The sequence below is a fragment of the Pseudomonas sp. MDT1-85 genome, assembly GCF_054898065.1.
The window spans coordinates 2,689,787-2,746,055 of record NZ_CM142715.1; the positions used below are offsets into that span (position 1 = coordinate 2,689,787).

At 59.5% G+C, this 56,269-nt stretch carries 53 protein-coding genes and 2 pseudogenes (2 of these 55 cut by a window edge); 20 read left to right on the plus strand and 35 right to left on the minus strand.

All coding sequences use genetic code 11. From position 1 onward, the window contains the following. The 6 genes from ACYZT2_RS12130 to ACYZT2_RS12155 form a co-directional block, all read left to right on the plus strand. Positions 1-597 carry the 3' portion of an ABC transporter ATP-binding protein gene (locus ACYZT2_RS12130; protein ID WP_461972372.1) on the plus strand. Its footprint begins 72 nt before the window's first position, so only the last 597 of its 669 coding nucleotides appear in the window; its start codon lies beyond the left edge, outside the window; its stop codon occupies positions 595-597. 1 nt (position 598) lies between these two features. Continuing rightward, positions 599-3,070 carry an ABC transporter permease gene (locus ACYZT2_RS12135; RefSeq protein WP_461972374.1) on the plus strand — a complete coding sequence of 824 codons (2,472 nt, stop codon included), beginning with the start codon at positions 599-601 and terminating at the stop codon, positions 3,068-3,070. Beyond that, positions 3,060-4,130, plus strand: coding sequence for a lipocalin-like domain-containing protein (locus ACYZT2_RS12140; protein ID WP_461972376.1), 1,071 nt, complete (start codon positions 3,060-3,062; stop codon positions 4,128-4,130). Before ACYZT2_RS12135 ends, ACYZT2_RS12140 begins: the two co-directional genes overlap by 11 nt. A gap of 202 nt (positions 4,131-4,332) precedes the next feature. Then, on the plus strand, positions 4,333-4,575 hold the full coding sequence (locus tag ACYZT2_RS12145; RefSeq protein ID WP_461972378.1) for a hypothetical protein: 243 nt from the start codon (positions 4,333-4,335) through the stop codon (positions 4,573-4,575). Between the two features lie 10 nt (positions 4,576-4,585). After that, a complete protein-coding gene (locus ACYZT2_RS12150; protein WP_461972380.1) occupies positions 4,586-4,759 on the plus strand; it encodes a hypothetical protein in 174 nt (57 codons plus the stop codon). 87 nt (positions 4,760-4,846) lie between these two features. After that, a complete protein-coding gene (locus ACYZT2_RS12155) occupies positions 4,847-5,431 on the plus strand; it encodes a hypothetical protein (protein ID WP_461972382.1) in 585 nt (194 codons plus the stop codon). Between the two features lie 669 nt (positions 5,432-6,100). Here ACYZT2_RS12155 and ACYZT2_RS12160 read toward each other — a convergent pair. From ACYZT2_RS12160 to ACYZT2_RS12200, 9 genes and pseudogenes are all read right to left on the minus strand, one after another. Beyond that, a complete protein-coding gene (locus ACYZT2_RS12160; protein WP_448091603.1) occupies positions 6,101-6,415 on the minus strand; it encodes a peptidylprolyl isomerase in 315 nt (104 codons plus the stop codon). Then, positions 6,412-7,914 (minus strand): IS66 family transposase, encoded by a 1,503-nt coding sequence (tnpC, locus tag ACYZT2_RS12165; protein ID WP_461964919.1) that lies wholly within the window; start codon positions 7,912-7,914, stop codon positions 6,412-6,414. The genes ACYZT2_RS12160 and tnpC overlap by 4 nt, the downstream gene beginning before the upstream one ends. Before the next feature lie 18 nt (positions 7,915-7,932). Further along, the gene (tnpB, locus tag ACYZT2_RS12170) at positions 7,933-8,292 is read right to left on the minus strand and encodes an IS66 family insertion sequence element accessory protein TnpB (RefSeq protein ID WP_461964917.1); all 360 of its coding nucleotides are present in this window, start codon (positions 8,290-8,292) and stop codon (positions 7,933-7,935) included. A gap of 78 nt (positions 8,293-8,370) precedes the next feature. Next, positions 8,371-8,592, minus strand: a pseudogene (locus ACYZT2_RS12175) (hypothetical protein); the annotation flags it as partial. A 55-nt stretch (positions 8,593-8,647) separates the two neighbouring features. After that, positions 8,648-9,742: a DUF6708 domain-containing protein gene (locus tag ACYZT2_RS12180; RefSeq protein ID WP_461972384.1), complete on the minus strand. Its 1,095-nt coding sequence runs from the start codon at positions 9,740-9,742 to the stop codon at positions 8,648-8,650. A 32-nt stretch (positions 9,743-9,774) separates the two neighbouring features. Continuing rightward, positions 9,775-13,095 carry a toxin VasX gene (locus ACYZT2_RS12185; RefSeq protein ID WP_461972386.1) on the minus strand — a complete coding sequence of 1,107 codons (3,321 nt, stop codon included), beginning with the start codon at positions 13,093-13,095 and terminating at the stop codon, positions 9,775-9,777. Then, on the minus strand, positions 13,092-13,991 hold the full coding sequence (locus ACYZT2_RS12190) for a DUF4123 domain-containing protein (protein WP_461972388.1): 900 nt from the start codon (positions 13,989-13,991) through the stop codon (positions 13,092-13,094). The genes ACYZT2_RS12185 and ACYZT2_RS12190 overlap by 4 nt, the downstream gene beginning before the upstream one ends. Beyond that, a complete protein-coding gene (locus ACYZT2_RS12195) occupies positions 13,984-16,026 on the minus strand; it encodes a type VI secretion system Vgr family protein (protein WP_461972390.1) in 2,043 nt (680 codons plus the stop codon). Before ACYZT2_RS12195 ends, ACYZT2_RS12190 begins: the two co-directional genes overlap by 8 nt. A 131-nt stretch (positions 16,027-16,157) precedes the next feature. Then, positions 16,158-16,673: an Hcp family type VI secretion system effector gene (locus ACYZT2_RS12200; protein ID WP_007900657.1), complete on the minus strand. Its 516-nt coding sequence runs from the start codon at positions 16,671-16,673 to the stop codon at positions 16,158-16,160. Between the two features lie 401 nt (positions 16,674-17,074). Here ACYZT2_RS12200 and ACYZT2_RS12205 point away from each other — a divergent pair, with 401 nt between their 5' ends. After that, positions 17,075-17,752, plus strand: a complete 678-nt coding sequence (locus ACYZT2_RS12205; protein ID WP_461972392.1) for a type 1 glutamine amidotransferase domain-containing protein — start codon at positions 17,075-17,077, stop codon at positions 17,750-17,752. 161 nt (positions 17,753-17,913) lie between these two features. Here the strand turns inward: ACYZT2_RS12205 and hglS are convergent, their stop codons facing one another. The 5 genes from hglS to ACYZT2_RS12230 form a co-directional block, all read right to left on the minus strand. After that, positions 17,914-19,305: a 2-oxoadipate dioxygenase/decarboxylase HglS gene (gene hglS / locus ACYZT2_RS12210; RefSeq protein WP_461972394.1), complete on the minus strand. Its 1,392-nt coding sequence runs from the start codon at positions 19,303-19,305 to the stop codon at positions 17,914-17,916. Positions 19,306-19,434: 129 nt separating this feature from the next. Next, entirely contained in the window at positions 19,435-20,652 is a 1,218-nt protein-coding gene (gene glcF / locus ACYZT2_RS12215; RefSeq protein ID WP_461972396.1) for a glycolate oxidase subunit GlcF, read from the minus strand. A 1-nt stretch (position 20,653) separates the two neighbouring features. Further along, entirely contained in the window at positions 20,654-21,703 is a 1,050-nt protein-coding gene (gene glcE / locus ACYZT2_RS12220) for a glycolate oxidase subunit GlcE (protein WP_461972398.1), read from the minus strand. Continuing rightward, positions 21,703-23,202 carry a glycolate oxidase subunit GlcD gene (glcD, locus tag ACYZT2_RS12225; RefSeq protein WP_461973082.1) on the minus strand — a complete coding sequence of 500 codons (1,500 nt, stop codon included), beginning with the start codon at positions 23,200-23,202 and terminating at the stop codon, positions 21,703-21,705. The genes glcE and glcD overlap by 1 nt, the downstream gene beginning before the upstream one ends. Before the next feature lie 89 nt (positions 23,203-23,291). Beyond that, positions 23,292-24,221 (minus strand): alpha/beta fold hydrolase, encoded by a 930-nt coding sequence (locus ACYZT2_RS12230; protein WP_461972400.1) that lies wholly within the window; start codon positions 24,219-24,221, stop codon positions 23,292-23,294. 476 nt (positions 24,222-24,697) lie between these two features. Here ACYZT2_RS12230 and ACYZT2_RS12235 point away from each other — a divergent pair, with 476 nt between their 5' ends. After that, a complete protein-coding gene (locus ACYZT2_RS12235; RefSeq protein ID WP_461972402.1) occupies positions 24,698-25,771 on the plus strand; it encodes a diguanylate cyclase in 1,074 nt (357 codons plus the stop codon). 83 nt (positions 25,772-25,854) lie between these two features. Here ACYZT2_RS12235 and ACYZT2_RS12240 read toward each other — a convergent pair whose 3' ends face one another. The 8 genes from ACYZT2_RS12240 to ACYZT2_RS12275 form a co-directional block, all read right to left on the minus strand. Next, positions 25,855-26,724 carry an isocitrate lyase/PEP mutase family protein gene (locus ACYZT2_RS12240; protein WP_461972404.1) on the minus strand — a complete coding sequence of 290 codons (870 nt, stop codon included), beginning with the start codon at positions 26,722-26,724 and terminating at the stop codon, positions 25,855-25,857. A gap of 178 nt (positions 26,725-26,902) precedes the next feature. Beyond that, positions 26,903-27,937, minus strand: coding sequence for an arginine N-succinyltransferase (astA, locus tag ACYZT2_RS12245; RefSeq protein ID WP_461972406.1), 1,035 nt, complete (start codon positions 27,935-27,937; stop codon positions 26,903-26,905). A gap of 61 nt (positions 27,938-27,998) precedes the next feature. Next, on the minus strand, positions 27,999-29,015 hold the full coding sequence (locus ACYZT2_RS12250; protein WP_461972408.1) for an arginine N-succinyltransferase: 1,017 nt from the start codon (positions 29,013-29,015) through the stop codon (positions 27,999-28,001). Between the two features lie 119 nt (positions 29,016-29,134). Then, complete coding sequence (locus tag ACYZT2_RS12255; protein ID WP_461972410.1) at positions 29,135-30,484, minus strand: APC family permease; 1,350 nt, start codon at positions 30,482-30,484, stop codon at positions 29,135-29,137. Positions 30,485-30,541: 57 nt separating this feature from the next. Continuing rightward, positions 30,542-31,294 carry an N-formylglutamate amidohydrolase gene (locus ACYZT2_RS12260; RefSeq protein WP_461972412.1) on the minus strand — a complete coding sequence of 251 codons (753 nt, stop codon included), beginning with the start codon at positions 31,292-31,294 and terminating at the stop codon, positions 30,542-30,544. Beyond that, the gene (locus ACYZT2_RS12265) at positions 31,278-32,609 is read right to left on the minus strand and encodes a type I glutamate--ammonia ligase (protein WP_461972414.1); all 1,332 of its coding nucleotides are present in this window, start codon (positions 32,607-32,609) and stop codon (positions 31,278-31,280) included. Before ACYZT2_RS12265 ends, ACYZT2_RS12260 begins: the two co-directional genes overlap by 17 nt. Beyond that, the gene (locus ACYZT2_RS12270; RefSeq protein ID WP_461972416.1) at positions 32,606-33,250 is read right to left on the minus strand and encodes a cysteine hydrolase family protein; all 645 of its coding nucleotides are present in this window, start codon (positions 33,248-33,250) and stop codon (positions 32,606-32,608) included. The genes ACYZT2_RS12265 and ACYZT2_RS12270 overlap by 4 nt, the downstream gene beginning before the upstream one ends. Before the next feature lie 2 nt (positions 33,251-33,252). After that, positions 33,253-34,107 (minus strand): MurR/RpiR family transcriptional regulator, encoded by an 855-nt coding sequence (locus tag ACYZT2_RS12275; RefSeq protein ID WP_461972418.1) that lies wholly within the window; start codon positions 34,105-34,107, stop codon positions 33,253-33,255. Positions 34,108-34,590: 483 nt separating this feature from the next. Between ACYZT2_RS12275 and ACYZT2_RS12280 the strand changes: the two genes are divergently transcribed. Beyond that, complete coding sequence (locus ACYZT2_RS12280) at positions 34,591-35,163, plus strand: histidine phosphatase family protein (protein ID WP_461972420.1); 573 nt, start codon at positions 34,591-34,593, stop codon at positions 35,161-35,163. Then, a complete protein-coding gene (cobF, locus tag ACYZT2_RS12285; protein ID WP_461972422.1) occupies positions 35,163-35,918 on the plus strand; it encodes a precorrin-6A synthase (deacetylating) in 756 nt (251 codons plus the stop codon). Before ACYZT2_RS12280 ends, cobF begins: the two co-directional genes overlap by 1 nt. 196 nt (positions 35,919-36,114) lie before the next feature. Here cobF and ftrA read toward each other — a convergent pair whose 3' ends face one another. Beyond that, entirely contained in the window at positions 36,115-37,089 is a 975-nt protein-coding gene (ftrA, locus tag ACYZT2_RS12290) for a transcriptional regulator FtrA (protein ID WP_461972424.1), read from the minus strand. 101 nt (positions 37,090-37,190) lie between these two features. On the opposite strand from ftrA, the gene ACYZT2_RS12295 reads away from it, so the two are divergent. Continuing rightward, the gene (locus ACYZT2_RS12295; protein ID WP_461972426.1) at positions 37,191-37,625 is read left to right on the plus strand and encodes a rhodanese-like domain-containing protein; all 435 of its coding nucleotides are present in this window, start codon (positions 37,191-37,193) and stop codon (positions 37,623-37,625) included. A 96-nt stretch (positions 37,626-37,721) separates the two neighbouring features. On the opposite strand, the gene ACYZT2_RS12300 is transcribed toward ACYZT2_RS12295, so the two are convergent. After that, on the minus strand, positions 37,722-38,354 hold the full coding sequence (locus ACYZT2_RS12300) for a type 1 glutamine amidotransferase (protein WP_461972428.1): 633 nt from the start codon (positions 38,352-38,354) through the stop codon (positions 37,722-37,724). Positions 38,355-38,677: 323 nt separating this feature from the next. Here ACYZT2_RS12300 and ACYZT2_RS12305 point away from each other — a divergent pair, with 323 nt between their 5' ends. Continuing rightward, the gene (locus ACYZT2_RS12305) at positions 38,678-39,457 is read left to right on the plus strand and encodes an ABC transporter substrate-binding protein (protein WP_008013776.1); all 780 of its coding nucleotides are present in this window, start codon (positions 38,678-38,680) and stop codon (positions 39,455-39,457) included. A 280-nt stretch (positions 39,458-39,737) separates the two neighbouring features. Next, positions 39,738-40,454 (plus strand): alpha/beta hydrolase, encoded by a 717-nt coding sequence (locus ACYZT2_RS12310; protein ID WP_461972430.1) that lies wholly within the window; start codon positions 39,738-39,740, stop codon positions 40,452-40,454. 11 nt (positions 40,455-40,465) lie between these two features. Here the strand turns inward: ACYZT2_RS12310 and ACYZT2_RS12315 are convergent, their stop codons facing one another. The 5 genes from ACYZT2_RS12315 to ACYZT2_RS12335 form a co-directional block, all read right to left on the minus strand. Further along, entirely contained in the window at positions 40,466-41,053 is a 588-nt protein-coding gene (locus tag ACYZT2_RS12315; protein ID WP_201060113.1) for a DcrB/PsbP domain-containing protein, read from the minus strand. An 87-nt stretch (positions 41,054-41,140) separates the two neighbouring features. Next, a complete protein-coding gene (locus tag ACYZT2_RS12320) occupies positions 41,141-41,896 on the minus strand; it encodes a hypothetical protein (RefSeq protein ID WP_461972433.1) in 756 nt (251 codons plus the stop codon). Positions 41,897-42,015: 119 nt separating this feature from the next. Continuing rightward, positions 42,016-43,194 (minus strand): acetyl-CoA C-acetyltransferase, encoded by a 1,179-nt coding sequence (locus ACYZT2_RS12325; RefSeq protein WP_461972435.1) that lies wholly within the window; start codon positions 43,192-43,194, stop codon positions 42,016-42,018. 11 nt (positions 43,195-43,205) lie between these two features. Further along, positions 43,206-43,871, minus strand: a complete 666-nt coding sequence (locus tag ACYZT2_RS12330) for a CoA transferase subunit B (RefSeq protein WP_461972437.1) — start codon at positions 43,869-43,871, stop codon at positions 43,206-43,208. Positions 43,872-43,907: 36 nt separating this feature from the next. Then, positions 43,908-44,606 (minus strand): CoA transferase subunit A, encoded by a 699-nt coding sequence (locus ACYZT2_RS12335; protein WP_007896014.1) that lies wholly within the window; start codon positions 44,604-44,606, stop codon positions 43,908-43,910. A gap of 149 nt (positions 44,607-44,755) precedes the next feature. Here ACYZT2_RS12335 and ACYZT2_RS12340 point away from each other — a divergent pair, with 149 nt between their 5' ends. Continuing rightward, positions 44,756-45,652, plus strand: a complete 897-nt coding sequence (locus ACYZT2_RS12340; RefSeq protein ID WP_461972440.1) for a LysR substrate-binding domain-containing protein — start codon at positions 44,756-44,758, stop codon at positions 45,650-45,652. 173 nt (positions 45,653-45,825) lie between these two features. On the opposite strand, the gene ACYZT2_RS12345 is transcribed toward ACYZT2_RS12340, so the two are convergent. Then, complete coding sequence (locus tag ACYZT2_RS12345; RefSeq protein ID WP_461973084.1) at positions 45,826-46,872, minus strand: class I SAM-dependent methyltransferase; 1,047 nt, start codon at positions 46,870-46,872, stop codon at positions 45,826-45,828. Positions 46,873-47,169: 297 nt separating this feature from the next. On the opposite strand from ACYZT2_RS12345, the pseudogene ACYZT2_RS12350 reads away from it, so the two are divergent. After that, positions 47,170-47,670, plus strand: a pseudogene (locus ACYZT2_RS12350) (multinuclear nonheme iron-dependent oxidase); the annotation flags it as partial. A gap of 96 nt (positions 47,671-47,766) precedes the next feature. Here the strand turns inward: ACYZT2_RS12350 and ACYZT2_RS12355 are convergent. Beyond that, a complete protein-coding gene (locus ACYZT2_RS12355; RefSeq protein ID WP_461972442.1) occupies positions 47,767-49,077 on the minus strand; it encodes an ATP-binding protein in 1,311 nt (436 codons plus the stop codon). Further along, the gene (locus tag ACYZT2_RS12360) at positions 49,074-49,814 is read right to left on the minus strand and encodes a response regulator (protein WP_461972444.1); all 741 of its coding nucleotides are present in this window, start codon (positions 49,812-49,814) and stop codon (positions 49,074-49,076) included. Before ACYZT2_RS12360 ends, ACYZT2_RS12355 begins: the two co-directional genes overlap by 4 nt. Before the next feature lie 306 nt (positions 49,815-50,120). On the opposite strand from ACYZT2_RS12360, the gene ACYZT2_RS12365 reads away from it, so the two are divergent. The 4 genes from ACYZT2_RS12365 (at position 50,121) to ACYZT2_RS12380 (ending at position 53,056) form a co-directional block, all read left to right on the plus strand. Next, positions 50,121-50,384, plus strand: a complete 264-nt coding sequence (locus ACYZT2_RS12365; RefSeq protein ID WP_461972446.1) for a DUF2790 domain-containing protein — start codon at positions 50,121-50,123, stop codon at positions 50,382-50,384. A 160-nt stretch (positions 50,385-50,544) separates the two neighbouring features. After that, positions 50,545-51,756: a cytochrome c biogenesis protein DipZ gene (locus ACYZT2_RS12370; RefSeq protein ID WP_461972448.1), complete on the plus strand. Its 1,212-nt coding sequence runs from the start codon at positions 50,545-50,547 to the stop codon at positions 51,754-51,756. 175 nt (positions 51,757-51,931) lie between these two features. Further along, positions 51,932-52,204, plus strand: a complete 273-nt coding sequence (locus tag ACYZT2_RS12375; RefSeq protein ID WP_030128999.1) for a DUF4242 domain-containing protein — start codon at positions 51,932-51,934, stop codon at positions 52,202-52,204. Positions 52,205-52,240: 36 nt separating this feature from the next. Next, positions 52,241-53,056, plus strand: a complete 816-nt coding sequence (locus ACYZT2_RS12380) for a class I SAM-dependent methyltransferase (RefSeq protein ID WP_461972450.1) — start codon at positions 52,241-52,243, stop codon at positions 53,054-53,056. Between the two features lie 109 nt (positions 53,057-53,165). Here the strand turns inward: ACYZT2_RS12380 and ACYZT2_RS12385 are convergent, their stop codons facing one another. The 3 genes from ACYZT2_RS12385 to pcsA form a co-directional block, all read right to left on the minus strand. Then, positions 53,166-54,092, minus strand: a complete 927-nt coding sequence (locus ACYZT2_RS12385; RefSeq protein WP_461972452.1) for a universal stress protein — start codon at positions 54,090-54,092, stop codon at positions 53,166-53,168. 231 nt (positions 54,093-54,323) lie between these two features. Further along, a complete protein-coding gene (locus ACYZT2_RS12390) occupies positions 54,324-54,710 on the minus strand; it encodes a DUF488 domain-containing protein (protein ID WP_461972454.1) in 387 nt (128 codons plus the stop codon). Positions 54,711-54,721: 11 nt separating this feature from the next. Continuing rightward, positions 54,722-55,444 carry a phosphatidylcholine synthase gene (gene pcsA / locus ACYZT2_RS12395; protein WP_032830527.1) on the minus strand — a complete coding sequence of 241 codons (723 nt, stop codon included), beginning with the start codon at positions 55,442-55,444 and terminating at the stop codon, positions 54,722-54,724. A gap of 233 nt (positions 55,445-55,677) precedes the next feature. Here pcsA and ACYZT2_RS12400 point away from each other — a divergent pair, with 233 nt between their 5' ends. Continuing rightward, on the plus strand, positions 55,678-56,269 hold the 5' portion of the coding sequence (locus tag ACYZT2_RS12400; RefSeq protein WP_461972456.1) for a tellurite resistance TerB family protein. 191 nt of this gene lie beyond the right edge of the window; only the first 592 of its 783 coding nucleotides appear in the window; the start codon lies at positions 55,678-55,680; its stop codon lies beyond the right edge, outside the window.

Genomic DNA, 56,269 nt, shown 5'->3' on the forward strand with positions numbered 1-56,269 from the left:
GACCTCACGTTGAAACCCGGCAGCAGTCTGGCGCTGATGGGTGAGTCGGGCAGTGGCAAGAGCACCTTGCTGCACCTGATCGCCGGGCTGGACAAGGTCGATCGCGGCAGCATCCGCTGCGGCGAGCATCGGCTGGAGCAGATGAACGAAAGCCAATTGGCGAACTGGCGGCGGACCGAAATCGGTCTGGTGTTCCAGCAGTTCAACCTGATCGGCAGTTTGCGCGTTGAAGACAATCTGGCGTTTCAGGCGCGTCTGGCCGGGCGCCACGATCCGCGTTGGCAGGCGCATCTGGTGCAGCGTCTTGGGTTGGGCGATTTGCTGCGGCGCTATCCGGAGCAACTGTCCGGCGGGCAACAGCAGCGGGTCGCATTAGGTCGCGCCCTGGCATCGCAACCCAAATTGCTGTTGGCCGACGAGCCCACCGGCAGCCTCGATGAAGCGACCAGCGATGAGGTGTTGAAGTTGTTGCTGGAACTGCTCGACGACAGCCCGACGACTTTGTTGATGGTCACTCACAGCCCAAGAGTCGCCGCGCGGTTGGCAGACAAAGTGGTGCTGCACAGTGGCCGTCTGGCTGGCGCGGACGAGCGCTGAGGTGCGGGTTTTTCGCGAAACGCTGCGGGCGCTGCTCAGCCATTGGCGACAGCACCCGGTGCAATTTTTCAGCGTGCTGACCGGGCTCTGGCTCGCCACCAGCCTGCTGACCGGCGTGCAAGCGCTGAACAGCCAGGCGCGAGAAAGCTACGCCCGGGCCAGTCAGCTGATCGGCGGCGAACCGCAAGCCAGTCTCACTGCACCCGGCGGTGGAGTTTTTTCCCAGCAAGTGTTTGTCGATCTGCGTCGTGCGGGGTGGCCGGTATCGCCTGTGTTGCAAGGCCGGGTGACGCTCAAGGGCCATGAAGACCAGCGCTTGCAGTTGATGGGCATTGAGCCGGTGTCGCTGCCGGCCGGTTCCGCAGTGGCCGGGCGGTCGTTGCCGATCGAGCAGATCGTCGAGTTTTTTACCCCGCCGGGCAGCACCTGGATTTCGCCGCAAACTTTGCAGGCGTCGGGCTTGCACGAAGGTGAGACCCCGGTGGCCCAGAGCGGCATCACCTTGCCGCCGCTACGGGCCCAGACCGACATGGCGCCCGGTGTGTTGTTGGTGGACATCGGCTTCGCCCAACAGATTCTGCAATTGCCGGATCAATTGTCACGCCTGCTGCTGCCCAAGGATTTCACCGCGACCCTGCCTGATGATTTAAAGGGCCAACTCCAGTTCAAAAGCAGCGGCGAAGAAAACAATCTCGCGCGCCTGACCGAGAGCTTCCACCTGAACCTCGATGCCTTGGGCTTTCTGTCGTTTGTGGTCGGCCTGTTTATCGTCCACGCGGCGATCGGGCTGGCGCTGGAGCAACGCCGAAGCTTGCTCAGAACCCTGCGCGCCTGTGGAGTCAGCGCCCGCATGTTGATTACCTGCCTTGCCGTCGAACTGGGTGCTCTGGCGCTGATCGGTGGTATCGCCGGCGTCGTCAGCGGCTATTTGCTGGCCGGCGTGCTGTTGCCGGACGTAGCCGCCAGCCTGCGCGGCTTGTACGGCGCCGAAGTGCCGGGGCAGTTGAATCTAAGTCTGCTGTGGTGGTTCAGCGGTATCGGCCTGAGCCTGTTCGGCGCCTTGCTGGCCGGTGCCAACAGTTTGCTGCGAGCGGCGCGTTTGCCGTTGCTGGCACTGGCCAATCCGCAAGCCTGGCATCAGGCCCACGCGCGCTGGTTGCGGCGCCAGGGGTGGGTCGCGGCGATGGCGGCGATGATCGCGTTGCTGGCGTTGATCTTCGGCGACAGCCTGAGCAGCGGTTTCGTGCTGATGGCCGCGTTGTTGATCGGCGCCGCTCTTGCCTTGCCGGTGGTGTTGAATAGCGTGCTCGACTGGGTGCTTGGGCGCAGTCGTTCGGTGCTTGGCCAATGGTTTCTCGCCGACTGCCGCCAGCAGCTGCCGGCCCTGAGCCTGGCCTTGATGGCGCTGTTGTTGGCGCTGGCGGCAAACATCGGCGCCGGCAGCATGACCGCCGGTTTCCGCCAGACGTTCAGCAACTGGCTCGAACAACGCCTGACCGCCGAGCTGTACCTCAATCCGCAAAATCCGGCCCAGGCTCGAGAACTGCACACCTGGCTCAAACAACAACCTCAAGTCACCGCGGTGCTCCCGAACTGGCAGGTGTCGATCCAGTTGCGGGGTTGGCCGGCCGACGTCTTTGGCGTAATCGATCACCCGACATATCGTCAACACTGGCCCCTGCTGGAAGCCTTGGGCGACAATCCTTGGGAGCGACTGGCCAAGGACGACGCGCTGATGCTCAGCGAACAACTGGCCCGGCGGTTGAAGGTACGGCTCGGTGATCACCTGACGATCCCCACGCCGAATGGCCCATGGTCGCCGCGAATCGTCGGGATCTACGCCGACTACGGCAATCCCAAGGGGCATCTGCTGGTCAACATCGATCATCTGCTGCGCGGCTGGCCGCAGCTGACGCCCAACCGTTTCAACCTGCGCATCGACCCGGCATCAATTCCTGGATTCCTGACCACGCTGCAAACCCGCTTCACCCTGGACGACAGCCGCATCGTCGATCAGGCCCGGCTCAAGGGCTGGTCCACGCAAGTGTTCGAACGCACCTTCGCCGCCACCGCCGCGCTCAACAGCCTGACCCTTTGCGTCGCGGGCGTGGCGCTGTTCATCAGCCTGCTGACCCAAAGCCAGAGCCGCCTTGGGCAACTCGCCCCCCTGTGGGCGCTGGGCGTGACGCGGCGACAATTGATGCTGCTGAACCTCGGGCAAACCTGGTTGCTGGCGGTACTGACGCTGGTACTGGCGTTGCCCTTGGGCATTGCGTTGGCGTGGTGCCTGGACACGGTGATCAACGTTCAGGCCTTCGGTTGGCGCTTGCCGTTGCGGGTGTTTCCGTTGCAACTGTTGCAGTTGATGGGTTTGGCATTACTCGCGACATTGCTCGCGTCGGCGTGGCCGTTGTACTCGCTGTATCGCACGCAACCGGCGGATCTGCTGAGGACGTTTGCTCATGAAGATTAAGATCGGCGTGTTGCTGCTGGCGCTGCTGAGCGGATGCGACAACACGCCTGCGCCGGAAAAAGGTTTCGCCGGCCTCGGCCATCAGGCCGAGGCATTTACCCCGGTGGTGCCCGGGCGAGTCTTCAATTTTCCGCTAGACCACGGCCCACACGATGGCTTTCGCATCGAATGGTGGTACGTCACCGCCAACCTCAAGGACGATCAGGGCCAGGAATTCGGCGCGCAATGGACGCTGTTTCGCAGCGCCTTGAAAGCGACGCCCGAACAATCTGGTTGGAGCAATCAGACTATCTGGCTGGGCCACGCGGCCGTGACTTCCGCCACGGCGCATCATGCCGCCGAACGCTACGCCCGAGGCGGCGTCGGCCAGGCCGGCGTGAGCCTGGCGCCGTTCAAAGCATGGATCGATGATTGGCATTTCAGCAGCCAGGCCAGCAATGAAGATCCGCTAGCGGACCTGCTACTCAGCGCCCGCGACAAGGCTTTCAGCTACCAGCTTCGACTGACCTCCACACGCCCACTGGTGCTTCAGGGCGACAAAGGCTTCAGCCAGAAATCCGAACAAGGCCAGGCGTCGTACTACTACAGCCAGCCGTTTTTCCAGGCCAGCGGCACGCTGGAAATCGACGGTAAAACCTACACGGTCAGCGGCCCGGCCTGGCTCGACCGGGAGTGGAGCAGCCAACCCCTGACCGCCAACCAGACCGGCTGGGACTGGTTCTCCCTGCATCTGGACAGTGGCGAACAAGTGATGCTCTACCGCATGCGGCAAAAGGACGGCGCGCCATACCTCACCGGCACCTGGATCGATGCGCAAGGGCAAACGCAGTTATTGCATGCCGACGACATCAGCCTCGCACCGCAAGACACCGCCAACGTGGCCGGGCGTTCAATGCCCGTGAGTTGGTCGATCAAAATCCCCACCAAACACCTCGAAATCACCATCAGCGCCCTCAACCCCAAGGCCTGGATGGACTTGCGCATTCCCTATTGGGAAGGGCCGGTGCGGCTGAGCGGCAGCCATGGCGGGCAGGGGTATCTGGAGATGACCGGGCATTGAGATCAAAAGATCGCAGCCTTCGGCAGCTCCTACGGTTATGCGTACGCCACAATGTCGCGGGTGTACTCGGTCGGTGTAGGAGCTGCCGAAGGCTGCGATCTTTTGACCCTGCCCTTAATGCGTCCAATCCACAGGAACTAATCCACAGGAACTCCGAGAGACCTCCATCTCTCTACCGTAATAATCCCGGCAGGAGCCCGCCATGAGCGACGACCTCAAACCGCCCGACCTAGCCACTTGGCAACGGCTGTTCGACGACAAGGCCTACTGGCAGCAATCCCCTGATGCGCATTACAGCGAATTGCTGCGCATCGCCGACGATCTGCTGGGGCAGGGCGCCATCGACCTCGATCAATGGCAGATCCTCAAAACCAAGGCCGATCAATCCCACAAAGACTCACCCGCCGTGAACGTCGCCCATGAAGTCGACGATCCCGAAGCCTGAGGAAAACCCCATGAATCCGAAACCGACCACCCCCTCGGAAAACCCCGACGAACCCCGGCCACCAGGCGAAGTCGAACGCGACAACGATGCCCTGCGCCCCACCGACCCGACCCGGCGCAAGGAAAGCGGCAAGGGCACAGACAGCGGAGAATCCACCGCGCAAGAAACTGCGAAAACTCCCTGATCAGCGTCTATGCTCATCGGCACAGACGGCGCCGAACCTGGATTGAGAGCCGTCTGCTGCCATCCAATCACAGGGAACGTACCGCTTATGAAGCTCAACGCACTGACCAAAGCCATCACCCTCGCCACTCTACTGTCCACCGCCAGCCTCAGCGCCATTGCCGCGGACATCCCGCTGTCCGCCGTCGTGGAAGCCGATCAGGTCGTCACCAAAGTCCTGGCGGTCGACGCCGCCAAACACCAGGTCGTCCTTGAAGGCGCCGAAGGTCGGCAGGTCCATGTACAACTCAGCGACAAGGCCAAAAACCTCGGCAACCTGAAAGTCGGCGATCAGGTCAACGTCGAAGTCATCCGCTCGGTCGCGGCCTACCTCGACACCGACGTCGACAAAGGCCTGCCAGGCTCCATCGAACGCACCGGCGAAATCCGCGCCACCAAAGACAACCCCAACCCCGGCGGCGAAGCCTTCCGTCAGGTACAGGTCCAACTGAAAATCACCCACATCGACCTGAAGAAAAACCAGCTGACCTTCCAAAACCCGGCCGGCCAATCCAAAACCATCAACGTCGAAAGACCTGAAGTCCAGGCGAAATTGAAAGATCTGAAAGTAGGGCAGAGCGTTGTGGTCACCTACACCGACGTGCTGAAAGTGACCACTCAGCACCCAAGCTGATCATTACTTGTACCCATTGATTGTTCTTGTACAGAAAGTTGTATAAGAACAATCAATTTTAATGGTCGAACTGGTGAGTTTTAAGAGGTTTGCAGGCGTTGTTTTTGCAACGCCTTACAAAGTGTTACGTGTATAAAATTTCATGTTTATACACGAGGACATATCTGCCAAATTCTATTAAAATCCTTCCCGTTCGCCCGGTGTCAGGGCTCTTTACCGGTGCATGGATTGCCAGGCCATTACACTGGGCGAACACCTTCTTTGGGAGGTAGTGTTTAAAAGTTTCGGATATAAAAATGGGCGACCTTGGGGTCGCCCATTTTTATTGGGTGGGTAAAAAGGGGGCGTTGGACACCCCACCAGGGAGTTGTAATGGCGTTTGTAGCCTGAGTCCATTTCAACCCGAAATTGTATCCATTACCTGAGTGCTCGCCTGGAGCTGCTGCCGGTAGTTGACTGCACGCTGAAGCACTCGGCTCAAGGCTTGAAAATTTGCCGGTTTGGTCAAAATATCATTGGCACCGGCGGCCCTGAAACGTTCTATCTCGCTCGAAAAAGCACTGTAACTGATCCATAAACCCCACCTATCCAAAAACAGGTGGCGCGTTCAGCGCGTGAGATCGGGTGTGAAATCAAATCATTCTGGCGCGGAGACCATTCGTGGCGGAGTTACTTCATTTTTTGTGGCTTCATATCCACTACCGTCCCCGCCTGCACGTTTTTGATCGGTGACAGTAAGTGCGGCGAAATATTCCAGCGCTGGCTGGTGTCGGTTACCACTGTGACGGTCTTGCGGTTGAACTTCATGACGGTACCGGACAGGCGCTCACCATTGGGTGAATCGAAGCTTACCCGTGCTCCCGGATGGAACTGCATCATCGATTTATGAGCCTCCAACGACTCCAACATCTTCAGCCGTTCGATAATGTGATGATTCAATGTCACTAATTCATCGACGCTCAGATGATCAATATTGATACTCATGATGCCCTCCAATTCCAGGGTAGTAACGCCTCAACATCTTCAACCGATTCAGCCTGCGGTAATCGTTCCAGTACGTGGCGCAGCCACGTATAGGGCTCCTGGCCGTTAGCTTTGGCGGTTTCGACCAAGCTGTAGATCTGCGCACTGGCTGCGGCGCCCTTGGGCGTATCGCTGAATAACCATGCCTTGCGCCCTATGACAAACGGCTTGATTGCTCTTTCGGCGGCATTGTTGTCGATCGGTAAAAAACCGGCCTCCACGTAACGCTCCAGCCGGCTCCAGTTGCTGGCCAGATAACTGAGCGCCTTGCCGAGAGCACTTTGCGATGCGACTTGCGGGTGAGTTTTCTCCAGCCAGCTTTTCAACTGCGCGAGCACCGGCAAGCTCTGTTCCTGGCGACCGGCAAAGCGCTGCTCATCCGTCATTTCTTTCAAATCACGTTCGATACCGTACAACTTGTTGATCATCGTCAGCGCAACATCGGCCCGACCGGTTTTACCCTTGGGCTGCACTTTCTGCGCATCGACAAATTTGCGCCGTACATGGGCCATACAAGCCAAACGCTCGACACCCGGCTGTGCGGCCAAGGCGTTATAGCCGGCGTAATCGTCAGTCATCAAATAACCACGATAGTCGCCGAGCAGCCGCAATGGCACCTCCTGCGCTCGGCTGGTGGTGTAGTCAAAAAGAAGGACTGGTCGCTCCGGTGGGCCGCTGGCTTGTACCCACATCCAGGATTGGCTGGTCGGGTCTCGACCTGGCTCTTTCAGCACCTGCACTCGCGTTTCATCGCAGTGAACAATCGGACTTTCCAGTAACCGATCACGCATCAGATTCAGCAGCGGCTGGAAGTGTTCGCAGCACTGGATCACCCAGCGCGCCAGAGTTTGACGCGGGATATCGACACCGTGGCGAGCGAGGACTTTTTCGAAGCGGTGCAGCGGCAGGCCATCGACGTACTTGGTGGTCAGCAGCATCGCCAGCACGCTGGGGCTGGCCATGCTTTTATCGATCAGTTGCGCGGGTTTGTCGGCAGTGACCGGTGCTGTTTCGCAGCCTCGGCAGCCGTAGACCTTGCGGATATGTTTGATCACCCGGATCTGCATCGGCACGATCTCCAGCTGTTCGCTGGTTTCCTCGCCGATGGCATGTTTGCGGCAGCCGCAAACGCAGGTCAGTTCGTGTTCGGGGAGTTCGTGGATAACTTCGATGCGTGGCAAGTCAGCCGGTAGTGGCTTGCGTTTGCCACGGCGTTTGGTCGGGGCGACAACTTCTTCGTCAGCAGCAACAGGCGCTAGCGTGTCGATACTTTCGGCTTCATTAAACAGCGGCAGTTGTGGTGTCGCCGGATCAGCCGTTTGCTCAGACTTGCGCCCGAACAGGCGCTGACGAAGCAGCGCATTCTCTTCTTCAAGAAAAACGACCTTCGACTGCATCTGAGCAAGTAATTGCTTGAGCGCAGTCAGATCATCGGGAAAGTTGTCGGGCCTGGAAATCATGGCCCGGATTATACCCAATCAAGCAACAAATCGCGGCGTCAAAACCTGATGCGGACGGTTGCGCCAAAGGTCAAAACCGTCAAGCAGCCAGTTCAGTTCCTGGACGCTCAATACGATGGCTTCGTCAGTAACGTCGGGCGAGGTTTTGAAACGCTCGGACTCCAGGCGCTTAAGCCAAAGGCAAAAGCCATTGCGCTCCCAGTAAAGGATTTTCACTCGGTTCCGGGGGCGATTCAGAAAAACAAAAAGTACCGGGTCGAATACCGCCACCTTGATATCCAGTTCGACCAGGGCAGCGAGGCCATCGATGGATTTTCGGAAATCCACGGACTTGGGGTAGAGGTAGACTTTTTCGACTTTGGCGTCGGGTCGCATCATGGCGGACGGCTCCAGAAAAATTCGGGAGCACAGCATCCGCGATCATATGGTGGCTTTGAATGTGGGGTTCATGGCGCGCTTACCAACGTTCGAGGCGAAGTCGCCATCGGTCATGCTCACCGATTTGCTGGTGTTGCCGACCTTTATCACGCGCTCCATGCCTAGCAGGGAGGGCAGGTCTGCTGCTCGACTGCCTTTGTCCGCAGCTTTCGCGTACCAGGTTTTGGTCTGTTCTTGATACAGCTTCAAGCTGTCCTTGAACGTGCTCAGTTGGTTGTCAACGTAGGCAACGCGATCCATCAGCCTTGCTCCAGAATCAGTCATCGGGCCACCTGATTCTTGGGCTTCATAGTGTTCAGCTATTTGCCGATTCTTCTGCCTTGGTTTCATTTAGGTTGGCATTGAAGTACTTCATGAAGTCTTGTCCCTGAGCAAAGGCTTTTTCGATCTTCGCGCTTTGCTCTTTAAGAGCTGGGCTTGGCTTGGCCCATTGTTCAGATGGAAGAGGTTTGGACCACTCAGCAATGGAGTTAGGTAGAGACTTCATACTAAAACGATGGTCCCACTCCGCCACCCAGTATGGAAAGCGCCACCAGGTGATTACATGGGTTAGATACCACCAGGCAACGCCTAGGGCGGAACGCTCATTGTGTTGATATTCCTCAAGCATATCTGCTTGCTCTTTATCAAATGTATGGCGGCCTTCGTGAGCAGCTTTACTGGGGCAGTATTGCGGTCCCTTTTCCATATAAACGCGAATCGCTTCCCACTTACCCAAACCATGGGTTGGGGTCATCACACCTTGGTTCACAAAGTGCACCGTATCGGCCTTCGGATCGTCGAACGCCATACCGAAGGTATAAGTGCTCATAACGCCTACACCAGTTACACCAGTGCTGACCGACAGCCAGGACACCATCTCTTCCCAAGGTTGGATTACAGGCGCGTCAGACCCAATCGCGAAAAAACAGACTTCGCGGCGTTGCCGATTGAAACGGATGGGACGAGTACGTGCTTTAGTGCGGGTAGTGCTGATGACAACATAGAGTCCTAAAATTCCTGCCCCGACCGACCCCCAAGCGCCGATGGCAACGCCAGAGGAAAAAAACTCTATAAAAATTTGTGTAAATGTTCGTCCATAGGGGTCACCGAAACTCATCAGTCCAGCAAGGAAGGGGCCCACTATTAAACTTACAATCAGTATAAGCATCCCACTTGCGATCATAACCCTAGTTTGGAAAGCCTTATTGATATTGCTGCTACCCACATCGAGGTACGTGTCGTTGACGTCAAGAAAACTTCCACCCAAGTCCATGGGTGTCTGTCCGATAGGAACGGGTAATGGTGAAAAGAACACTGCCTCGCCAGTGATGAAGCGTCGGGATTCACCAGCGCTAGGACGCTGGTGTTTGAGATTCAATTCATCATGTTGTGTTGGTTTGGATGGCATGCAATTCAACCGAAAAGTGGTGGGCCGGGTAGCTACAGAAAGTCGCTGTTGACCAATAGCCAAGGGGCATCGGTGGTACGCGACTTTAAAACAGAGACAGCCGGAAGCAGCTTGCCATTCTGCACGTTTAACGTTGTAGTTTCGAAGCGTTTTTCTCGGAAAGCCTTATCGCCAGCGACGGGGTGATAGCGTAGGACGATAGCCAAACCATGTTGTGCGTTGGCCTCGTGTTGAAAAATGTCCATGCCAAGTTTAAGTGGCTCATCCGGAGCGCTAAGTAGGTTGAGTTGATAAAGTAGCGGTTCGCTCCACGCCTCCCAGTCATTACGTTGGTGGTTAGTCAGCCAGTAAGCGCTCACGCCAAACTCTACGTCATTTAGTTCACGAGCAGTGATTCCAGGTATTCGCAGTACAGCCATAGGTTGGTTGTTTATCGACTGCAAGGCGACCTGAGGTGCGGTGGTGATATCAGCCAGCAGAAGACGTTCCTCGGCCAGACTGCGGTTGACATTCTGTTTACCCCAAGGACCTTTTTGTAGCCAGATATCAAGTTCGCTTTTATTGTTTCGGTTGTATAAAAACTCTCCGCCCAGTTGCAGGCCAGTCAGCACCAGTCCAATCAAGTTGGCTCTGGCAGCGACGCTCAGCAGTTGGCTGCCCGCTTTAACCCAAACGAGTGCACGGGCCTGATTGGCGGTAGTAAATGCCTCATAAATGGATTGACCACTCCGGGCAAAGGCCCACCCATTGAGCGCAAGTTGTCCAGAGTCGCCTGCTAGCGTCATGCTTGCACCTGCCAACTTTGCCCCATTTCCTGAGCGTAACGCTTCTGTCCATTTGGCTGCCGATCCTTTTTCACCGTACATACCTGTTCCTGCAGCCACAGCACTGAATATGTAAGCAAATGGGCCTAATGCCCCAGTGATTTTTCCTAGCTTGGCGGCTGATTTTATTTTGCCGGCAGCACTTGCATAATTATTTATGGCTACTGAGAGACTTGTTATGGCAATGCCCTGTGCTGCAGCCAGACCACCTCCGACCATAGAAAACAAGGCATTAAAGAAGGCGATGGTGTCTGAGTTGTCGCGTACTGCTTTGGAACGTAACTCTATATAAACTTGATAGAAGTTTATCGTCTGCATAATAAAGGCAGCCGAAGCAAACAAATCCCCTCCTACTGACTTGAACACTTCTCCATTAAACCCTTTAAACGGTCTCTTGAGTCGATAGTCGTTGGCCATTCTCTCAAACTCAATCGTCTGAGCATTGTTAAGCCCCCTGATCTTGAAGGCGGCCTTGCTAGGCCCTTCACCTATAGGGCTCATGGCCTGAGCTACCCTCCCTTCAAGAGGAGCGACAGTTTGTTGAATGGCTTTGCGGCGAGCCACCAAATTTTTGTAACCCCCTTTGGGTGCCAAGCCTTTACGTTCGTTGGCAAGGGTATGTCTAATTTGGTTCTTGAGTGAGGTCATTTGCTTGCGCAGGTCGGTCAGCTCGGTGATGTCAGCTTTAAACGCATTAATTTGACCAGCGGAAGCAAACTCTAATGTAATGCCGCCTTTACCAAAGGCGCGCAAAATATCTATCCAGGCCGAACCAGGGATTTGGCGCAGTATTTTTGCCGGATCCAGCGGTTGACCATTGCGTAATGCTTGCATCGCGTCATCTAGCGCTCCCGCCAAACGTAATTGCTTCGCCGGTTCGTATGCCGTGTCACGTAACTGGCCGAGAACAATGCCGTTCTCCTTAAGCTGCATGGCGGCTGCCAGATTTTGAGTCAGCAGATTTCCAAATTTTCCGCTAAGTTCTTGTGCTCCTGCATAGTCCTTCTTGACCATAATGGTGTCGCGCAAGGATTTATAGAATGATGTAACTTTGGCATGCATATCCTTCTGATCGGCCAGACTCAAAGTAAAAAAGGTTGGTACGGAAAATCCGGGCTGTTTCTCGATCAGATCAGCGAGTTGTTCAGTCGCTTTATCGGTTCGACAAATATCCCTCATGCATGCATATTCAGTAGCAAGGGTGGTATTTAGTTGTTCGTCAAGTTTCGGGTCGAAGTACCAAGCTGAGCGATGGAAACGCTCCTCGCTCACCAGACTAGTCCGATCGTTGCTGATCAAATCCAAGCGCTTGTTCCAGCGACTTAGTTGAGCTTGTTGTTGTTTAATGAACGCTTCCATGGCTGGGCGATCAATCAAATCATTGATACCCTGTTGCCCCATTTTTGCACCGTCGAGTGCATCATCCGCATTGTCATCAATAGTGTCGATCAGTTTTTCGTACTTTGAATAAAGCGACATAAGGCTTGTTTGCATTCGCGACTTTGCCGCTGCAATAGCCCCGCGATGCGTCCCTGCACCAGAATAATTAGTTTGATTTTTTACATTGACATAGTCGATGATGGTTTGTCGCTGGTCCTCAGTGGTCTCATCCTTGAGTTGAGCAAAACGTGGATCACCTTGGGCTGCATTGAGAATTTTATCGCCAGTAACGGTGTACAACGATTCTATGTAGCAACCCAATACATACTTTTTCTGATTAGCCTCAGCATCACTCCAGTCACTGATCCAACCCGTGACCAAATCCTGATGCTCTGCGAGATCACGAAGCACACCCAGATCATCCTGAACGACTAGATACAGGTGGTCGCGTTCATTTTCTGCTTTTACCTGTTTTTTCAATGCGCCTAGCTGAGTTTTCTTAAAGTTTGGTATCTGCTCCCACAAATAGTCTTTGCTTTCCTCAGACTTGGCTGCTGTGACAGGAGATTCTTTACTCGGCTGCTCGGCAACTTCCGCAATCCATTTTTCCGCTTGGCTCGGAGTAAGCAGGTTGGTGGCGCCTTTCTCGGGATCAGCCTTGGTCAGGTCGACAGGCTGCATGAAGTACTCGCGCTCAGACTTATGCTTGATGACCTGTGCGCATTTAGCTGCGGTCCATTGCACTTCGGAATAGTTGACGTAGAGCTTGCTCAAACGTGGGAAAACCAGCACGGCTTCGCCCACATTGCTTTCACGTTTATTGGCGGTGATCTCGCCTTTTTCCCACAGAAGTTGTGTCACGATGCCGTTTTGCACGCGGTACTCGTGCATCATGGCTTGAGGTTTTTTGTCGACGATGACGTAGAGCCAGCCATCGCGAATCAAACGAATGCCCAGTGGACGTGAAGTGGTTTTGTACGGCATCGCCAGTGTGCTGGATGGGTCGAGTCGTTCGACCAGGCCGTAGCGAAGGGGGATAAGCTGAATTTTGGCTTTCATCAGAGGGCAGCCACCCATGGCGCATTTGCCATCGTCTCGGCTCTTTGCGACGTTGTTTGGGCTTTTGCCGGCCGATGTTGGCTTGGTCATCCTTGGCTCCTGTTGAAGGTTTCAGCCCTTTCTTGGGCGATGTCAGCGACCCGTTCGAGTCGCTGAGCGGGCGTTTGTTCCGATGGGATTTTGAGTATTGCATCCAGGTCTGGATGTTCTTCCAGCGCTCTTTCGCCGAGGAACCCGTGAATGTTGGCATAGAGGGTGATGTCGAGTTCGGTGTTGAAGCCTCGATCATACGAAGCCGAAGCCAATGCATGCAGGTGTCCCCAGCGTTGCAGAGGCGTTGCTTGCGCCTGATAGGACGGGAAGTATTCGTGCATGTGTTCGTCGAGTCGAAGGACGATGCTGCGAAAATTCACTTCATCCAGTTGGCTGAGTTGTTCGTTGCTCAAGCGATAGCGTTTTCTGTAGTTTGGCTCGTGGGCCTTGCCTGGTCGCTGGTTTACATGCCAGCAGCCCAGTGCTGCATCGGCGGTGACGATCTGTGTGCAAGGGCCAAATAGGGTCGGATCCTTGATGCTATCTGCGTGGGCGAGTAGTGCATGAATCACGGCAGGGTCGGCTATGCGTAATAGAACCTCTTCGCCTTGCGGGTGCATCACGCTGGTGAGCCACCGGAAGTGCGTGACTATGTGTTCCCATGGCTGATCACTGAACACGAGGTACCCCCATTCGTGACGGGACGCGTTCAGGAACTGCATCAGGATCGAATTGTTCTGTGTTTTTATCTGGATGAGGCACGGAGAAACATCACACAGTTCAGCCCATCGTGTACCGAGGTAGAGCGGTTCGAACACCGGGTTATCTGACCATTGATACAGTTGTTGTGGAAGCTTCTCGACGCTGACACCATCCAGCAGCAAACCTACCGTGCCATTCCATGGCAGACCTTGCGGTAAGCCATTTTCTAGTGGCCACTCAGGTTTAAGCATTTTGCGCCTCCAACTTGGCTTTTTCGCAGATCACACAAATCGGCTTCTTCTGCATCAACGCCTGCCTCTGCGCCGGCACTAACAACTCTCCTGCCTTGTCCGCATCCGCCTGTTTCAGCGCCCCCGGCATCAGCGGCGCCGCCCCCGTCCCGCTGCCCGGGCTGCCCCCGGAGTTCATGTTGATCACCGGCCCGCTCAGCGTCACGCCGCTGGCGTCGATCTTGATGAAGCTGCCACCGCCCTTGAGGGTCAGTTCGCTGCCGGCTTCGAGCACGACTTTCATGCCGCTGCTCAGGTGGATTTCCTGGCCGGCTTCGATGAACTGGCCGGTGCCGACTTTGATGTGCTGGTTGACGCCCACGGTCAGGTGGTCGTTGGCGCGGGTTTCGACTTTGCGGTCGGCGTAGACCGTGTGGTGTTCTTCGGCTTTGAATTCGCTGTAGCTGTTGTGCTCGACGGTGTCGTGGCGTTCGTGGCCGACGCGGATTTTCTGGTCGTGCTCGACGTTCTCGTCCCAGTCGCGCTGGGCGTGCAGGAAGATTTGTTCCTGGCCTTTTTTGTCTTCGATGCGCAGTTCGTTGTAACCGCCGCCACCGGGGGAACTCATGGTTTTGAAGGTGCTGCGGGTCTTGTTCGCCGGCAGGGCGTACGGGACGACGTTTTCCTTGTGGTACAGGCAGCCGCTGATCAGCGGTTGGTCGGGGTCGCCTTCGAGGAAACTGACCAGCACTTCCATGCCGATGCGCGGAATGGCGATGCCGCCGTAATGGGCGCCGGCCCAGGCGGAGGAGACGCGCAGCCAGCAGCTGGTCTTGTCGTCGGCCACACCGATGCGGTCCCAATGGAATTGCACTTTGACGCGGCCGTACGGGTCGCAGTGGATCTCTTCACCTTTGGGCCCGGTGACCACGGCGCTCTGGCTGCCGAGGATGCGTGGTTTGGGGTGGTTCAGCGGCGGGCGGTTCGGCACGTCCCAGGGGGTGGCCTGGAAGCGGTTGCGGTAGCCCTGATGGAAATCGTCCTTGAGCTGGGTCGTGTTGCTGGTGACCGACTCTTCCAGCACTTGCGGCTGTTTGCCTTCGTGAAGGATTTCGGTCAGCAACCACAGGTCGTTCCATTTGGCTTTCGGGTGTTGGGTCAGGGCCAGGAAGTGGCCGCTGACCAGCGACGGCTGATCACTTTTGCCTTCGGCGAGCTGGAAGTCGCTGCGGTGACGCTCGAGGGCGCGTTTGGCCAGGTGCTTGCCGCGTTCGCGGTCGATGAAGCGGCCGGGGTAGTCGTAGTCTTCGAGGTCGGGCAGGGCGTCGCCACGGTGTTCGCTTTCCAGGGTCAGGCGCGGTTTTTCGAAGTCGTAGTCGCGGCGGGTGGTGCGGCTGGTGCGGGTTTCCAGGCGCAGGTCGAAGCGCTTGATCACCGGGTCGTTGGCGACCATGCCGGAGTCTTGCTGGTAGGCCACGGGCGCGAGTTTCGGGAACACCGTCTGGTCATCGCCGAACACCAGCGTGTGGGCCGTGGCGCTGTGCTGGAAATGGTAGTGGATACCTTCTTCCTCGCACAGGCGCTGGATGAACTGCAGGTCGGATTCATCGTACTGCACGCAGTAGATGCGCTCGGGATAAATCGCCCCGACGTTGAAGGCGTAGGCGTTGCTCTGGATGCCGTGCTCTTCGAGGACCAAACCGATGATTTTCGGCACGCTGAGGTTCTGGAAGATGCGTTGGTTGATGCGGTGCGCCAGGTAGGACAGCTGCGGACGCAGGGTCACGGCGTAGCGGGTCAGGCGTTTGCCCGAATCGCCTTGGGCGGCGCGGTAGATCTGGCCATGGATGCCGCTGCCGTCCGGCGAGAGCTGCAAAAAGGCCGGTTTGTGCAGCAGGGTCTCGAGGTTCAGGGACGGCTGTTCACTGACCAGCTCCACCTCAAACACAAAAGGCTGGCTGATGGCTTCCCGACCTTGCAGGGCGAGGACCTGGAGATCGTTTTCCAGACCTTCGACAGTCAGGGCAAAGTGAGTCTGATTGGCCGGCGCGAACATCCCTTGTTCCTCGTGCAATGCTGCGGCGTTCGTTGACACCGAAAACCGGATCAACGGACGCGAAAATTCTTGGAAGGCGCAAATGACATCGACCAGCAGGGCTGGCCGATGTTTGGAACCGTCAGCCGCGATTAAGCGACTGGAACACGCCAGTCATCGGAACCGGAAGTACCGGAGACTTCGTGGGTCCAGGTGATTTTGCGGTAGGTGAATTGCACTTCTTCCAGGTGCGTGAAGTGCGAATTCGACGGATCCTGGCAGTTGTGCATTTTGTTGTTGATGGCGACGATGATCGCGTCTTCCAGTTTGGTGGTGTAGTAGTGCTCTTGGGTGCCTTGAGCCGAAGTGCGGTACCACTGGATAACGATTTCGCTCATGCGCTCGCCGGAGGTCAGCGCCGCTTGCAGCAGTGGCGAAGACTTGTCGTAGACCTTGGTGATCACGACTGGCTTGTGTACACGCTGACCGGTTGGTTGGCCGGACTGTGGGTCACGCGGGATGATCACGTCGTGGCTGAAAGCCTGAACCATGACCTGGTCTTCGTGACCTTCCTGATAGGTGTTGCCCACGGAGTCGGCGGTGAAGGCGCCGGCAGTGATCAGGCCTTGTTTTTCGCCGGTAACGGACATGTACGCTGGTGTAGCCATGGATGTGCTCCTTGCTAAAAGTGAGGGTGCCCGGGAGGCGGTATCGCCCGGTGGGTGCCTGACTGTTATCAAGGACCGTGCCAGAAATGATTAACGCTATATAAAACAGGTGGTTGAGGTGATTTTTCCAACGCAGGAGAGGTTTTTGGCAAGGATCAGCTGAAAAAGTGCGCAAGAAGTTGCGCAGTGGTGCGCAACTTCTTGCGCACTCGTCTGTACATGGCTGGATACAGGGCTTGTAGAGATCTATCCACACGGTTATCCACATGTGAGTGCGCAACTTCTTGCGCATCAAGGCCATGGGCCATCACTCCGATAATCAGCGCAACGAACAGCGCTGTCCGATGGTCAAACCCAGCGCCGAGATCACTGAATAACCCTGAAATCGACTGGAGAACGACATGAAAATCCTGATGGTTTTAACGTCCCACGATCAATTGGGTAACACCGGCAAGAAAACCGGCTTCTGGCTCGAAGAATTCGCCGCCCCGTATTACACCTTCAAGGACGCAGGCACTCAGTTGACCCTGGTCTCACCCAAGGGCAGTCAGCCACCGCTGGACCCCAAGAGCGATGAGCCTGACGCGCAGACTGCGGCCACCGATCGCTTTCGCAAGGATTCCGCCGCCCAGTCCGCATTGGCGTCTACCGGCGTGCTGAGCACCGTGAGGGCCGAAGACTACGACGCTGTTTTCTATCCAGGCGGACATGGCCCGTTGTGGGATCTGGCTGAAGACACCTTTTCAATTGCGCTGATCGAGGCGTTTTACAACGCGGGCAAACCGGTTGCGACGGTCTGTCATGCGCCGGGGGTGTTGCGTCACGTCAAGGATGCGGACGGCCAGCCGTTAGTCAAAGGCAAGCGCGTGACGGGCTTCACCAATTCCGAAGAAGCCGCGGTGCAGTTGACGGATGTTGTGCCATTTTTGGTGGAAGACATGCTCAAGGCCAATGGCGGCCTCTACTCCAAGGCCGATGACTGGGCGAGTTACGTGATCGAGGATGGCCTGTTGCTGACCGGTCAGAACCCGGCGTCGTCGGAAGCGGTCGCCAAGGCTTTGTTGGCGAAGCTGAAATAAGATCAAAAGATCGCAGCCTGCGGCAGCTCCTACATCGACCGGGTGCAACCGCGATGTAACGGGTGCCCCAACCCCCGTAGACCGTGTGCAACCGCGATATAACGGGTGTACCCGCCCCTGTAGGAGCTGGCGAAGCCTGCGATCTTTTTTGCGGCCATAACCTATTCTGAAACGCTCAAACCCAGTGGCGAAAAACACTCCTCAATCGACCGCCGCTGCGTCTGGGCATACAACCCCAGCTCATCAATCGTCGACCTTCCCAAGGCCTTTTCGAACGCCTGTTGGTTCGTATGCACGCCATAGTGGGTTTGCGCCGCATCCCCCAGATTCGACTGAAAAATCCCCGCCGCACTGACCGGCAGGAAGTCTTCGTACACCAGCGGTTCAACCCGCACATAGCCGTCGCGGAGCAAATCTTCCAGCGATGCGCCTTTCAATTCATCCGCCGCCAGGCCTTTTTCTGTCACGAAGTAGCGGAAATACGCCAATTCCTGTTGGCGCATGGCCTCGACGGTGTCAGGGAATTTGCCGAAGTGCTGCGTCATGAGCGCGTTGTAGCGTGCGGCGTTGGCTTCGTTGGGGAAATCCTTCAGTTCATCCCGGGCAGCGTTAAGCAAACGGTCGTAAAGCGCCCGGCCTTTGGGAGTGAGCGCCGCGCCGCGCTGCTCGATTTCACCGAAGCGGGCGCTGTGGCTGCCACGGGTTTCGGCTTGATCGGTAAAAGCAATCGGCTCGTCCAGAGCCTTGAAGCTGGTTTGACGCAGCAGGATCGGGCATTGGCGGCGGGGAGGGCCTTCGATCACCGCTTTGGGGGTGATGCCGTGGGCAGGCATTTGCGCCTGCACGATGTCGATGTCCAGGGTGCGTGGCGTCAGGTGGTTGATGTGCGGGCCTTTGAAGGCCACCACGTCGGCGATCAGTCGATGCTGGGCGCTGAGTTGCTGATATTGCTCGGCGGTGACGGTGGCGCTGTGGTGCCAGCGGAAGGTTTCCAGGGCTTGTGCGACGAAATCCTGCGACTCGTATTCGGTCAGGCCGCCCTGGGTTTCAGCGCGTTCAATGAGGGCCAATGCCGCCGGGGTGAAGATCGAGCGCGTATCCAGCACCGATTGGGCAAAGGCCCGCAGTTCGGCGTCTTCGATCAGTTCCAGACGCAGCAGCGAGGTGAACACTCGGAACGGGCTGACTTGCAAAGCGGCTTCATGCACGGCGCGGAACGCGGTGGAATGCACCGGCACGCCGGCCGGGGTCAGGTCGTAATAGCCCACCGGCTGCATGCCCATCACCGCAAACAGGCGAGCGAGGGTCGCCAGCTCAGCGGCGGTGCCGACACGGATCGCACCGTGGCGCTCCAGGTCCAGTCGCTGGATTTCACCAGTACTGTTCAGCTGTCGGGCGATCTGCGGATCGCTATCCAGCACATGACGGTTGGTCTGTTCCACCAGATCCATCAGCGCGCCGTACAGTGGCACTTCTTCGCGGTACATGTCGGACATCGCTTTGGAGAAGCGTTGGCGGATCAGGTCAGGGCTAACGAAGTTCGGATGGCTCATGAAAAGTTTCCTGGCGCGGTGACGTAACGGATGCCGGAAAAGATCGCAGCCTTCGGCGGCGCCGACAAACGAAGTTTCTGACGAACTTCATTCTGCCAAGGACTGTTCTTGCGACGCAGGAGGGTTTGTTTATCGCAGCACTTGATCCACCAGTTCGATCCAGTGCCTGACCGGCGTTCGTCTGGCGCTGTTGAGGTGGCTCTGGCAGCCGATGTTGGCGGTGGCGATGACCTCGGGTTGGCCGCTTTCCAGAGCGTTGAGTTTGTTGTCACGCAGTTGCCGGGCCAGTTCCGGCTGGGTGATTGAATAGGTGCCGGCCGAGCCGCAACACAAATGACTGTCGGGCACCGCCGTGAGATTGAAGCCTAGCCGGGTCAGCACGGCCTCTACCGCGCCGCCGAGTTTCTGCGCGTGCTGCAAGGTGCAGGGGCAATGGAAGGCGATTCGTCGGTCGGTGGTTGCGCAAACCCGTTCCAAAGGTTCATCGGCCAACACTTGCACCAGGTCCAGGGCCAGTTCGCTGACCCGCTGGGCTTTGGCCGCATAGACCGGATCGCGCTCCAGCAGATGCCCGTAGTCCTTGATGAACGCGCCGCAGCCACTGGCGGTTTGCACGATGGCTTCGGCGCCGTTTTCCAGGTGCGGCCACCAAGCGTCTATATTGCGTCGGGCGCGGTCCAGGCCCATGGCTTGGGCGTCGAGGTGATAGTCCAGCGCACCGCAGCACCCAGCTTCGGGCGCCGGGATCACGCTGATCCCCAGCCGATCCAGCACCCGCGCGGTCGCGGCATTGGTGTTCGGCGACAGACCAGGTTGCACACAGCCTTCGAGCATCAGCACCCGGCGCGCATGCCGAGGGGCAGGGCGCTTGCCCGTGGCGGGTGGGTCGTGGGGCAACTTCGCCTCAATGCCCCGTGGCAGCAACGGCCGGAATGTGGCGCCGATTTGCAGCAAAGTCCTGAACAGATTTGGATTCGGCGCCAGTGCTCGCAGCCCTTGGCGCAACAGTCGCTGACTGGCCGGGCGCGGCACCGCTTGATCGATCACGGCGCGGCCAATGTCCAGCAGGTTGTGATAATCCACCCCGGACGGGCAGGTGGTTTCGCAGTTGCGGCACGTCAGGCAGCGATCCAGGTGCAACTGGGCTTGGGCCGTGGCGGGGGCGCCTTCGAGCACTTGCTTGATCAGGTAGATACGCCCGCGCGGCCCGTCCAGTTCGTCGCCCAGCAGTTGGTAGGTCGGGCAGGTGGCGTTGCAGAACCCGCAATGCACGCAGGTGCGCAGAATCTTGTCCGCTTCTTCGGCGCGGGGCAGTAGTTTGGACTGTTCGCTGAGATTGGTTTGCATACTAGAGTTCCGCGTACATCCGGCCGGGGTTGAATAGCCCTAGCGGGTCCAGTTGCGCCTTGAGTTGCCGGTGATAGCGCAGCAGTGCCGGGGCCAGCGGCTGGAAGGGCGTGTCGCTGACGCCATGGCTGAAACCGGTGGCGTGGCCGCCGAGTTCAAGGGCCCGCGACTGAATGTTGTCGGCCGCGGATTTCAACCAGCGTTGCGCGCCGCCCCAGTCGATCAGTTGCTCGCCGGGCAAGTCCAGAGGCCCGAGGTTGTTGGGCAATGACAAGCGCCACAGCGGCAGGCCTTCATTGAAAAAGTCTAGTCGTTGTTCGTTCAGGTCGGACCAAAAACCGGAATCCATCGGTTCGCCGCCGAGCCGTTGATGAGCGGCTGCGACCGAGCCTTCGCCGCCTTCCAGCCGCAGATACAAACGCCGGCCATCGTGGCAGGCGGCGCTGATGGGCAGCGGTTGCTGGCCCCATTGCGCCAAATTGGCCAAGGCGTGGGCACAGTCGATGTCCAGGCTGATGCTCAAGCATTGCCGGGGTTTGGGCAGCACTTTGAGCGAGACTTCGGACAGCACGCCGAGGCAGCCATAACTGCCCACCATCAGGCGCGAGAGGTCGTAGCCGGCGACGTTTTTCATCACTTCACCGCCGAAGCGCAGGTGAGTGCCGAGGCCGCTGATCACCCGGGTACCGAGGACAAAATCGCGCACCGAACCGGACCACGGGCGCCGTGGCCCGGACAACCCCGCCGCGATCATCCCGCCGACGGTGGCGCCCTCACCGAACGACGGCGGCTCGCAGGGCAGCATTTGCCCCTTTGCATCCAGTGCGGCAAACAATTCGCTCAGCGGCGTGCCGGCGCGAACGCTGATCACCAGCTCCGTCGGGTCGTAGCTGACGATGCCGCGATGGGCGCGGGTGTCGAGTATTTCTCCGGCCACTTCACGGCCCAGAAACGCCTTGGTGTTACCGCCCTGAATGCGCAGCGGCGTGGCGTTTTCCCGTGCCTGTTTGACCTGCTCCAGCAGGGCTTCACTGGCATCGAAGTCCGGCATCAGAAACGTTCCAGTTCAGGGAACGGCAGTTGCCCGGCGTGGATGTGCATCGCACCGAATTCCGCGCAACGGTGCAGCGTCGGGATGTTCTTGCCGGGGTTGAGCAGGCCTTTTGGATCGAATGCGGCTTTGACGGCGTGAAACAGGGTTAATTCGTCACTGTTGAACTGTGCGCACATCTGATTGATTTTCTCCCGGCCGACGCCATGCTCGCCGGTGATGCTGCCGCCGACTTTCACGCACAGTTCGAGGATCTTGCCGCCGAGGGCTTCGGCCCGTTCCAGTTCGCCGGGCTGGTTGGCGTCGAACAGGATCAGCGGGTGCATATTGCCATCGCCGGCATGGAAAACGTTAGCCACACGCAAACCGTACTCTCGCGCCAGGCTGGCAATGCCCTTGAGCACGCCGGGCAGTTCGCGGCGGGGAATGGTGCCGTCCATGCAGTAGTAATCCGGCGAGAGGCGGCCGATCGCCGGGAAGGCGTTCTTGCGCCCGGCCCAAAACCGCACGCGTTCGGCTTCGTCGCGGGCTTGGCGTACCTCGCTGGCACCGGCCTGTTGCAGCACCTCGCGGACCCGCTCGCAGTCGTCGTGGACATCGGCTTCGACACCGTCCAGTTCGCACAGCAGGATCGCCTCGGCGTCCACCGGGTAACCGGCGTGAATGAAATCCTCGGCGGCACGGATCGCCAGATTGTCCATCATCTCCAGGCCTGCGGGAATGATCCCGGCGGCGATGATCTCGGCTACCGCGTGGCCAGCCTTTTCCACCGAATCGAAACTCGCCAGCAGGACTTTGGCGACTTGGGGTTTGGGCAGCAGTTTGACCGTGACTTCAGTGATGATCCCCAGCAAGCCTTCGGAGCCGGTGAACAGTGCCAGCAGGTCGAAGCCCGGCGCGTCCAGCGAATCGGCACCGAGGGTCAGGTGTTCGCCTTCGAGGGTCAATACTTCGAGTTTGAGCAGGTTGTGCACGGTCAGGCCGTATTTGAGGCAATGCACGCCGCCGGCGTTTTCCGCGACGTTGCCGCCGATGGAGCAGGCGATTTGCGAGGACGGGTCCGGCGCGTAATACAAGCCGAAGGGCGCCGCCGCCTCGGAAATCGCCAGGTTGCGCACCCCCGGCTGGACCCGAGCGGTGCGGGCGGCAGGATCGATGTGCAGGATGCTGTTGAACCGCACCATCACCAGCAACACGCCTTTGTCCAACGGCAGCGCACCGCCGGACAACCCGGTGCCGGCCCCACGCGCCACCACCGGCACGTTGCGGGCATGACAGAGCCTGAGCAGCGCCTGCACCTGTTCCAGCTGCCGGGGCAGGGCGACCAGCATCGGCGTGGTGCGATAGGCCGACAGACCGTCGCATTCGTAGGGTTTGAGTTCTTCTTCGCGCCAGAGAATGTCCAGGTCCGGCACCTCCTGTTGCAAGGCTTTGAGTAATACAGCCTTGTCGACATTGGGCAGAACACCGTCGATGCGTTCGTCGTAAAGAATGTTCATCATCGCGCCTCATATGAATCGCTGAACATCACCCCGAATTATCTGCCGAACGCAGTCTCGCAGGCTCGACAGCTGCTACGGGGGAAGGGTCAGGAGCGATGTGTCTCCAAAAACTCCCGGTACAACTGCGCTGTATTGGCCGGTTGCTCAACCATCGGCATATGGCCGACACCGTCCCAGATTTCCACCTGCAGATCGGCGATGCCCTTGCTCCAGACCGGTACGCTGCTGACGTCGATCAAGCGGTCCTTGCGCCCCCACAGGAGCAGCGCCGGGCATTTGATGTCGGGCAGTTTCGGCTCCATCGGCGGGCTGGCGTGAAAGTCCCTGAAGATTTCTTCCAGCTCGTCGCGCTGCTGTTCATAGCGCTGAGCGACGGCGTCCAGCACGATCCCCGGCACCCATGGCGGTGAGGCCATGGTCATCGCGTAGAAATACTGGAATTCTTCACGGGAATGAATCAAAAACGGGTTGTGGCCACGGGCCAGGTGTCGCTCCATGTCGCTGAGCTCCGGGGCGGTGACGCCAGCCGGGTCGAGCAGCGCCAGCGAGATAATTCGCTCCGGGTAAGTGGCTGCCAGCCATGCCGCGATGTAACCGCCCATGGAGTTACCGATCACGTGCACCTTTTCGACCCCGCAGATATCGAGCAACTGGATCAATCGTTTGGCCTGGACCGGAATGTCATAGCCACCGCCGGCCTTGAAGCCGGTTTCGCCATGCCCGGCGAGGTCAGGAATAATCACCCGGTAGTCGTCGACAAAATGCCGGGCGAAGCGCAGCCAGATGTTCTTGTCGGCGCTGAAGCCGTGCAGCATCAGCACGCTGCTGGAGGCTTCGTAAGGCCCGCCTTGCCAGGTCGAAACGGTCATTTCGGGGATTGGCACGACGATTTTGTGCAACCGGTACAGCCGGGCCTCCAGCGCCATGTTCAAGTCATAGAGCCAGTAACCGATGGCCGGGTAGCTCAACCAGCTCCAGGCCACGAAGACGGCGATAGTGACAACCAACAAAAGCATCAGGCTATTCCTTTGCAGTGATCAGGACAGAGTGTGGTCGGCGGGTTTGAGCGCCCGGGGTCAATGGGTGATAACTGAAATCCAATTCCACCTCGACACACTCTTTGTAGCAGCTGGCGAAGCCTGCGTTCGGCTGCGAAGCAGTCGTCAAACCAGAATTTGCAGTGCATCAGGCAAACCGCGTCAGCCGGATTTACGACTGCTTCGCAGCCGAACGCAGCCTCGCAAGCTCGGCAGCTGCTACCGCCGAACGCAGCATCGCAGGCTCGGCAGCTGCTACAAAGGCCTCCTCTTTATCGGTGTTTATCGATCCCTCCCTTCATGTATAGACCAAACAGTGGGCATTCAGCTCACGGCAATGCCACGCTCTTCAGACCGCCAACCGGTGATGGCTATTTGCCGTTACCCTGATAGACTTCAAACACACTTTTCAACCCGTGCGTTGTCAGGCTCCGTTCAGTGGTACAGAGGCCTCTATGGAAAAAAAGGGAGGAAAGGGACTTTCACTGGCCAGGAGGCTGTATGCGTCGCGAACCTTGGGCTTGGCCCTTGGGTTGTTGTGTGTCGGCGCAGGGATGTACCCACTTAACCCGGCGCCATGGGTCTGGGCGGTGATGCTGCTCAACGGGCTGCTCTGGCCGCACGTGGCCTGGCAATGGGCGCGCCGGGCGGAAATTCCTTTTCGTGCCGAACACCGCAACATTCTGGTGGACGCGTTTCTCGGTGGTTTCTGGGTGGCTGCCATGCAATTCAATCCGCTGCCCACCGCCGCGACCCTTTCGATGATGGCGATGAACAACGTAGCCATCGGCGGTTTGCGTTTTCTGTTGATGGGCGCCGTCGCGCAACTGCTTGGGATTGGCCTCGGGTTGCTGGTGTTCATGCCGGCTTTTGTCCCGCAAACCAGTCCGATGCAGCTGTACGCCTGTTTGCCTTTATTGTCGATTTATCCGATGGTGCTGGGCTGGATCTGCTTTCGTCAGGCCCATACTCTTGGCCGACACAAGCGCGAACTATTGGCCCTGAGCCGCACCGACAGCCTGACGGGTTTGCTGAATCACGGTGCCTGGAAAGATCAGCTGGAAGTCGAATTCCAGCGATGCCAGCGCCAGCAGCAGGGCGGGGCGATTGCGCTGATCGACATTGATCACTTCAAAATCATCAATGACACGTACGGCCATGTCGCCGGGGACATTGTCCTGCGTCAGCTGAGTAAAATGCTCAAGCAGAACCTCCGGGCAGCGGATGTTGCCGGGCGCTATGGCGGCGATGAATTCTGCGTGCTGCTGCCGGACCTGCCGCTGGACCGTGCCGCCGTGGCGATGGATGCGCTGCGTGATCGTTTTGCCACCTTGGGTTATGAGCAGAACCCGGCGTTGAAAGTCAGTTTGAGCATCGGCCTGGCGGCCTTCAACCCGGCCCACGACGACGCGACCCTATGGCTCAACGACGCCGACCAGGCGCTCTACGAAGCCAAGACAACTGGCCGCAACCGCGTCATCTGCCACGGCGACGGTAAGCCGCATAAGGCGTTGCTCGATTCGGTGTAACCCAATCATCACAAACCCCCTGTGGGAGCGAGCCTGCTCGCGATGGCGTCATGTCGGTTCACACTATCATTTCAGCCGAACCCTCACTCCTTGACGCTCATATATTCCTTCGCCCAAAGAATGTAATCCTCAGGCTGCGTGTACGTATGCGTCAGTTCAGTGGCATTCAGGTCTGAAGCCTGAGTAAAGATCTGGCGTTGCTCGCGCAGGCTGTCGTAAGTGGCCTTGATCGCGGCGAAGTAGGCGCCATGGCCGTCGATGGTGACGCGCACGCCCAGTTCGGCGAGACGTTTGTCGTCGCGCAGCAGCGGGTTGCCGTAGGTGACCAGCATCAGCGGCACACTCAGGTGCTCGGCGATTTGTTCGAGGTGGTCGAAGTCCCGCACGCCCACCATGCAAATCCCGTCCGCCCCGGCCTGTTGGTATTGCTGGGTGCGACTGATGATTTCCTGAACTGGCAGGATCCCGGCATTGGTCCGCGCAATGATCGCCATTTCCGAGTCGACCCGGGCTTCCAGAGCCGCGCGGATCTTGCCGACGCCTTCCGCGACCCCGATCAGGTCAGTGGATTTGCGGCCGAATTGCGCGGGCAGCAAGGTGTCTTCAATGGTCAGGGCGGCGATGCCGGCGCGTTCGAGCTCGACGATGGTGCGCATGACGTTAAGTGCGTTGCCATAGCCGTGGTCGGCATCGGCGATCACCGGCAATTGGGCCACGCGGCCGATGCGGGTAGCCTGCTCGGCGAACTCGCTCAGGGTGATCAACGCAAAGTCCGGGGCGCCCAGCACCTGCAGCGACGCGACCGAACCACCGAGAATCCCCACTTCAAAACCCAGGTCAGCGGCAATGCGTGCCGACATGGGGTCGAAGACAGATGCAGTGTGGTAGCAGGCGTTGGAAGCGAACAGTTGGCGGAAATTACGACGCAAATCTTGATGAGACAGCCTGGACATATAAGTTCCACCAATACAAAGGAATGGAAGGGCTTGAGCAAAAGTGTCAACGCCGAAGGAACAAAAGGCTATCACGTGGGCGGGTGAAGAATGATGACGAATTTGTCGGCCAAGGGATGCGAGATCAAAAGATCGTCCGAACGCGGCCCGAACGCAGGCTTCGCCAGCTGCTACATGCTCATGCCGCCACCGCCTGCTGCTGTCGGTTGCGCAGCGGCACGGCGCGGACCGAGTTGCCGGGTTGCAGTTGCAGGCGCTTGGCGGTGAGCCGGTCGACGATCAGGCTGTTGCCGACCAGCCGCGCCTGGGCAGTGGTGATGCGGCAATTTTCCAGGCGGCGGTTGTGGATCAGCCACATCGGCGCCTGGTCGTCGGGCGTGCCGATGGCCAGCTCCAAACGTTGGCTGTCTCGCACCGTGCGGATTCTCGACACTGGGGCTTCGATCACCGGGCCGGCATCGAAGATGTCGATGTAACCTTTATGGGCAAACCCCTCGGCAGTGAGGATCTTCAATGCAGGTTCAGTGTTCGGGTGCGGCTTGCCGATGACCGCCTGGGCCTGTTCGGTGAGTAGGCAGGTGTAGAGCGGCTGGCGTGGCATCAGTTCGGCGATAAAGGCTTTGCTGCCCAGCCCCGACAAGTGATCGGCATGGCTGAAATCCATCTTGAAAAAGTGCCGGCCCAGGCTGTCCCAAAACGGCGAGCAGCCTTGTTCGTCGGCACTGCCGCGCAGTTCGGCAATGAGCTTGTCGCCGAACAGGTGGGGGAACTCGGCAACGAACAGCAGGCGCCCCAGCGACAGCAACCGACCATTGTTGCCGTGACGTTGATCGTGTCGCAGAAACAGCGAACAGATTTCCGATTGGCCGGTCATTTCGTTGTTCAGGAACAACGTGGGGATCTGGCGCTGAATACCCAGGTCCGGCGATGAGCTGACGGTAAGCCCCACCCGATAGTTGTACCAGGGTTCCCGCAGGCCGACAGCCCCCGCCACGGCACTGACGCCCACCACTTGTTGATCGTCGTCTTCAAGCACGAATAGGTAATCGGCGTCCGCACGCTCGACCTGTTCGGCAAAGGTGCGCTGGGCCCAGCGCACTCGGTGGGTCAGGCGTTCCTCACTGGCCGGCAGGGTGGTGAACCCGGGGCCGGCCCGTTGCACCAGATCCAGCAAGGCGGGCAGGTCGGTGACTTGAACCGGGCGGACAATCATAATGCAGCTCCTTCTTCGCGCCTGTTCTGGCGTTGTCGTTGGGCATGGGGCCGGTGGCGGCTCACAGGGCGATCAACCGGATCGCACTGGCGTCGGTCACATTCAGGGCTGCGCACATCTCAGCGCTCAAGGCCACAGGTTGCCCGGCGCGATAGTCCAGTTCGGCGACGATGGCGCGATAACCCTTCAACGAATCGTTGCTCACCAGATAACTGCCGCGTGCGTCGATGGCCGAGCCAGGGTGCACCGTGCCGGTCTGGCTCTGGGCGATGGAGCGAATGTTCGAGGTGCGTGCGTATAACGTCGGGCCACCGTCGAACAGGTCGATATAGCTGTTGGTCTCGAAGCCTTCGCGTTCAAGAATGTCGAAGGCCTCCTGACCGTCGGGATGAATCCGGCCGATACATGCCTGTGCCGCCGTCGGCAGCATCGGCACGTAGATCGGGTACTGCGGCATCAGTTCGGCGAGAAATGTCCGGCTCTGCAGACCGCAAAGCCGCTCGGCTTCGACGTAGGGCAGGTCGAAGAAATGCTTGCCCAGCGCATCCCAGAACGGTGACTGCCCCTGTTCGTCGCTGTAACCGACGATCTCGGTGATCACCGCTTCGGCAAAGCGCGCCTCGTGGGCGGCGATGAACAGCAGCCGTGCCCGGGACAGCAATTCGGAAAACCGCGTGCGTTCCAGCGCCGCGTCGATATGGAAACCGCGCAGCAACGTATGACCACTGAGGTCGTGGCACAACGACAGCGCCGGCACCCCGTGCTCGATGTTCAGCTCCCGTGAGGCGCTGGTGAAATGGCGATTGCGCAAACTGTAGAACGGCTCGTTGAACCCTGCGGTGGCGAGGATTTCCGAGCAGCCGGCCAGACAACGGGTCGTCAGATTTTCCAGCACGAAGAAATAGTTCTCCGGGCCTGGCCCCTGGACGTCTTTCTGGAACGAAGCGCAGGAGTCGAGAATCTTCTCGCGCAGGCGTTCGGTGTCGTCCGGCAAGGACGTGACCCCCACCAGACTGTCGCGCGCCAGTTGCTGCAACTGGGGCAGGTCGGTCAACTCCACTGGGCGTAAGACCAGCATGGATGTACTCCTGTATCAAAGGGTTCGGCGATTTGCACCGAACCTGACTATCACTGTCGGTTTCCACGCGTTAAAGCGGCAGTCGCCTGAATTCATGTCAGACGCTGCTCTTTTTCTTGTCAGCCATTGCTTGGGTCGGGTAGGACCGTGCTGGCACCCAGTTTGTTGAGGAAGAATAGATAGACCAGCCCCAGGGCAATCCAGATCAGGCCGAGTTTCTGTGCATCGACGCCCATGTTGTACATGATGGCCGCGACGATGATGAAGCCGATCACCGGGCAGATCAGGTGACGGATCACCTGGCCGGACTTCTGCCGACGCCAGTAATAGTTGATTACGGTCAGGTGCAGCAACATGAAGCCGCTCAGGGCGCCGAAGTTCACCAGGGAGGTGAGGATGTCCGCCGAGTTGATGAACAGGTAGCAGATCACCAGCGACAGCACCGCCACCAGATAGATGCTCATGTACGGCGTGTTGTGTTTCGGATGCACCTTGGCCAGCACTTTCGGCAGCTTGCCGTCCCGGGCCATGCCGAACAGCAGGCGCGAAACCGCCGCTTGCGAGGTGATCGCGACGGCTACGCCCCAGGCCAGGGCGGTGGCCACGGCGGTCAAGGTTGCCAGCCAGCTGCCGGCGGCGATTTCGGCGATTTCATAGAACGCAGTGTCGGCGGTCTTGAAGCCCAGGCCGGCGGCCAGATCCGCGGCAATCCAGGTCTGCACCACAAAGATCACACCCATCACCAGCAATGTAATCAGCGCAGCCTTGCCGACGCTGCGGCCCGGGTCGCCCTTGATCTCTTCGGCAAGGGTGGAAATGGCATCGAAACCGAGGAACGACAGCACCGCAATCGACACCGCTTGCATCAGCAGGACGAAGTTGAATGTCTCGGGGTTATACAGCGGCGCCAAGGTCAGTTCGCCGTTACCGCCGCCGCTGTGCAGGGCATTCCAGGCGTAGAACAGGAAGATCCCCAGCACCACCAGTTGCGCCAGTAGAAAAACAATGTTCATCCGCGCGGTGAAGGTGATACCCCGCAGGTTGACGAAGGTAGCGCTGACCAAAAAGGCCAGGATGAAGCCGACTTTCGGGATGTCCGGGTACAAATGATTCAGCGCCATTGCCGCGTAGACATAGAGCAGCGGCGGAATCAGCAAATAATCGAGCAGCATCAGCCAACCGGCGATAAACCCGACATGCGGATTGAGGCCGCGTTGTGCGTAGGAATACACCGAACCCGCAATTGGAAACGCGCGGGCCATGCTGCCGTAACTGAGGGCGGTGAACAGCATCGCCACCATGCCAATGATGTAGGCCAGCGGCACCATCCCCGGCGCTTCGGCGTTGACGTAACCATAAACGCCGAACGGGGCGATGGGGATCATGAAGATCATCCCGTACACCACTAGATCCGTCAGCGACAGGCTACGTTTCAACTCTTGCTTGTAGCCGAATTCTTCTATTTCCATGAAGCCTTTCTCCTTGATATGAAAGCAGCTGCACGCTGCGAGTTCGAAGCTATTGCTCTACAGCAGTGGCGCCAGATAGTCGGTCCAGCGACCGATGTTTTCGGGCGTGCGTAGCAGATCGTTGCGCACCTCGATCAACACCGACTCAAGCCCTCGTGCATCGCCGTGAACCGGCACGGTCATGTCACCCAGCGGATCGACTTTGTACGGCTGATTACCGGCGACTTTCAAGGGGTGCCGACTCAGCCCGTCGATCACTCGCTGGGCGTACTCCCCGGCCTGTCCGTACAACACGCCGACTTCCAGCAGTCGTGGTTGGCCGTAATAGATCGGCGTGAAACTGTGAATCCCCACCAGGCGAACCGGTCGACCTTGCGCCATACGGGCGTCGATCAAGGTTTGCAAGCGTGCATGAAACGGCTTGAACAGGCAGTGCCGGCGATAGTCGCGGGTGGCCTCGTCCAGATCCCGATTGCCCGGCACCTGATAAATCTCGCTCTGCAACGCAATGCTGTCCGGCGCATGGCGCGGGCGGTTGAGGTCGATCAACAGCCGTGAGTAGTTGGCCGCCAGCAGGGTGGCGCCCAGTGCTTGGGACAAGCCCTCGGCCAGCGCCAGGGCGCCAATGTCCCAGGCGATGTGTTCGCGCGCCGCCTCATGGCTCAAGCCCAGGTCATTCAACCCGGCCGGGATGAAACGACTGGCGTGTTCACACACCAGAATCAGCGGGTGCTCGGAGGCTTCCCGGCTCAGGGTGTACGCAGGCTGGGTATAGAGCCCCAGTTCGGCGGACTCAGTACAGGCGGGCATAGTGCTCACATAGATCGGCGGGCGAGAGCTGTTCCGTCAGCGTCAGTTCCTCGGTTTTAAGGGCGAACCAGGTGTCCAGCAAGGCGCTGGGCAGGGCTTCGATCAGCGCCTCGCTGTTGCGCAGGCATTCCAGGGCCTGGGACAGGGACGCGGGCAGGGCGACGATGCCGCGGGCCTGGCGTTGCTCTTCGTTCAGGGAATCGGGGACTTCATCGGTGATCGCGTTCAGGGCCAGGCGCTGCTCGATGCCCAGGCGTCCGGCGATCAGCAACGCGGCCATGGCCAGATGCGGTGAGGCGGTGGCGTCCATGGCGCGAAATTCCAGGTTGTACTGCGCCGCCACGGCTTTGCCGCCCAGGCTCACAGTCGGACAAATCCGCAGCGCCGCTTCGCGGTTGCGTTGGCCGAGGCAAGCGTAGGAAGCGCTCCAGTGATGGGGCTGCAAACGTTCGTAGGAAACGGGTGTCGGCGCGGTAAAGGCGCAGAGCGCCGGCAAATAATGCAGAACGCCGGCGGCCCAATGCTGGCCGAGGGTCGACAGGCCGTTGGTGGTGCCGGCGTCGTACATCACCGGGTGGCCGGCCAGATCCTGCAGGCTCACGTGTAAATGCACGCCATTGCACACCGCCTGCTCGGAGGTCTTGGGCGCAAAACTCAGGTCCAGACCCATTTGCCGGGCGATCTCACGGGTGATCTCGCGCACGTTCACCGCGCGGTCGGCGGCGGCGACGCCAAGGGCCGGGCGGCAGGTGATTTCGTATTGGTGCTTGCCGTATTCCGGCAGGAACATCTCCGGTTCCACACCGCCGGCACGCAGTGCGCTGAGCAACCAGCCGCCGAACTCGGCGCCCTGGCGCTGAGCCTCAAGAGAGAACGCCAGATGCTCAGCCGCGCCGCTGCCGAGGTTGAATTCATGTTCGAACGCGGCGTTGATCTGCAGTCCCAATTCGTCGCGATAACGCTCCACCTCGTTGCGCAACAGCGTGCGCGGACAGGCGCCCCACGGACGGCCATCGGTTTCGCGAATGTCGCCATGAATGAAGTCCAGCGCCGGGGCATTGGCGTCCGGGCCGTTGTTGACGGTCACGCGGCTGCTCAAGTCGGGGATCAGCCGCAAGTCTCCATAAGCACCCCATGGATTGCTGGAGGCGATGATGTCTTGCGGGGTCAGGGAGCTGTTGGCCGGCACCCAGCCGCAGCCCGCCACTTGATAGGCATCGAGTTCGTCCGTAGGAAAGGAACGACCGCGCGTCACGCCGATCAGGTCGGTGGTGACGATCGTGGTCATCGGCAGTGGCGACAGGCGAGCGCTCATGGCTGCATCTCCTGTAACCGGCGGAGCACGGTCTGGGTGTCGGTGATCCAGCAGTAGCCCTTGATGGCGTTCAGGCAGGCGTGATGCCGTTGTTCGGTGTAGGTGGCGCAGGCATCTTCGACCAGCGTCACCCGGTAACCGCGGTCGGCGGCGTCACGCACGGCCATGTCGACGCACTGGTCGGTGACGATGCCGGCGATGATCAGGTGCCGGGTTTCAAGGTTGCGCAGCACGTAGTCGATGTGGGTGGAGTTGAAGACCCCGGAAGAGGTCTTGGGCAGCACGATTTCGTTTTCGATCGGCGTCAGGTCATCGATGATTCGCGCTTGCAGGCTGCCCTTGGGCAGGTGCATGTCCGAGAGTTTGTGGTCCAGCGAACGATCGCGACCATCGGCGGTGAGGCTTTCGATGAGCGTGTGCAGCACGTTTTGTCGTGCATTACGAAAGGCACTGAGCAGCCGGCGTTGATTGGGCACCACTTGCATGTGGGCGCGGGTCAGAAAGTATTCGGCATCCGGGTCGTTGAGGTGCGGATCGAACTGCGGCTCGAGCCAGGCACGCTGCATGTCCACCAGCAACAGTGCGGTGTGGTCGGCGGCAAACGGCAAATCCCGGGGCGAGTGGTGGGGGAGCGTGAACATCCTTATTTATCCTCCAGCAGGTGAGTGTCGAAGTCGGTCCGCAGGGCATCGATGCCTTCCAGGCGATCGGCCAGATCGGGGCTACGCAGGGACAGGCAGGCAACCAGTGCTTCAACCTGGGCCAGCGCCGGAACCATCGAGTCGAAGGCCGACGCCGATTCCACCGGTGCACTGATGATCAGGTCGGCCATTTCTCGCAGCGGTGACGCATAGATATCGGTGAACAGCACGACCCGCGCATGTCGACTCTTCGCGGCATTGGCGACCCGCAGGGCCTGGGACTGGTAGCGGCGATAGTCGAACACCAGCACCACGTCCTGACGTTGTACGTCGAACAACCGATCCGGCAATTGCGCGTTTTCTTCCAGGGCAAAACAGCCGGGCCGCAACAGGCGCAGATGGTTGAGCAAATAGTTGGCGAGGAAACTGCTGAAGCGGCCGCCAAAGCAATGGACCTGATGGCGGGTGTCGAGCAGCCATTCGATCAGAATTCGCACATCTTCGGGTTGGGTCAGCGCCTGAGTGTCGACCAATGCCCGATGGCTGTTCGCCAGATAATGGCCCCAGGGGTCATCTTTTTTGAGATGGGCGCGGGGTTGCAGCAGGGTACTGGGAGAGCGCAGGCGGTCATCCATGTCGCTGAGCAAGGCTTCCTGAAAGTCGGCATAACCGCTGAAACCCAGCTTCTTTACCAGCCGCACGATGGTCGGATCGCTGACACCGGCATGTTCGGCCAGACGTGACATCGGGCCCAGTCCGTTACGCGGGTACTGATCCAGCAAGGCACGTATGACTTTGCGTTCTGACGGAGTGAAGTCCAGGTCGGGGGCGGTGATCAGGTCTCTGAGAGAGGACATCCGGGCTCCTGCTGGATGGGCGTGTCGGTTTCGTTTCATAAATCGCTAAAATAGTATTTATGTAACGTGTGCTACATGTCTAGTGAATTTTTCCGCGGATTCTAAAAGCCCAAAAATGGTGCGAAAACCCCGTGCGCCGCGGGCTACGCGGAGGTCGACTGGCTTTGTAGGACATCGCCCATAGTGGTGTAAGAGATCGCTACTTATCGGGGGATAAAATGGGCTCTGCGAGCCCAATGCCGTAGCAGCTGTCGAGCCTGCGAGGCTGCGTTCGGCTGCGCAGCAGTCGTCAAACCAGAACTTGCGGTGCATCAGACACACCGCATCAGCCGGACTCACGACCGCTACGCGGCCGAACGCAGCCTCGCAGGCTCGACAGCTGCTACGAGGAATGCGTTCAGAGTGCGCGCGTCTTGCGGCACAATGACCGCGACTATTTGCGACATCGTGCCGTTTTCCATCCTATCGACAGAGTGATCTTCCGTGCAGGCGACCCGCTTGACCCTGATGTGCCACGCTCGAACCGTCGCACAGAAATTGGCGCGTTTTCCTACGAACGAGCCGTTGGAAATGGATTGGTATTCGGCGAAGGGTTCGCGTTGCCGCCAGTTCAAGGGAACACCCCGTTTGCTCTGTGGCCCGGAACTGCGGACCCGGCAAACCGCTGAGCTGTTTGGCGACGACGTGGAGATTGTCGCGGCACTGGCAGATTGCGATTTCGGACGCTGGAAAGGCACGTCGATCGACGACCTGCAAACAACCGAACCCGAGACGCTCCAGACCTGGCTCAATGACCCGACCTCGGCGCCCCACGGTGGAGAATCGGTGGCGCAACTCGGTGAGCGGGTGGCTGCGTGGTTGAGTAGCCTTGAGGCGACGCCGGGGCATATCGTTGCCATCACCCATCCTTTTGTCATTCGCGCCGCATTGATGCAGGTGCTGCAGGGCGCGGCGTTCAACCAGATCGATGTCGAACCGTTGTCGGCCATCGAGTTGCGGTTCAACGGTCGCTGGCGGCTACGCTTGATGGGCACGGACCCCGAGGGAGCACGTTGATGAAAAAACTTCTGGTCATCGGTGTCGGCGCCGGCAACCCCGACTACATCACCATGCAGGCGGTGAAGGCGCTGAACCGCGTCGATGTGTTTTTCCTCATGGACAAGGGCCAGAGCAAAGACAAACTGATCGACCTGCGCCGCGAGATCTGTGAGCGCTACATCACCGATCCTGACTACCGCTTCGTCGAAGCCCACAGCCCGGAGCGGGAGCGCGGGGATGTGGACTACAAGGCCAGCGTCGAAGACCTGAACCGCGCCAAGCAGCAGACTTTCGAACGGCTGATCAACGACGAAATGACTGACGAGCAGTGCGGCGGTTTTCTGGTATGGGGCGACCCGGCGTTGTACGACAGCACCATTCGGATTCTGCAGGCGATTCTGGCGTCAGGCCGGTGTGTGTTCGAGTTCGAGGTGATCCCAGGGATCACCAGCGTGCAGGCGTTGGCGGCGCAGCATAAGGTGCCGCTGAATCGCATCGGTCGCTCGATTGAAATCACCACCGGCCGGCGGTTGGCGGCGGGGCAGGTGAGTGACGCCGACAGCCTGGTGGTGATGCTGGATGCGCAGGATGCCTACCATTACGTGGCCGATCAGGAGACGGAGATTTACTGGGGGGCTTATTTGGGGACGCCGGATGAAATCCTTATTAGCGGCAAGCTCAAGGATGTCGCGGAAGAGATTGAGCGAGTGCGTCAGGCGGCGCGGCTGGAGCATGGGTGGATTATGGATACTTATCTGTTGCGTAAGCCTTGAGCTAATGGGTGTCTGGGGTGGCGCCATCGCGAGCAGGCTCGCTCCCACATTGGATCTCTATTGATCACAACATTTGTGTACGACGCCTTCGCGGGCAAGTCGGATCGCCGCACCGCTCGCTCCTACAATGGTCTTGTGGTCACCACAGATCTAATGTGGGAGCGAGCCTGCTCGCGATGAGGCCCTCAAGCACACCTCAAAAAACCGCCTTGACCTCACGCCCAAACCGCTCCCGATACACCGACGGTGGCACGCCGACCACACTGCGAAACGCCACCCGGAAACTCTCCACCGAACGATAACCGCAGTGCTGGGCAATCTGCTCGGTGTTTTGGCGGGTGCTCTCCAGCAGCTCGCGGGCCCGGGCCAGGCGCTCATGCTGCAACCACGCCTTGGGCGGCAGGCCGCTGGCTTCGGTGAAGCGCCGCAGGAACGTGCGTTCACTCATCGCCGCCTCGCTGGCAAGGTCGCGAACTTCCAACGGTTCGTGCAGCCGTTCCCGCGCCCATTGCATGACCCGCGACAGATCGCTGCGCGGCGTCGGGCTGACCGGTGACGGAATGAACTGCGCCTGACCGCCGGTGCGTTGCGGCGACATCACCAACCGTCGCGCCACCGAGTTGGCCACCTGAGTGCCGAAATCCCGCGCGACCAGGTGCAGGCAGGCATCGATGCCAGCGGCGCTGCCGGCCGAGGTGATCAATTGGCCGGAATCAACATAGAGCACGTCCGGGTCCACCTGAATGTTCGGAAAACGTTCGGCCAGTTCAGCTGTGTATCGCCAATGCGTCGTGGCGCCGTGACCGTCGAGCAAACCGGTGGCCGCCAGTACGAATACCCCGGAACAGATCGACAGCAATCGCGCGCCCCGGGCATGGGCCTGGCGCAGGGCTGCGAGCAAAGGTTCAGGCACCGTCGCGCTGCGGTCGCGCCAGCCGGGGATGATGATGGTCCGGGCCTCTTCCAGCAGTTCCATCCCGCCGTCGGCCAGCACGTGAATGCCGCCCATGGCGCGCATCGGCCCTTGGTCGACGGCGACGATACAATGCTCATACCAAGGGAAATCGAACTCCGGCCGCGTCAGACCGAAGATCTCCACGGCGATGCCGAATTCGAAGGTACAGAGGCCGTCGTAGGCCAGAATCGCGACTAATCCAGGGGTGGGCTGCATTTGGCGGAAAATTCCCGGTGAGTGTCTTGTGCGCCACTGTAGCGACAAGCGCGGGGCAGATAAAGTCTTCCCACACCCACCGAGACTTTGGAGTACAACCCATGCCCAGCCTGGTTCGCGAAATTCCCGCAGCCCCATCTGCCATCGCCCTGATGCATTTCAGCAACCGTCTGACCTTCGAGACCGATTGTTCCGACGTCTACGGTAGCCAACAGGCTGGCGAGGTGGACTTTGTCCTGGTGGACGTGCGCGGACCATTGGCGTTCGAACGTGGACATGTGCCGGGCGCGATCAACATTCCGGGACGGCTGATCACCGCTGACGGCCTGGCGGTTTATTCGAAGGCCACGTTGTTTGTGGTTTATTGCGCAGGGCCCCACTGCAACGGCGCCAACAAGGCCGCGGTGAAATTGGCGGCGCAGGGTTACCCGGTCAAGGAGATGATTGGCGGGGTTACCGGGTGGCTGGATGAGGGGTTTGAATTGAGTGTTGTGCTGCAACGGCCGGTCAGTACCGTGATCGGCTGCGAATGTTGATGTAGCCGAAAAGATCGCAGGCTTCGCCAGCTCCCTACATTGGAACGCGTTACCCTGTAGGAGCTGGGGAAGCCTGCGATCTTTTGATCTTGCCGTTTAAACCCCCGCCCACCACCCATCCAGCACCGCCTGCAACCAGCGATTGACGGCTTGATAGGCCGCGCTGTCCTGTGGCCCCCGAGGCAACGGTGATTCCTCGGCAAAGTGCTCATTGAGAATCGCCACCGATTCGGCATTCCACTCCGGGTGGAACTGCAATCCCACCCGCGTCGCCCCGACGCGATACATCTGCTGCTCACACACGTCACTGCTGGCCAACAACTGCGCCTCCGCCGGTAGGTCGATCGCATCTTCGTGCCATTCCAGCACCTTCAACGTCTGGCCATCGGCAAAGGTCACGGTCGTCCAGCCAGTTTCGGGATGAGCCATGCGCCGCACATTCCCACCCAGGCTCAGCGCCAGCAGTTGCGCGCCCAGACAAATCGCAAACACTGCCGCGCCCTGATCCAGACTGCCCGCCAGCCACTGACGCTCCGCCTCCAGCCACGTCGGCCCGGCGTTGGATTCATAGGGCCCGCCCAACAGGATCACCGGTGCCGCGCTTACCGGCGGCAACTGGCCGAGGTCGGCGCGAAACACGTTTAGCGTAATGCCACGGGCCCGGGCCCATTCGGCAATGGCGCCAGGACCTTCGGCAGGATGATGCTGGATCAGGTTCAACGTGGGCATCACGTTTCTCTTTCGGGGATGGGGTGGCAGGGGTCAATGTGCCGCAAAAAAAGCTTCATCGCCAGTGCGACTATTCGGTCGGATCACGCCCGAAACTTTGTAGGTTTTGTCTCAAGCAAGGGATTGTCCTACAGCCCTTGCACCACCGTGTCGCACGCTTCAAGTACCTTGAATACCTCGGCTGTTTTTCTATAAGTATTTGTCGCTTAAACACAATTTGCCCTCCTGAAGCCGCTCTAGACTGCCGGCCACTTCGGTCTTCACTAGCCGAAAGTTGCCAACAGAAAGCTGCCATTAAAAGCCTCCGCACACAGGAGTTATAAATGAAGAAGCGAGTGATGTTCGGTGCCCTGGCACTGTCGATGTTGTCCCTGACCGCCGTGGCTGAAGACGCCAAGCCGATTCGCCTCGGTATCGAAGCCGGTTACCCGCCATTTTCGATGAAAACCCCGGACGGCAAGCTCACCGGTTTCGACGTGGACATCGGCGATGCGTTGTGTGAGCAGATGAAGGTGAAGTGTACCTGGGTCGAGCAAGAGTTCGATGGCCTGATCCCGGCCCTGAAGGTCAAGAAAATCGACGCGATCCTGTCGTCCATGACCATCACTGACGACCGCAAGAAGAACGTCGATTTCACCATCAAGTACTACCACACCCCGGCGCGCTTCGTGATGAAGGAAGGCACCGACGTCAAGGACCCGCTGACCGAGCTTAAAGGCAAGAAAGTCGGTGTGCTGCGCGCCAGCACCCACGACCGCTTCGCCACTGAAGTGCTGGTGCCGGCCGGCATCAACCTGGTGCGTTATGGTTCCCAGCAGGAAGCCAACCTGGACATGGTCGCCGGTCGCCTCGACGCGATGCTGGCCGACTCGGTCAACCTGGATGACGGTTTCCTGAAAACCGACGCCGGTAAAGGCTTCGCCTTTGTCGGCCCGACCTATGAAGACGCCAAGTACTTCGGCGGCGGTGCCGGCATCGCGGTGCGCAAGGGTGATAAAGAGCTGGCGGACAAATTCAACACCGCTATCACTGAAATCCGCGCCAACGGCAAGTACAAGCAAGTGCAGGACAAGTACTTCAATTTTGACGTGTACGGCCATTAATACGCGGTAGAAAGAAGTGGCCACTGTTGACGCGGTGGCCGCTTTTTTATGCTCTCTCTGTCGAGATGAGAAACCTGTGGGAGTTTTGGCAGGAAAATCTTCAGGGGAATTCAGGCCCTCATCGCGAGCAGGCTCGCTCCCACATTTGACCGAGTCGACACCGATCAACTGTGGGAGCGAGCCTGCTCGCGATGGCGGCATCAGCAACACCTAAAATGCCCCAGCATGCCTCACAGTGTTAGGCTTTGCCCCGAATCCTGCGCTCTGTGAAGGAAGGTTTATGTTGAAATTACTCGCTCTGCTCACGCTCCTGGCGTCCACCGCCGTCCACGCTCAAACCCCGCTGCACACCGATCTGCCGCTCAAGTACCTGGAGCAGGCCCACGCTGAATCCCGCAACCAACCCCTGGTAATTTTCCTGCACGGTTACGGCAGTAACGAGCAGGACCTGTTCGACATCAAGGATGAATTGCCGCCGCAGTACAACTACCTGTCGGTGCGGGCGCCGATGACGTTGGAGGAGGGCAGTTACCAGTGGTTTCGCCAGAAGGGCGAGGGCGCCTATGACGGCGAGACGGACGACTTGAAGGCCAGCGGGCAGGTGCTGAGGGATTTTGTCGCACAAGCGGCGAAGAAATATCACACCGAAGCGGACAAGGTATTCCTGGTGGGTTTCAGCCAGGGCGCGATGATGTCCTACGAGGTCGCGTTGCGTCATCCCGAGGCGGTGGGCGGAATTGCAGCGTTGAGCGGGCGAATCCTGCCGGTGCTCAAGTCCGAACTCAAACCGGATGAAAAACGCCAGCAGCTGGCGATTTTCATCGGTCATGGCACCGCCGACACACTCCTGCCCTACAACGACGGCACCGAGGCCGACAGCTTGCTGCAGCGCCTGTCACTCAAGCCCGAGTTTCATGCCTATCCGGGTGTTGGGCACAGCATCAGCGTCACCGAGATGAAGGATTTGAGCGCCTGGTTACAGCGCCTTAATCCCTGAATCGTTCGGGTTTATTTGCCGCTGACGATTTGTTTGACCAGCGTTTCGTGACCGGTTTTGTCGTTGGGGCGGGAGATGATCTGAACGATGGCCATGCGTGTGCCGGAAGCGGCCATCAACGTGCTGTCGAGGGTCATGCCACCGCCTTGGGTGGCGGTGCTGTCGATCTGCCGAAGGCCCAGGCCTGTGCCTTTCTGGGTCAGGCTTTTTTCGCTGGTTTTGTTGAAGTCCGGCAAGGCGTTGCGTTGCTCGGTGGCGAACGCGGACACGGTGGCGTCGAGGAATTCACCGTCGTTGTCCTTGACGTTGGCGCCGCCGGGGATGGTGTTTTCGGCCGCAATCACCACGGTTTTGGTGGTCTGGTTGGTGTACATCGTGCCAGTCGCCCCGGCAGTGCCGGTGGCCGCATCGCCGGCTGGCAGCGGGTTGGCGATGAACCCCTTGGGCAGGGTGAAGGTGAATTTGCCGCCGAGCATCGACACCTTCTGGGCTGGCGCTTTGTCGCTGGCAGTGGCCTTGGCCGCCTGCGCATTCAAGGCGCCCAGGCTGGTAGCCGCCATCAGCAGCAGAACAACGGCTTTTTTACTCAACAATGACATTCAAACTCTCCAGGGAATGATCTGCGCTTTGACGGCGATCATCCCACGGATCGCGATCTGTAGCAGCTGCCACGGCCTGCTACGTTCTCACCTTCGACGCAATGCCAGCCGTTTAGTGATCACTAGCATCCCCAACGACACGCCTATGCCCAAGACAAACCCCAGCCATCCAAACGTCGGCAACGCCAATGCCAGCACCAGACAAAACGCCGCAAACGAATACATCCCGGTTGCCGTCGCCCGGAGCAACGCCGCGGTAAAAGCCGGGCCGCGAGTCTGCTGGGAAAACACCGCCATCACACTGCCCAGCACCGGGAATACCGCGAGCAGACCGCTCCAGCGTTCGCCGACGGTGCTGGCCAGCAACGTCACAGCCAATGTGAGCAGGGCGCCGGCCATCATGCGCAACAACAGTTTGTCGGACTTCGGCGCCGGGCCTGAAACGATGGGCTGCACTGAGGGAAACAGGTACGGCGCAGCCAGCAACGCGGTGGCGGCGGCGATCACCGAGAACACCAGCGACGGCGGGATCAGTGACAGCACACCGGCAGTCAAGGCCCAGACCAGCAGCGAAATCGTCAGCGCCCACGGCCAGCCCAAGCGTTGTGCAACCTGGGCGTAGGTCACGCAGAAAGCAATCATCGCGAACATTGCCGATAACGCTGCCGTCGCCGCCTGAGCAGCGAACACCTGACCCTGCTCGATGGCGAGGAAGAACAGAATCGGCCCGACCACCACCGGCAATCCCGACAGCCAACCGGCCACACTTGGGCCCCAGCGTTTACCGGCCAGGGAAATCAGCAATAGAAATCCCGGAATCACCAGCAGTTTGAGCATTAGCACGCACGTACCTCCCTGTGTGAGCCGGCCACATTAGCATTGCGTGCGATGGATGGTTCAAAATCAAGAAATCGCGAGCAGGCTCCCACAGGTTATGCGCGAATCCTGTAGGAGCGAGGTGATTAGCGTTCGATGGCGAGTGCCACGCCCTGACCACCACCAATGCACAGGGTGGCCAAGCCTTTTTTGGCGTCACGCTTGATCATTTCATGCAGCAAGGTCACCAGCACCCGGCAACCCGACGCGCCGATCGGATGGCCCAGGGCAATGGCGCCGCCGTTGACGTTGACCTTGTTCAAGTCCCATTCCAGATCCTTGGCCACGGCCAGAGATTGCGCGGCGAAGGCTTCGTTGGCTTCGACCAGGTCCAGTTGATCGATGGACCAACCGGCCTTGTCCAGACAACGACGAGTGGCCGACACCGGGCCGATGCCCATGATCGCCGGGTCGACGCCCGCGTTGGCATAAGCGGCGATTTTCGCCAGCACTGGCAGCCCGAGGGCCTTGGCTTTCTCCGCACTCATCAGGATCACCGCCGCGGCGCCGTCGTTCAGCGAAGAAGCGTTGCCGGCAGTTACCGAACCGTCTTTCTTGAAGGCCGCTTTCAGTTTGCCCAAAGAGTCGGCGGTGGTGCCGGCCCGAGGCTGTTCATCGGTGGCGAAGGACAGCGGATCGCCCTTGCGCTGCGGGATCAGGATCGGCGTGATTTCATCGGCAAACCGCCTGGCTTCGATGGCGGCCACGGCTTTCTGCTGGGACGCGGCAGCGAAGGCGTCCTGTTGCTCACGGGTCAGGCTGTATTTCTCGGCCAGATTCTCGGCGGTGATGCCCATGTGGTAATCGTTGAACGCATCCCACAAACCGTCGCTGATCATCGTGTCGACGATCTGTGCGTGACCCATGCGCAAACCGGTGCGGGCGCCCGGCATGACGTAATTGGCCAGGCTCATGTTTTCCTGGCCGCCAGCGATGATCACTTCGGCATCGCCGCAGCGAATCGCCTGAGCCGCCAGATGCAGCGCTTTCAGGCCGGAGCCGCAAACCTTGTTCAGGGTCATGGCCGGCACGGAGAAGGGCAGGCCGGCCTTGATAGCGGCCTGACGCGCAGGGTTTTGTCCGGCACCGGCGGTCAGCACCTGGCCCATGATCACTTCATCGACTTGCGCCGGGTCCAGCCCGGTCTGCGCCAGCAACTGGCGGATCACCGCAGCACCAAGGTCAACCGCGGACACATTGGCCAACGAGCCCTGGAAGCTGCCGATGGCAGTGCGAGTGGCGGCAACAATCACGACTTCTTGCATGGAAGGATTCCTCACTGGGCAGCGAACTGCATTTCCGGGACGTGGTCAGGCACGATCAGTTTACCAGCGGTCTTGGCGACGATTTCTTCGACGCTGACGCCCGGCGCGCGCTCCTTGAGAACAAACGCGCCGTTTTGGATCTCCATGTAGGCCAGGTCGGTGAGCACGCGCTTGATGCAACCGGCGCCGGTCAGCGGCAGGCTGCAGCGCGACAGCAGTTTCGACTCGCCGTCCTTGGAGGCGTGGGTCATGGTGACGATGATGTTGTCCGCACCGGCCACCAGGTCCATCGCGCCGCCCATGCCCTTGACCAGTTTGCCGGGGATCATCCAGGAGGCGATGTTGCCTTCGACGTCCACTTCAAACGCGCCCAACACAGTCAGGTCGATATGGCCGCCGCGGATCATCGCGAACGATTCGGCGGACGAGAAAATCGAGGCGCCGATACGCGCGGTCACGGTTTGCTTGCCGGCGTTGATCATGTCGGCGTCGACTTCGGCGTCGGTCGGAAAAGCGCCCATGCCGAGTAGGCCGTTTTCCGATTGCAGCATGACTTCCATGCCTTCTGGGATGTAGTTGGCGACCAGGGTCGGGATGCCGATGCCGAGGTTCACGTAGTAGCCGTCCTGCATTTCGCGGGCGACGCGTTGAGCCATTTGTTCGCGGGAAAGTGCCATTGTTGTTATTCCTTCATTCGGTCCGGGGGCAGGGGATCACTTACGCACGGTGCGCTGTTCGATGCGCTTTTCGAACGTGCCGCAAATGACCCGGTCGACGTAGATGCCAGGGGTGTGGATCTGCGACGGGTCCAGCTCGCCGGGCTCGACGATTTCTTCTACTTCGACCACGGTGATCTTGCCGGCGGTGGCGGCCAGCGGGTTGAAGTTCTGGGCGGTGTGGCGATAGACGACGTTACCGAAATGGTCGGCTTTCCAGCCTTTGACGATGGCAAAGTCACCGGTGATGGATTCTTCCATCAGGTACTGGCGGCCCTTGAATTCGCGGACTTCCTTGCCGTCGGCCACTGGAGTGCCGACGCCAGTGGCGGTGAAAAACGCCGGGATGCCGGCACCGCCAGCACGCATTTTTTCGGCGAGGGTGCCTTGAGGGGTCAGGACGACTTCGATTTCGCCGCTCAGCAGTTGCTTCTCGAACAGCGCGTTTTCGCCGACGTAGGAGGCCACCACCTTGCGGATCTGCCGGTCTACCAGCAGCACGCCGAGGCCGAAACCGTCGACGCCGCAGTTGTTGGAGACCACGGTGAGATCACGCGTGCCGCGGTGCTGGATCTCGGCGATGAGGTTTTCCGGAATCCCGCACAGGCCGAAGCCGCCGGAGATGACGGTCATGCCGTCTTCAAGACCTGCCATCGCTTCCTCGTAGGAATACACGCGCTTGTCGAACCCTGCCATATGCACCTCTTTTATTCTTTGTGGGCGGCTGGCTAGCCGGATGGGGAGGGAGTGTCTCGCTGGAGGATTTATTTGTTAAGTTGATTTTTAAGGTTGATTGATAGATAAAACTCACTAATTAAATCCATTCCACGTTGGAGACAGTGGCCATGACCGTGAAACAGATCCGCGCATTCCTGGCCGTGGCCCAGAGTTTGAGTTTTGCCGTGGCGTGCGAGCGGCTGCACCTGTCCCAGTCGGCGTTGAGCCTGACCATCAAGGCGCTGGAGGAGGGGTTGGGCGGGCGCCTGTTCACGCGCAATACCCGCAACGTTGCACTGACCGCCGAAGGCGAATCGCTGCTGCCACTGGCTCGTCGATTGATCGCGGACTGGGACAATGCCGAGGATGAACTGCGGCAACGCTTCACCCTCCAGCGCGGCCGCGTGACCCTGGCGGCGATGCCGTCGTTTGCCGGCAACCTGCTGCCGCCGATCCTCAAGACCTTTCGCGCGCGTTATCCCAAGGTCAACGTCACGGTGAATGACGTGATCAACGAGCAGGTGCTGGAAATGGTTCGCGACCGTCAGGTGGAATTGGGCGTGGCGTTCGAACCGACCCAGAGCTCGTCGCTGGAATTTACCCCGTTGTATATCGACCGGTTTGTGGCGGTGGTGCCGCTCGATTCACCGCTGGCGGAGCTGGACGACATTGATTGGCAGACCTTGCTCAAGGAACCGTTCATTACCTTGCAGCGACCCTCGACGGTGCGGGTGATGCTCGAAGAACATTTACAGACCCGCGGTATGAAGCTGCCGGTGGAGTTTGAAAGCCATCAATTGGCGACAGTCGGGCGGATGGTGGCCAGCGGATTGGGCGTGAGCGCGGTGCCGGCATTGTGCGCCGGGCAGATGCGCGAGCTGGGCGCGCGTTGCATTACCCTGCGTGATCCGGTGGTGGAACGGGCAATCGGGGTGCTGACGACGGGGCATGAACTGTCGGCGGCGGCGCAGGCGTTGTTCGATATTCTCAAGGCCGAAAACCTTGGCGAGCGGCTTTCCGCATGATGATCACCGTCCCCTGTGGGAGCGAGCCTGCTCGCGAAGGGGGCGGCACATTCAACCTGGATACTGCCTGACACACCGCCATCGCGAGCAGGCTCGCTCCCACAGGAATTGGGTTTCGCCAGTTGCTGACGGACCACCCGGGCAGGTGGCCTGCCCGGATGATGAGCCTGCCCTTATTTCCGCGCCTCCAGTATCAGGTTGAACGGCGTTTCCGTGGCTCGCCGGAACTGCGTGAACCCCGCCTCGGTGAAGACCTTGCGCAACCGTGCCTCGCCCGCTTGGGCACCAAGCCCGAGGCCGACTTCCTGGGACAATGAGTTGGGTGTGCAGATAAAGGTCGAGGCGGCGTAGAACAGGCGTCCCACCGGAGTGGTGTTGGCGTCGAGCGTGTCGTTGGCGAAGGGCTCTACCAGCAGCACCGAACCGTCGGGTTTGAGCGATTCATAGGCATGCTTTGCGGCGCCGACCGGGTCACCCATATCGTGCAGGCAGTCGAAGTAGCAGACCAGGTCATAGTCGTCGCCCGGATAGCTCTTGGCGGTGCCCTGGAAGAACCGCGCCCGGCCGGACACCCCACCTTCTTCGGCGCGCTGGGTGGCGACGGTGACCGAAGGCGCGTGGTAATCGAAACCGACGAACCGTGAATTCGGAAACGCCTGGGCCATGATCACGGTCGAGGCGCCGTGGCCGCAGCCGATGTCCGCCACCTTGGCGCCGGTTTCCAGTTTGGCGACCACCCCGTCGAGGGCTGGCAGCCATTCGTTGACCAGGTGCGCCTTGTACCCTGGGCGGAAAAACCGTTCGGTGCCGCTGAACATGCACGGATGGTGATCGCCCCACGGCAGGGCGCCGTTGCCGCGCATGGCATTGACCAGTTTGTCCTTGTCATGGAAAAACGATGCAACCACTCCGACACCGCCGGCTACATAGACCGGTGAATCTTCGATCGCCAGCGCCAGGGCTTGCTCTTCGGGCAGGCGGAACTGACCGTCGTGGTGTTCCATGTAACCGGAGGCGGCGTGGGCGCTGAGCCATTCACGCAGCAGGCGGGTGTTGCAGCCGGTCTTTTCGGCGAGGGCTTCGGGGGTGACTGGCTGACTGTCGGCCATCGCCCGGTACAGACCGAGCTCTTCGCCGAGGATGACGTTGGCGAGCATCGCCGCGCCGCCCATGTCGTTTACCAGTTTGCCCATGAAATCATTGAGTCTGGCCTCGTCCATCATGTGTGCTCCTTCAGCAGGATCAGGGTCCAGAGGCATTGTTTGTCGAGGCATGCACCTTTGGGCGGTGATCGTGGGAATGAACAGGACGATAACCGCGTCCTGGCTCCCTTACGGGGGTAATCAATAAGTCTAGTTCGTGTATCCCACTGTATCTGACTGCCTGTCCGATACAGTGGCCTGAGAAGAGCGCCGTTTGTGACACAGACCCGACACACCACGGCGCTTGACTGGGCCTGCCGGCCAGCACTGAGTTTTCAGGCGCTGGAGACCGGATCCCAGGATGAGATCGACACCATGCAGACTCCCCTCACATCAGCGAAGGCGAGCGTCGGGCTAGGCTTGCGCCGCGGTTTAATGAAGGACCTTCAAGCAGCCCCGCAGGGCGCTTTCGACTTCCTGGAAGTCGCGCCGGAAAACTGGATCGGCATCGGCGGCGCTCACGGCGCGGCGTTTCGCGCCCTGGCCGAGCGCTATCCGCTGTCCTGTCACGGCTTGTCCTTGTCTTTGGGTGGGCCGGCGCCGCTGGACGTCGGGTTCCTGCAGGAAGTGCGGGTTTTCCTCGATCACCACAAGGTGCCGCTGTACAGCGAACACCTGAGCTACGGCAGCGATGACGGGCATCTTTACGATCTGCTGCCGCTGCCGTTTACCGAAGAAGCGGTGCATCACGTTGCCGCCCGAATTCGCCAGGCACAAGACATTCTCGGTCGGCGCCTGGCGGTGGAGAACGTCTCCTACTACGCCGCGCCGCAGCAGGGCATGGACGAATTGACGTTCACCAACGCGGTGCGGCGATCCGACTTGCCCGCGAAGGCAGAGTGTCAGCAACATCAATGTTGGATGTGCTGGCCTCATCGCGAGCAGGCTCGCTCCCACCGGGATTGGTGGTGTTTATTGGGTTGTCGGCAACTTGAGCTCCGCACACAACCCACCGCCCTCGCGATTGCTCAAGGTCAGCGACCCGCCAATCGCCAACACCAATTGCTGCGCAATCGCCAATCCCAACCCAGTCCCCCCCGTACTGCGATTGCGCGAATTCTCCACGCGGTAGAACGGCTCCATCACCTGGGCCAATTCCTCTTCGGCAATCCCCGGCCCACGGTCCATGACCTTCACCGACAAGCTGCCATCAGCCTTCGTTTCCACCCACAACTCTGCCGCGCCGGCGAATTTCAGCGCGTTGTCTATCAGGTTCACCAGCACCCGCCGCAAGGCATGCGGCCGGGTGTTGATCACGGCTGCGCTTTTGCCGTCGAGCTGCACGTCTTTGCCCATGTCCTGATAGTCGAACACCAGGCTGTCGAGGAATGAATCCAGATCGGTGCGGCGACTTTCCTCGGTGGCACCATGAATGCTGCGGGCATAGGCCACACCTTCGCGCACCAGGTGTTCCATCTCGCCGAGGTCGTTCCACAGTTTGTCTTTTTCGCTGGAGTCATCCATGAATTCTGCGCGCAGTTTCATGCGCGTTATCGGGGTTTGCAGGTCGTGGGAAATCGCCGCCAACAGTTGCATGCGTTCCTTGAGATAAGCCGCAATGCGCGCCTGCATCGCATTGAAGGCTCTGGCGGCGTAGGCGACTTCGGTCGGGCCTTTTTCGTCCAGATGTATGGCGTGGGTGTTGGGGTCGAGGGTTTCTACCGCTTGGGCGAGGCGGGTGAGTGGGCGGATGGCGATTCTCACGGCCAGCCAGGTGCAGGCAATCATCAGCGCCAGTTGCCCCAGCAGTACCGCCGGCAACCACGGCGACAACGGCACCATCGAAGGCCGCACGTCGATAGTGACAGGCCTGCCGTCCTTCAATTTCAGGTGGGCCTGGAAGTGTTTCTTTGGGCCGGGGATGTCGGTAAAGGTCAGCGGGTATTCATGGCCGATCGCGTCCTGAATCGAGGTCACCGCAATCGGCACATCGCGGGCTGCCATTGGCTTGCCCGGCGAGCCTTCATTCAGCAGATAGCTGTAGTTGGTGCGCTCCAGACGCTGCAGCCAGTTCGGGCGTTCGTCGGCGGGCAAGCGGTCGAGGATGGCGAGGGAGGTCGAGACGTCGGTTTCCAGATTGCCCAGCATGGTGTTTTTCGCACTTTCGTAACGCTCGTAGTATTGAGCGCCAAAGGACAGCACCTGGGCGAGGATCAGGCCGATGAGGAAAATCAGCGACAACCGCGAGGCGAGCGTGCGAGGCCAGTGCAGCGCAAGATTCATGACGGCGCACCGAGCACTTCCACCGGCAGGGAAAACACATAGCCTTCACTGCGCACGGTCTTGATGTAGGCCGGTTCCCGGGCATCGTCGAGCAGGCGCTGACGCAAGCGGCTCACCAGCAAATCGATGGAGCGGTCGAACAGATCGGCATCGCGGCCTTGAGTCAGATTGAGCAATTGGTCGCGATTGAGCACCCGCTGAGGATGATCGAGGAACACCCGCAGCAGGCGATATTCCGCGCCGCTGAGGGCGACCATGGTGCCGTCCTCATCCAGCAGATGCCGGGCCGAGGTGTCCAGGCGCCAGCGACCGAACCCCAGCAGGCGACCGCTTTCGGTGACAACCAGGTTCGGCGGCAACATCCGCGTGCGCCGCAGCACGGCGTTGATGCGGGCGAGCAATTCACGGGCGGCGAACGGTTTGACCAGGTAATCGTCGGCGCCCATTTCCAGGCCGATAATGCGGTCGGTTTCATCGTTGCGAGCGGTCAGCATCAGCACCGGCGTGGCCTTGTGTTTGCCGGCGCGCAACTCGCGGCAGAGCACCAGGCCATCGTCGCCCGGCATCATGATGTCGAGCACGATCAAATCCACCGGCGTGGACTCCAGAAACGAGCGCATCTGCCGTCCATCCGCCACCACGGTGGTGCGCAGGCCGTTCTTCTTCAGGTAGTTGCCTACCAGTTCCCGGATCTCGCGGTCATCGTCCACGATGAGAATGTGATCGACGTGTTCCATGGTGACCAAGCCTCTTGAATGGGAGTCGTCGCGCAGTCTATCGAGCCTTGGCCCGCTCGCCTGCCGTCGATTGTATTGCAGTGTATCTGGCGTGCCGAAAGATACACGAGGACGCAAAAAACGGTCGATTTCAGGGGGCTTGTATCGCTGTGTATCGCAAGCCTGCGCGGATACACAGTGATTTACCCGCGCCTGTTCTGGACACAGACGAGATACCTCGCGGGTTTCAAATAGGTTCCATCGAGGCAAACCCAACCGCCTCGGCTCAATCAACGATTGACCTGTTGAAGCCCTGAGGAAACCACCATGAACACCAAAGCCGTCTACGCCGCCTGCCTGTTTGCCGCCCTGAATATCTGTACCTTTTCGGCCCGGGCCGAAGCCGATGTAACCCCTCAAACCTACACCTACGGCACGCACCTGGATATCCAGAAAGTGCTGTCGATGAAACAGGACGCGACCCCTGCCTGCGGGATTGTGAATGCCCGGATGACCTACCTGGATTCCCAAGGCAAAACCCAGGTCCTGGACTACCGCAAATTTGCTGATGACTGCAACGAGAACAGCTAAGTCGTCTGTAAACCCCCACAGTTCCACTGTGGGAGCGAGCCTGCTCGCGATGGCGGAGTGTCAGTCGACATCAATGTTGAATGTGCTGGCCTCATCGCGAGCAGGCTCGCTCCCACAGGAGACTGCGTGAATCGTCCCACGCATTTTTCAAGGTGATCCCATGTTCCTCATCGCTTTCCTGGGCGGCATTTTGACCGTCCTCAGCCCATGTATCCTCCCGGTCGTGCCGTTTTTGTTTGCCGGTGTTAAACGCACACGTTCATCGATCCTGCTCACCCTTGGCGGCATGGCTCTGACCTTCGCCCTGATCTCCAGCCTGGCCGTGGTCAGCAGCGATTGGGTGGTGCAAGCCAGCAACACCGGCCGCCATGTGGCGTTGATCGTGATGGTGCTGTTCGCCTTGTCGCTGATCTCCGCCCGTATCGGCGGCTGGCTGGCGCGGCCGTTCGTGCTGCTGGGCAATCGCATCGATCCCGACACTCGCAAAATGTCTGACCCGTCAGGCTCGGTAATGATCGGCGTCGCCACGGGTCTGCTCTGGGCGCCGTGTGCCGGGCCGATCCTCGGGGTGATCCTCACCGGCGCCATGCTGCAAGGCGCCAACGCTCAGACCAGTCTGCTGCTGGTGGCGTACGGCCTGGGCAGCGCGTTGTCTCTGGGCACTTTGATCTTCGCCGGTCGCGGCCTGGTCAATCGCCTGAAACCGTCGATTCCATTCACCGGTTGGCTACGGCGCGGTACAGGGGCTGCGGTGTTGGTCGCGGCGGCGGTCATCTCCACCGGCCTTGACAACAAGTTGCTCGCCAGCACCTCATCCGAAGGCATCACCACGGTTGAACAGCGCGTGCTGGAAACCGTACCGAAAGTGGTCGATTACTTCGTTAGCAAGGTCAAGGCCGACTCAACCATGGACGTGGCCAAAGGCGCGATGCCGTCACTTTCCGGCGCGGTCGAATGGCTCAACTCGCCAGCGCTGAGCAACGATTCCCTGCGTGGCAAAGTGGTGCTGGTGGACTTCTGGACGTACGACTGCATCAACTGCCAGCACACCTTGCCCTACGTGAAGGACTGGGCAAAAAAATATGAGAGGGATGGCCTGGTGGTGATCGGCGTGCACACCCCTGAGTACGGTTACGAACGCATCATCGACAACGTCCGCGATCAGGTGAAAAAACTCGGCATCACCTACCCGGTAGCGATCGACAACAATTATGCGATCTGGCGCGCCTTCAACAACCAGTACTGGCCCGCTCACTACCTGATCGACGCTAAGGGGCAAGTGCGTTACACCCACTTTGGCGAAGGCCGATACGAGACTCAGGAACAGATGATTCGGCAACTGCTGGAAGAGGCCAAAGCGCCTGCCGCCTAAAGCGGGCCAACCTGTTAATTCGGCGTTACAGATGGACGACCATGCATCGGAGAGCGGTGTATTTCGTGACTCAGCCAGACGACCGGACAGGACGCCGACGTATCCGGGAGCGATAGTTCGTGGACGACGGGATCATTGCCGACCCTGTCATCAACCTCAAGAAAAGGAAGTTGCCATGCCTAAATTCATTATTGAACGCGAGCTTCCGGGCGCCGGCGCACTGCCGCAACAGGAACTCAAAGCGATCTCGCAAAAGTCCTGCGATGTGTTGCGCGAGATGGGGCCAGAGGTGCAATGGCTGGAAAGTTACATCACTGGTGACAAGATTTATTGCGTGTACATCGCGCCGAACGAGGGACTGATCAGGGAGCACGCCAAAAAGGGTGAATTTCCTATCAACAGCGTTTCCCGGGTCATGAACATCATCGATCCCACCACGGCGGAGTGAGCCGGACGAGTTCCACCCCGCAACGGAGCAGACTTCATGAGCACACCCATTGACCTCACTGCCCTGAAAAACCGTCAAATGGCCACGTGGGCCAGCGGCGACTACACCGTGATCGGCACCACCTTACAGATCGTCGGCGAACAACTGGCCGAAGCCTGCGACTTGCTCTGTGATGAGCAGGTGCTGGACGTCGCCGCCGGCAACGGTAACGCAACGCTCGCCGCCGCGCGCCGGGGCTGCAAGGTCACGTCCACCGATTACGTGGCCAAGCTGCTTGAACGCGGTGAAGACCGCGCACGGGCGGAACACCTGGACGTGACCTTTCAGGTGGCCGATGCCGAGGACTTGCCGTTCGAGGACGCCAGTTTCGATGCCGTGCTTTCAACCTTTGGCGTGATGTTTACGCCCGATCAGCCCAAGGCTGCAGCGGAACTGGCGCGGGTGTGCCGTCCTGGCGGGCGGATCGGCCTTGCCAACTGGACGCCTGAAGGCTACATCGGCCAGGTGTTCAAGACCCTGGGCCGCCACATGCCGCCACCGCCAGGAGCGCAACCACCTTCGAACTGGGGCACCGAAGCCTGGTTAAACTCGCACTTCGACCAGCGCGACTTCCAGCTCCAGGTGACGCGGCGGTTGTTCAACTTCCGCTATCGCTCGGCCGCGCACTGGATCGACACTTTCCGTACCTGGTATGGGCCGGTTCACAAGGCCTTTGCGACCCTGCCACCCGAAGGGGGCACCGCCCTGGAGAACGACCTGACCGAACTGCTGAATCGCCTGAACCGGGCGGGGGAGCGGTCGCTGGTGGTGCCCAGTGAATACCTGGAGGTGGTGATTACACGGCGCCTCTGACGCGGTCCATGTAGGAGCTGCCGAAGGCTGCGATCTTTTGATTTTGGTCTTGAAGATCAAAAGATCGCAGCCTGCGGCAGCTCCTACAGGGGACCGCATGCGGGCGCAATCACTCATCCAGCCGCTCGGTGTACACCACCCACACACTGCACGGCATTTTGTACAGCAGATGTTCCACGGTGCTGCCGATCAACCGGCCCATGCCGCGATGGCCGACCCGGCCCATGACAATTACGTCGACGTCATAGGTATCGGCGTAGCGAGTCAGCACCTTGGTCGGGCTGCCCATGAGCATGTGCCGTTGCTCCGGGGCGATGCCGTTGCGCGCGGCCAAATCGTTGAAGGCATCCTCCTGGAAGTCGAACAGGGTCTTGGCCTTGTCCGAAGCGAAAAACGCCGAACCGTTTTCGAAACTGAACTCGTCCGAGCTGATCGACGAAAGGTCATAGGCGTAGACCACATCGAGCTCGGCATTGCAGGCGCTCGCCAGTTTTGACGCTTCGTGCAGAATTCGGTCATTGAAGCTTTTGTAGTGATCATCACGATGGAAAGGGTCCACCGCTGCAACGATCTTGCGTGGCAATGCATGCTTGGCATGGCTGACAAAATGCAGCGGTACCGGGCATTCGCGCAGCAAATGCACGTCGAGAGGGGTAAATACCAGTCGCGACAGCCGCGATTGATGTTCCAGCGCCTTGATCAGCACATCCATCGGCTGCTCTTTGAGGTGAGTCAGGATTTCTTCCAGCGGGTGTTCGACCCAAGTCACCTCCGTGGTGACGTGCACACCGATCTTGCGCAGGGGGCGGGCCTGTTCCTCAAGCCACTGGCGGTGGCGCTCGACGTACCCCAGACGCATCTGCTCCAGGGCCTTTTCGTTGACCAATCCGGCGGTTGCCAGACCCTCCAGATAATCGAAAGCCACGATGTGCAAGGCCGCATCCTCGGCCTTGGCCAGCGCCGCGGCCCGGTCGAAGGCAGGGCTGTGTTCCATCAGGGGCGAGGCGACCAGCATGAAACGAGCTTGACCAGACATGACAAACCTCCCGTGGGTAAACGAGCAGACGGTGGTCGTTTAATACATCTCAATCCCTTAATTATTGACCATGATCAGTCTCTGGGGGGCTTGGCCGCTCGAACGGGCCGTACAAGGCAGTGCAATGCTCCAATGCAAGTAACGGAATCGGCGGTGGGACAGTCGATATGGATGCTGGATGGGCTGGCCTCTTCGCGGGCAAGCCTCGCTCCTACAGGAGAATTGGGGTGTTCACCCTATCTTCGCGCCCCGTGCTTCCAGCAACTCCCGTAATACGGAACGGTGGCAGTGCGCCTCTTCCTCGCAATAACACCCCACGGCCAGTGATGTTTGATGGGAGAGGGCGGCCAGCAGGTCGAGCATCTGGCTGGGCGCGGGTTCGTTCATCTCGGCCTTGAATTTGCGCTTGAAGGCGCTCCAGGCTTTGGCATCTTCCGCCGCTTTGGCTTCGGCCACCAACTCGGGGCTGGGGGACAGCAGCGGTTGCCACACATCGTAAAAATCCCGGCTGGCAAATTTGGATTTCGGCACACCCCGAGGCGGGCGGCGTACCGTGCCCAGGCGCAGGCCTTCGTGCGCGGCGCGGGGTGAGCCGAGTTGGACGATGTGGATGGACATGATCGCAGAGCCTATTTGAGCCGCGAGCTGTCGAACCACTCCAGCGCCGTGCGCCAGAAGCAGATCCCCAGAAAGTACGCCGACATCAGCAGCCACAAGCCCATCACCAGCGGATTGATGACCGGGTGGTTGACCACCAGCGACAAGCTGCACAGCAGCCAGATGGCCGTCACGGCAATGTTGATTGGCATGAACCGCCGTACGCGGAACGGGTGCAGGAATTTCATTCGGGTCACGGTCAGCAGCGCCAGGCCGATGACGGTGAGCAAGGTGATCCACGGCGATGGGTCGATGATGTACAGGCACAGCGCAACCACGTTCCACGCGGCGGGGAAGCCCTGGAAGTAGTTGTCTTTGCTCTTCATGTTGACGTTGCAGAAGCAAAACAGCGACGACACCAGAATCAGCGACACGGTCAGCAGCAGGGTGTAGTCCGGCAACGGGATATAGCGATAGATGAATAGTGCTGGAATGAATACATAGGTCAGGTAATCGATCACCAGGTCGAGGATCGAACCGTCGAAACTCGGCAGCACCGATTGCACATTGACCTTGCGTGCCAGCGCGCCGTCCAGACCGTCGACGATCAGCGCCACGCCCAGCCACAGCAGGCAATTGGTCGGCTGATTCTCCAACAAGGCGAGGGTCGCGAGGAAGGCTGTGACCACGCCAGTGGCGGTGAAACCATGGGCGCCCCATGCTTTGAGCCTGGCAATGTGTACAGTGGATATCACGGGGGTGTTCTCCAGAAAGTGAAGCAAGCCAGTTATCACCCTCTTGTTGAGGGCGTCGGCAAACCGGGTCGGGTTGCAGGTATCGACCGGATTTTCGGGAATAAGGTTCACCACCTATGAATCTTAGCCTCCGTGCAAAAAAATACCCCGGAAATTCCGGGGCACGTATTGACCGTCAGGCGTGTGAAGGGCAGGGGCAGCACCCATGACGTCAGCCAGACGGAGTTGGCGGAATGTCGGGCGAGGACTATCGTTGCCTGACCGAGTTTCTGCCCATTGATGAGGACGTCGTCATGAACACCAGCGATTTGCTTGAGCAATTACTACGAGCCGGCCGGGGCTCGCAGTCGCAACAAAATGGTGGTGCGGCGTCAGCTCAAGGAGGCTTGGGCGATCTTGGCGGGTTGCTGGGTGGTCTGTTAGGGCGCGGCGCGGGTGCCGGTGCGGGCGGCGCAGGCTTGGGTGGTTTGCTCGGTGGTTTGCTGGGCGGCGGTTCACCCCTGGGCCGTTCGACCCCGACACGTTCAGGCGGCACCAACTACGCAGCATTGGCCTCTTTGGGGATGATGGCGTTTCAGGCATATCAAGCCTGGCAACGCAGCCAGGCCTCGGCGCCGCAACAGGCACCGCGCACTGTTGACTTGTTGTCTGGCCCGGAAATCGAAGACCACAGCCACGCTATCCTTCGTGCCTTGATCGCCGCCGCCAAGGCCGATGGCCGTATCGACGATGCCGAGAAACAGATGATCAGCACCGAAATCGGCCGCCACACCGACGATCCACAACTGCGGCAATGGCTCGATGACGAAGTCGCCCGGCCGCTGG

Excerpts from the sequence above, each read along its gene's own strand:
- tnpB (WP_461964917.1), bottom strand. The coding sequence starts at position 8,292 with ATGATGCGACCCGACGCCAAAGTCGAAAAAGTCTACCTCTACCCCAAG.
- ACYZT2_RS12315 (WP_201060113.1), bottom strand. The coding sequence starts at position 41,053 with ATGTCATTGTTGAGTAAAAAAGCCGTTGTTCTGCTGCTGATGGCGGCT.
- ACYZT2_RS12370 (WP_461972448.1), top strand. The coding sequence starts at position 50,545 with ATGTTCCTCATCGCTTTCCTGGGCGGCATTTTGACCGTCCTCAGCCCA.
- glcE (WP_461972398.1), bottom strand. The coding sequence starts at position 21,703 with ATGCCGGACTTCGATGCCAGTGAAGCCCTGCTGGAGCAGGTCAAACAG.
- ACYZT2_RS12340 (WP_461972440.1), top strand. The coding sequence starts at position 44,756 with ATGACCGTGAAACAGATCCGCGCATTCCTGGCCGTGGCCCAGAGTTTG.
- ACYZT2_RS12335 (WP_007896014.1), bottom strand. The coding sequence starts at position 44,606 with ATGGCAGGGTTCGACAAGCGCGTGTATTCCTACGAGGAAGCGATGGCA.
- glcF (WP_461972396.1), bottom strand. The coding sequence starts at position 20,652 with ATGCAAACCAATCTCAGCGAACAGTCCAAACTACTGCCCCGCGCCGAA.
- ACYZT2_RS12300 (WP_461972428.1), bottom strand. The coding sequence starts at position 38,354 with ATGCCCACGTTGAACCTGATCCAGCATCATCCTGCCGAAGGTCCTGGC.
- ACYZT2_RS12195 (WP_461972390.1), bottom strand. The coding sequence starts at position 16,026 with ATGTTCGCGCCGGCCAATCAGACTCACTTTGCCCTGACTGTCGAAGGT.
- glcD (WP_461973082.1), bottom strand. The coding sequence starts at position 23,202 with ATGAACATTCTTTACGACGAACGCATCGACGGTGTTCTGCCCAATGTC.
- ACYZT2_RS12150 (WP_461972380.1), top strand. The coding sequence starts at position 4,586 with ATGAATCCGAAACCGACCACCCCCTCGGAAAACCCCGACGAACCCCGG.
- ACYZT2_RS12325 (WP_461972435.1), bottom strand. The coding sequence starts at position 43,194 with ATGCAAGAAGTCGTGATTGTTGCCGCCACTCGCACTGCCATCGGCAGC.
- ACYZT2_RS12145 (WP_461972378.1), top strand. The coding sequence starts at position 4,333 with ATGAGCGACGACCTCAAACCGCCCGACCTAGCCACTTGGCAACGGCTG.
- ACYZT2_RS12250 (WP_461972408.1), bottom strand. The coding sequence starts at position 29,015 with ATGCTGGTCTTACGCCCAGTGGAGTTGACCGACCTGCCCCAGTTGCAG.
- ACYZT2_RS12160 (WP_448091603.1), bottom strand. The coding sequence starts at position 6,415 with ATGAGTATCAATATTGATCATCTGAGCGTCGATGAATTAGTGACATTG.
- ACYZT2_RS12385 (WP_461972452.1), bottom strand. The coding sequence starts at position 54,092 with ATGTCTGGTCAAGCTCGTTTCATGCTGGTCGCCTCGCCCCTGATGGAA.
- ACYZT2_RS12270 (WP_461972416.1), bottom strand. The coding sequence starts at position 33,250 with ATGTTCACGCTCCCCCACCACTCGCCCCGGGATTTGCCGTTTGCCGCC.
- ACYZT2_RS12155 (WP_461972382.1), top strand. The coding sequence starts at position 4,847 with ATGAAGCTCAACGCACTGACCAAAGCCATCACCCTCGCCACTCTACTG.
- astA (WP_461972406.1), bottom strand. The coding sequence starts at position 27,937 with ATGATTGTCCGCCCGGTTCAAGTCACCGACCTGCCCGCCTTGCTGGAT.
- ACYZT2_RS12330 (WP_461972437.1), bottom strand. The coding sequence starts at position 43,871 with ATGGCACTTTCCCGCGAACAAATGGCTCAACGCGTCGCCCGCGAAATG.
- ACYZT2_RS12185 (WP_461972386.1), bottom strand. The coding sequence starts at position 13,095 with ATGACCAAGCCAACATCGGCCGGCAAAAGCCCAAACAACGTCGCAAAG.
- ACYZT2_RS12355 (WP_461972442.1), bottom strand. The coding sequence starts at position 49,077 with ATGAATCTTGCGCTGCACTGGCCTCGCACGCTCGCCTCGCGGTTGTCG.
- ftrA (WP_461972424.1), bottom strand. The coding sequence starts at position 37,089 with ATGCAGCCCACCCCTGGATTAGTCGCGATTCTGGCCTACGACGGCCTC.
- ACYZT2_RS12360 (WP_461972444.1), bottom strand. The coding sequence starts at position 49,814 with ATGGAACACGTCGATCACATTCTCATCGTGGACGATGACCGCGAGATC.
- ACYZT2_RS12310 (WP_461972430.1), top strand. The coding sequence starts at position 39,738 with ATGTTGAAATTACTCGCTCTGCTCACGCTCCTGGCGTCCACCGCCGTC.
- ACYZT2_RS12190 (WP_461972388.1), bottom strand. The coding sequence starts at position 13,991 with ATGCTTAAACCTGAGTGGCCACTAGAAAATGGCTTACCGCAAGGTCTG.
- ACYZT2_RS12235 (WP_461972402.1), top strand. The coding sequence starts at position 24,698 with ATGGAAAAAAAGGGAGGAAAGGGACTTTCACTGGCCAGGAGGCTGTAT.
- ACYZT2_RS12200 (WP_007900657.1), bottom strand. The coding sequence starts at position 16,673 with ATGGCTACACCAGCGTACATGTCCGTTACCGGCGAAAAACAAGGCCTG.
- hglS (WP_461972394.1), bottom strand. The coding sequence starts at position 19,305 with ATGAGCCATCCGAACTTCGTTAGCCCTGACCTGATCCGCCAACGCTTC.
- ACYZT2_RS12140 (WP_461972376.1), top strand. The coding sequence starts at position 3,060 with ATGAAGATTAAGATCGGCGTGTTGCTGCTGGCGCTGCTGAGCGGATGC.
- ACYZT2_RS12375 (WP_030128999.1), top strand. The coding sequence starts at position 51,932 with ATGCCTAAATTCATTATTGAACGCGAGCTTCCGGGCGCCGGCGCACTG.
- ACYZT2_RS12380 (WP_461972450.1), top strand. The coding sequence starts at position 52,241 with ATGAGCACACCCATTGACCTCACTGCCCTGAAAAACCGTCAAATGGCC.
- tnpC (WP_461964919.1), bottom strand. The coding sequence starts at position 7,914 with ATGATTTCCAGGCCCGACAACTTTCCCGATGATCTGACTGCGCTCAAG.
- ACYZT2_RS12365 (WP_461972446.1), top strand. The coding sequence starts at position 50,121 with ATGAACACCAAAGCCGTCTACGCCGCCTGCCTGTTTGCCGCCCTGAAT.
- ACYZT2_RS12275 (WP_461972418.1), bottom strand. The coding sequence starts at position 34,107 with ATGTCCTCTCTCAGAGACCTGATCACCGCCCCCGACCTGGACTTCACT.
- ACYZT2_RS12230 (WP_461972400.1), bottom strand. The coding sequence starts at position 24,221 with ATGCTTTTGTTGGTTGTCACTATCGCCGTCTTCGTGGCCTGGAGCTGG.
- ACYZT2_RS12390 (WP_461972454.1), bottom strand. The coding sequence starts at position 54,710 with ATGTCCATCCACATCGTCCAACTCGGCTCACCCCGCGCCGCGCACGAA.
- ACYZT2_RS12345 (WP_461973084.1), bottom strand. The coding sequence starts at position 46,872 with ATGGACGAGGCCAGACTCAATGATTTCATGGGCAAACTGGTAAACGAC.
- ACYZT2_RS12265 (WP_461972414.1), bottom strand. The coding sequence starts at position 32,609 with ATGAGCGCTCGCCTGTCGCCACTGCCGATGACCACGATCGTCACCACC.
- cobF (WP_461972422.1), top strand. The coding sequence starts at position 35,163 with ATGAAAAAACTTCTGGTCATCGGTGTCGGCGCCGGCAACCCCGACTAC.
- ACYZT2_RS12240 (WP_461972404.1), bottom strand. The coding sequence starts at position 26,724 with ATGTCCAGGCTGTCTCATCAAGATTTGCGTCGTAATTTCCGCCAACTG.
- ACYZT2_RS12260 (WP_461972412.1), bottom strand. The coding sequence starts at position 31,294 with ATGCCCGCCTGTACTGAGTCCGCCGAACTGGGGCTCTATACCCAGCCT.
- ACYZT2_RS12255 (WP_461972410.1), bottom strand. The coding sequence starts at position 30,484 with ATGGAAATAGAAGAATTCGGCTACAAGCAAGAGTTGAAACGTAGCCTG.
- ACYZT2_RS12295 (WP_461972426.1), top strand. The coding sequence starts at position 37,191 with ATGCCCAGCCTGGTTCGCGAAATTCCCGCAGCCCCATCTGCCATCGCC.
- ACYZT2_RS12180 (WP_461972384.1), bottom strand. The coding sequence starts at position 9,742 with ATGCCATCCAAACCAACACAACATGATGAATTGAATCTCAAACACCAG.
- ACYZT2_RS12305 (WP_008013776.1), top strand. The coding sequence starts at position 38,678 with ATGAAGAAGCGAGTGATGTTCGGTGCCCTGGCACTGTCGATGTTGTCC.
- ACYZT2_RS12205 (WP_461972392.1), top strand. The coding sequence starts at position 17,075 with ATGAAAATCCTGATGGTTTTAACGTCCCACGATCAATTGGGTAACACC.